Genomic DNA, 55,603 nt, shown 5'->3' with positions numbered 1-55,603 from the left:
CGTTCAGATAGACGGATTTCTGATCGCGGCTGATCAGCAGGGAATTCACCTCGATCCCTTGCCGTTCGATCCGGCCCATACGGCGGTTCAGCGCGATCAGCATCACCAGAAAAGCAATGGCTGCCACCAGCAAAGCGGTCGCAAAGATCAGCAACACGAAGATCACGAAACGATAAGATGCCAGCGTGTCGGAAAATGCGGTGCCCGATTGTGCCAAAATCTCCAACAGCTTAATTTCCGCACTGCCGGTCAGCATGTCGTTTTCGATGAACAAGCGTTCAACGCGCAGGTTGAACGCATTGGCATCCGGCAGGTTGATGAACAGCAATACGGCAGCAATGCCCAGAATCGCGACAATGGCGGCAATGCCCGCCACCACGATTCTATTGCCGATTTCACGCGATTCAGTAGCGGAGGTAGAACTCACCGGCGCTGTCCCTTCGTTCGTCCAGCCCGGCATCATCAAAGACACCCAGCACATTCAACAATTGCCAGCCATCACGGCCAAGACTGTCGCGCAGCTGCGCCTCGGCAGCGCCGACGCTACAATCACCACGGACTTCGGTCACGCCGTAATGGAGCCGCAGGGGATTATCCTGCTTGGCTTTGTAATCAGCATAACACGCAGCCTGCGCGATTGTTCCGGACAGACAAAAGATCAGAAAGGAAAACCAAAGGTGTTTCATGACTGTGATGTGACCCGATGCCCGTGCGATATTCAATAGCATCTTTTGTTACCGCGCTGGCAATCGCTTAGCCATCCATTTTATGGCCTCTTGCGCCTGTCGGGCAGAAAAACCGACCGTTCCCGCGCGGGCCTTGCCCCGGTTGCCGCGCGACCTCGGGGCAGGGTGTCTGTTGCGACGCTCTGCCCCTTTTTTCTTGCGCTGGCGGGGCGGGTCTGGTCACTGGCCGCATGACAGAGCCTGACTTTTTATTTGAACACGCCGCCCTTGCCCGCGGCCTGACCCGGATCGCCGGCGTGGATGAGGTGGGGCGTGGCCCGCTGGCAGGTCCGGTCGTGGCCGCCGCTGTGGTGCTGGATGCCGCGCGTATCCCTAAGGGCCTGAATGACAGCAAGAAATTGTCGCTGGCCCGTCGCGATGCCTTGTTTGACCAGATCGTGGCCAGTGCCGATGTCTGCATCGCGCAGGCGAGTGTGGAGGAGATCGACAGCCACAACATCCTGCGCGCCTCCCATATCGCGATGGTCCGCGCGATTGCCGGGCTGTCCATGCCGCCCGATCACGTGCTGATCGATGGCAACATGATCCCGCGCGGCTTGACCCTGTCGGCAGAGCCGATTGTGAAAGGCGATGCGCGCAGCCTGTCGATTGCCGCCGCCTCTATCGTGGCCAAGGTGTGGCGCGACCGCCACATGGTGGATTTAGCGCAACAGTTTCCGGGCTACGGCTGGGAAGCGAACGCCGGTTACCCGACCCCGGCGCATAAATCGGCGCTGATGGCCCTTGGTGTGACCCCACACCATAGGCGTTCCTTCAAACCTGTGCACAATATCTTGTATCAAGATGAATTCGTAAGTGATTGATTCAATAAAGGTTTTGACAGCGAATCGCCTGTGACTCACATTAGCAGCAACCAAGAGCGGATAATTCGCCGGGTGTATGAGGCACAAATGACAGTCAAAACAAAAACAAAAGTGGCGCAAGACCTGCCACTGAACAGCATTATCGACGGCGATTGCATCGATGTGATGAACAGCCTGCCTGCGGGTTCGGTCGATCTGATCTTTGCGGACCCTCCCTATAATCTCCAGCTCAAGGGCGATCTGCACCGGCCCGACAATTCCAAGGTCGATGCGGTGGATGATGCCTGGGACCAGTTTGACAGTTTCGCAGTCTACGACCGTTTCACCAAGGCCTGGCTGGCCGCCGCGCGCCGCCTGCTGAAACCCAATGGCGCGATCTGGGTGATTGGCAGCTATCATAATGTCTTTCGCATGGGTGCCGAATTGCAGAACCAAGGGTTCTGGATTCTCAACGATGTGGTCTGGCGCAAGTCCAACCCGATGCCGAATTTCCGTGGCAAACGCCTGACCAATGCCCATGAAACGCTGATTTGGGCGTCCAAGGAAGAGGCCAGCAAATATACCTTCAACTATGAAGCGCTGAAGTCGCTGAACGAAGGGGTGCAGATGCGCTCTGACTGGGTGCTGCCGATCTGCACTGGCCATGAGCGGCTGAAGGATGAACATGGCGACAAGGCGCATCCGACGCAGAAACCGCAATCCCTGCTGCACCGCGTGATCGTGGGCACCACCAATCCGGGCGATGTGATCCTTGATCCGTTCTTTGGCACCGGCACCACTGGTGCTGTCGCCAAGATGCTGGGCCGCGATTATATCGGCATCGAACGCGAGGCTGCCTATCGCAAGGTCGCTGAAAAGCGTATCGCCAATACCCGCAAATTCGATAGCGACGCGCTGGAAGTGTCGTCGTCGAAACGGTCTGAACCGCGCGTTGCCTTTGGCGTGTTGGTCGAACGCGGCATGCTGCGTCCGGGCGAAGAATTGTGGTCGATGAACGGCCGCCACAAAGCCAAGGTCCGCGCCGATGGCACGCTGATCGGTGATGACATCAAAGGGTCAATCCATCAGGTCGGCGCTTTCCTTGAAGGCGCGCCAAGCTGCAATGGCTGGACCTATTGGCAATTCAAACGCGACGGGCAAAAAGTGCCGATCGATCTGCTGCGCCAGCAGATCCGGTCCGAGATGGAAAAGCACTAGCCCCTCACCAAACCTGTGACCGCCGGTGCCAGCGGCGGACCCTGCCAGAGTGGCGGGGGCCGCTGGCGCGAACTTACCCCGTCATCGCAGGATGGCGGGGCTTTTTGTTCCCGATCGGCATCATGCCAGTCCGGTCACTTCAAACTCTCGTTTAATATGCGCCGTCGCCTGCCACCAGTCTGACGCGCCTGTGCGCAGTTGATGAAACTCAAACGCCGCCTGATCGGCAAAGCGTTCCGCGACGCACCAGACCAGCGGGTCATCCGTGGCCGACACGTCAAAGGACCTGCACCCTGCCTCTTGTCTGGTCAGGCGGATATGCTCCGGCAGGTGCCGTCTGACGATCTTTGCATCCTGATCCGAGGTGCAGATCAACTTGCCGGTCAGGTGTATCTCTGTCTGTTGCATCGTCATTTCTGCCCCTCGCTCGGTTCGCTAAAGCGGCATCGGATTAGCTGCTTTTTTATAAAGTTGCCAATTGGCAACTTCGGGATAAAACGTTTTGCGCCAATGCTTTATCCTCGGATGCATGACTCTGCGCCAGACAGGCGGAACCAGCGCCATCATCGTCATCACAGGATAGCCGTGGGGCAGTTGCGGTGCCTCATCCTCGGCATAGGTTTGCAGCAGGGGGAACCGCCGGTCGGGTTTGTAATGATGGTCGGAATGGCGCTGCAAATTGATCAGCAGCCAATTGGATGCCCGCTGTGAAGCGTTCCACGAATGGCGCGGTTTGACATGTTCGTATTTGCCGTCGCCCAGATGTTTGCGGGTCAGCCCATAATGTTCGACGTAGTTCACCAGCTCCAGTTGGAAAATCGCCCAGAACGCCTGAGTGGCGAATAGAAACACGCCCCAGGTGCCGCCGATCAATGCCGCAAGCGTAAGAAATCCTATTTGCAAGGCCAGATAGCGCCAGAATGGGTTGGTGATGTGCCAGGCGGGCAATGCCTTGCGCGCCAGCATGGCCGCCTCTGCCCGCAGCGCAGATCTGAAACACTGGTGCAACACCCGCAGAAAGAACCGATAAAACCCTTCGCCATATCGCGCGGTGACCGGATCGCGTGGGGTGGCGACATAGCGGTGATGCACCAGCATATGTTCCGACCGGAAATGCGAATACAGCACCGAGGCCAGCAGAATATCTGCCAGCCAACGCTCCGCCTTCGGTTTCTGATGCATCAGTTCGTGCGCATAGGTAATCCCGATGGTGCCTGACAGGATGCCCAGCCCGGCAAACAGCGCCCATTGTTCCACCCGGTCCAGATGGCCGGTCGTGGTGACATAATACAGAATGCCAAAGATCGTCCCCAGTTGCAGCGGAGCCCAAATCAGCGTGACCAGCCGGTGCCAGAACAACGCCTTTTCCGGGGTGTCCGGGTCCGGGTTGGATTTGTCCAATCCGACGATGTAATCCAGCCCGGAAAACAACCACCATGCCGACAGTGGCAGCAGGATGATGGTCCAGCCGCCCTGCGTCGCGACAAACACTGCCAGCGGGATCAACCCCAGCGAGAGCCAGAACGGCAAAGCTGCGGATAATTTACCGTGCCGTTGCGGGCCGGGGGCCGTCGTCATCACTTGCGTCCTTTTCATGCACAGGTTGTAAAATGATAGCGCCGATTCCGGCACCGCTCAATCATTCTGCAACATCACCGCTACCAAATCGTAAACCTTACGCATCGCCGTGGGCAGTGCCGCTGGGCTGAAATCCTGCTTGGCCACAAAATCCCCCCGTTGCGGCTGTGCGTCGAGCGGAACTTGGGCGACCATGATCTGCAGATGCAGGTGGAAATGGGTAAAAGTATGGCGCGCCTCGGCCTCAAGCGTGACCCAATCGGCGGGCAGTGGCGGCGCGGGGGCTGGCGCATCTGACCAATCCGATCCCGGCCAGCCGAGCATCCCACCGAGCAAGCCCGTTTCAGGCCGCGTTTCCAGCAGGATCGCGCCATCGGCGCGTTGGACGACATAGGCAATGCCGCGTCTGGTCGGCACCTTCTTTTTCGGCATCTTGCGTGGCAGATCGGGCGCAGTCCCGGCCAAACGCGCGGCACAGGGGCCACGCCACGGACAGATCCCGCAGGCCGGGTTGCGCGGGGTGCAGATCGTGGCGCCCAGGTCCATCACCGCTTGGGCATAATCACCGGCGCGCAGGGCGGGCGTCAGCGCACGGGCGCGGAGGGTCAGCTCCGGTTTCGCCGCAGGCAGCGGTGTGTGAATATCAAACATCCGCGCCATGACCCGTTCAACATTGCCATCGACCACGACCTGCGGCTGGTCAAAGGCAATCGCGGCAATCGCCGCCGCCGTATAGGGGCCGATGCCGGGCAGTTTCAGCAATGTCGCATGGTCAGACGGGAACCGCCCGCCGTGATCCGTCACCACGACGCGCGCGCATTTCAGCAGGTTGCGCGCACGGGCGTAATAGCCAAGGCCCGCCCAGGCGGCCATCACATCGGCATCATCGGCAGCGGCCAAGGCGCGGACATCGGGCCAGAGCGTGGTGAATTTACGATGGTAATCGCGCACGGCGGCGACAGTGGTTTGTTGCAACATCACCTCTGACAGCCAGATTGCATAGGGATCGGGCAGCACGCCAGCCTTGCGGTCGGCGGGCGGCACCCGCCACGGCATGGTGCGGGCGTGGATGTCATACCATGCGAGTAAGTCTGAACTCAGGTCCTGCAATGTTTCGCCTCTTCCAACAGCACCGGCTTGGCGCTGCCTTGCTGATAAGGTAAAGCGAGGACATGAAACAGCCACGTCCCAAAGGCACGACTTATGGATTTTCGCGCGCCGCCACGCTGGTGCAGACCCGTATCCGCACGGCCAGCGAACAGCGCGGCTTTGCGGTGACCCGGCTGTTGACCCATTGGCCCGAGGTGGTGGGCGAAGCCACTGCGCAGATCGCCACGCCTGTGAATGTCAGCTATGGCCGTGGCGGGATGGGAGCGACGCTGACGCTGCTGACCACCGGCGCGCAGGCCCCGATGCTGGAAATGCAAAAAGACCAGATCCGCGACAAAGTGAATGCGTGCTATGGCTACCGTGCCATTGCCCGCGTGCGGATCACCCAGACCGCGCCCACCGGTTTTGCGGATGGGCGAGTGGCCTTTACCCCCGCGCCCAAGGCTGTAACGCAACCCAGCGCAGACGTGATTTGCAAAGCCAGCGCCCTGTCTGAAAATATAGCAAGCGAAGATCTGCGGGCGGCTTTGGCCAGATTGGGTGCCAATGTCCTTGCGAAACAAAAGAACTGAACAGAGGTAGTTATGAAACGTAGAACACTTTTGGCCGCTGGTGGCGGTGCCGCTTTGATCGCAGGTGCTGGTTGGATGGTTGGCCGCCCTGATCCGGTGACAGGCCTGCTGCCCGGTGCGGCCAGCGCGCAAGCCAGCGATGGTGCCGCGCCTGAAGTCGTGGATATGGTGCTTGGCAACCCCGATGCGGCGGTCGAGGTGATCGAATATGCCTCCTATACCTGCCCGCATTGCGCGTCTTTCCACGCGGATCAGTTCCAAGAGTTGAAGGCCAATTACATCGACACGGACAAAATCCGCTTTGTCTATCGCGAGGTTTATTTTGACCGTCCCGGTCTTTGGGCGTCGATGATCGCGCGCAGTCAGGACAACCCGGAATTCTTCTTTTCCTTCAGCGATATACTTTATGAAAAGCAACGTGACTGGCTGGCCAGCGGCGATCCGGCGACCATCGTGGAAGAATTGCGCACGCTGGCCAAGGTTGCCGGTCTGGATGATGCCGCCCTTGATGCGGCCCTGTCCGACAGTGCCAAGGCAGAGGCGCTTTACACATGGTTCCAGGCGAATGCCGAACGCGATGCGATCAATTCGACACCAAGCTTCCTGATCGACGGTCGGCTTTACAGCAATATGGCCTATCCTGAATTCGCCGAAATCCTCGACGCGCGGATCGGCTAAAGCCCCAGCCGGTCAAAGGCTGCATCCATCGGCGTCCAGTCGATCAGATGCAGCCGGACCGGCAGGGTTAGCACCTGGGTGCGGAACGCATCCGGCAGGCGCACGGCGTCTTTTTCGGTTGTGACCAATTGTGCCCGCTGCACCTGCGCCTCGATCTGCAAGCGTTTGATCAAGGCGGGGGTCAGCGGTTGATGATCGGCCAAAGCCTCTGCCCGGACCACATCCGCCCCCATATCGCGCAGGGTGCGGAAAAATTTATCCGGGTGGCCGATCCCTGCAAAGGCCAGCAGCCGCAGGTCGCGCCAGGGCATGCCGGTGGGCAAAGGCGCCAGATGGCCGGTCAGATGTGGCAGGGCCATGGGCCAGTCTGCGGCGAAGCTATCCTGCGCTTCTGGCGGGCCGATGGACAGGACCATATCAGCCCGCGCCAAGCCTTTCGCCACAGTTTCACGCAAAGGACCTGCCGGGATGACCTGGCCATTGCCGAAACCCCGCAAAGCATCGACCACGACGATGGACAGATCCTTGGCCACATCAGGGTTCTGGAACCCGTCATCCATCAGGATCACATCTGCGCCTGCCGCCAGCGCCGCCGCCACACCGGCCGCGCGGTCACGCGCGACCCAAGTGGGCGCGAAGGCGGCCAGCAGCAGCGGTTCATCGCCGGTTTGGTCGGCCTTGTGCCTGCGTTCGTCGACCTGCACAGGCCCGGTCAGCGACCCGCCGTAGCCGCGCGAGACGACATGCGGATTGCGCCCGCGGGCGCGTAATCGTTCGATCAGCGCGATGGTTGTGGGCGTTTTGCCGGTGCCGCCTGCGTTCAGATTGCCGATGCAGATCACCGGCACCTTGGCTGTGATCGTTGCCGGGCGGCGCAATCGCCTCGCGGTGCCGGCCGCATATAGCCAGCCCAAGGGTGCCAGCAGCCTAGCCACCAGCGCAGGCCTTTGAGGCGAAGTGAACCAGAAATCGGGGGCGCGCATGTCAGCCAACCCTTTCTTCAAGACGTTGCCGGATCAGGGTGACGATCCGGTTGGTCACATCTGCGCCGCGCGATGTGACATCCCAGGCGGCATGGGCCATTTCGGCGGTTTTATCGGGGGCGAGCAAAGCCTCGACCGTGGCACCAAGCTGATCATCGGTGCGGATCAGACGGGATGCTTTGGCCTCTGTCAGCCGCGCGGCATGGCGCTGGAACGGCGCGACATAGGGGCCATAGAGCACCGCAGAACCCAAAGACGCCGGCTCAAACGGGTCGCGGCAGCCGCCGCCGTGCAGCGTGCCACCCAGATAGGTGACAGGCGCGATGCGATACCACAGGCCCAGATCATCATCAGTGTCGATCACGAACACCTGTATCGGTTCGTCCGGTTCGGGGCTTTGCGACCGCAGGGCGACGTGAAAGCCGAAGCGGCGTATGTCGTCGGCGATAGGACCTGCGTTTTCCGGCCTGTCGGGCACGACGACCAGCAGCAGGCGATGCGCGCGGCGGCTGGCAACCTGATGCGCTAGGCTGAGCGCCATAGTGTCGTTGAGCGTTGCCGCAGCGGCCAGCCAGACCGGCCGTGTGCCAATCGCTGCCGACAGGACACGCCGGTCCTCTTCGTCACAGGACAGGACCTGCCCGCAATCTTCCATCGGGCCGGTCACCACAACCCGGCTTTGCGGCGCACCCGCGCCGACCAGCCGCCTGACGGCTGGCTGATCAATGGCCAGAATGCTTTGGAACTGGGACAACAGCGACCGGATCGCGCCCGGCACCCAACCGCCCGGCACCTGATCCAGCCCTTTGCCGTTTGCATCCACCAGAATGCAGGGCAGGGCTGCAGCGCGCATCCCGTCAAGCAGCACCAGATCCAGATCGCCCTGCACCCAGATTGCCATCATTGGCTGCCAATGCGCGATAAAGGCGCGGATATTGTCCTTGCCGCGCGGTTCGGGAAAGGCACGGCCTGTCAGGCTGTCGTCCCAAACGGGCACAGTCGCGATGATCTGGATCGCATCGGCATCTTCGGCCAGCTTGCGTTGCAGCGTTTCCACCGCGGTCAGTTGTTCGGGCAGGCTGCACCGTGCCCAGATGATCGCGCCTTGCGGGCGATCTGGCTGGGCCGCGAGCTTGCCATCCGGCCCGGCACGCCGCAGCCCTGCCACATAGGCCGCGATTTTCAGAGATCGCGCCATTGCCGCGGCCCTTTATCTGGCGTCAGACGCCCAGTTCTTCAGTCGGCGAAGCGGCGGTTTCTTCATCCCGCAGACGGTGAATATGCGCGATGAAATAGCGCATATGGGCATTGTCCACGGTGCGCTGGGCGGCCCCTTTCCAGGCGCTGAAAGCGGCCTGATAATTCGGATACATGCCGACAATGTCAATCGCATCGACATCTTTGAACACGTTCTTGGTCGGATCAATCAATTCGCCGCCGAAAACTAGGTGCAGGCGTTGTGTCATCAGGAAATCCTTAGGTTGAGAGGCTCGCGCGGACCCTAAAGCTTTGTCGCCGGTGGCTCAAGCCGTGCGGCCAGGCTTGCGTGCAATTCCTGCCCTGCCGCGATCACACCGGGGACCTGCGGATGTGGGTTGTTGAAGATCAGTCGTTGGCCGGATTGGTCGGTGATTGTGCCGCGCGCTTCGGCCACGATCAGCGCGCCGGCGGCGATATCCCATTCCCAAGAGGGCCGCAGCGTCAGCATCGCGTCGAACCGGCCCTGTGCCACCAGACACAGCCGATAGGCCAGCGATGACCTGAATGCCTGTTTGAACGGCGGCAAGGTTGCGTCTTTCCACAGATGCGGCGCGAAATTCGGCTTGGAGGCCAGCACGCGGGCCGTGTCGAGTGGTGCAGTGCTGACCCGGATCGCGCTGTCATTGACCTGCGCGCCGCCGCCTGCCGTGGCGGTGAACATCAGATCATGCAGGGGCAGATAGACGACGGCGGCGATCACTGCCCCGTTTTCGACAATCGCCAGCGAATGCGACCAGTCTTTCGCGCCGTCGATAAAGGCGCGGGTGCCGTCGATCGGGTCGATGACGAATTGGCGCTCGGTCGTCAGACGTGCGGCGGTATCGGGCGATTCCTCGGACAGCCAGCCGTAATCGGGGCGCTTGTCACGCAGGATATCGGCCAGCATGTGATCCACGGCCAGATCAGCCTCGGTCACCGGGCCAGCGCCGCCCGGTTTGTCGGTGACTTTGGGGCTTTGCCCGAAATAGCTGGTGGCGATGCGGCCTGCCTTGCGCGCGGCGTTGATCAGCAGGGCAAGATCACTCTCCGGCAAGGGTCAGCCCTTCGACCAACAAGGACGGGATCACGCGCGACAGATGCGGCTGCGCGTCATTGGCAGGGATCAGCGTCATCAGCACATCGCGCAGATTGCCCGCGACGGTGCATTCGTTCACCGGATAGGCAATCGCACCGTTTTCGACCCAGAAGCCCGCCGCGCCGCGCGAATAATCGCCCGTATTTGGGTTGATGGTGGAGCCGATCATCGAGGTGACGAGCAACCCCGTGCCCATCTGTGCGATCAGATCATCGCGGCTGGCTGTGCCTTGGGTCGTAGTGATATTGGTCAGGCCGGGCGAGGGCGGCGCGCCGGTGGATCGCGCGGCATTGCCGGTGCTGTCCATGCCCAGCTTGCGCCCATTGGCAAGGTCGAGCGTCCAGCCGGTCAGCACACCATCATCAATGATCGCGCGGCGCGCGGTGGGCAGACCTTCGGCATCATATAGCCGCGATCCGGTGACGCGGGGGCGATGCGGTTCCTCAATCACTGACAAGCCCTTGGGCAGAACTTGCGCGCCCAAAGCCTCGCGCAGCCAGCTTGACCCGCGCGCGATAGCGGCACCGTTAGTGGCTTGCAGCAGATGCCCGATCAAGGCGCTGGAAATGCGTTCATCGAACAGGACAGGATAGGCCCCCGTCTTGGGCCTGCGCGCCCCGGCACGTTCAACGGCGCGTTGGGCGGCACGGGTGCCAATATCATCGGCATCGCGCAGATCGGCTTGAAACACCCGGCTGTCGTAATCGTAATCCCGCTCCATTGCCGTGCCGGTGCCAGAGATCGCGACACAGGACAGCCCGCGGTCGGTCCGGGCATAGCCTGCGGAAAATCCATTGGTCGCGGCCAGATGCACCCGGCGGCGGGAATATCCGGCAGAGGCGGATTGCACCTGGCTGATACCTGTGTTGCGCAAGGCCGCAGCCTCGGCCCGGGCGGCCTGATCCTGCAACATCGCCGGATCGGGTTCATCGCTGGCGTCATAAAGATCAAGCGCGGATGTATCCGTTTCCTGCGCCAATTGCGCCGGGTCGGCTAGGCCTGCATGCGGGTCTTCGGGCGCTTCACGTGCCATGGCGACAGCGCGTTCGGCCATCTGGCGCAATGTGTCGGGCTTGATGTCCGACGATGACACACAGGCCTGCCGCTTGCCGACCAGCACCCGCAGACCAATGTCGATCCCTTCAGAGCGTTCGGCATGTTCCAATACCCCGCCCCGCACGTCGATGGAAACAGATGTGCCATCCACGGCCATCGCATCGGCAGAATCGGCCCCGGCCTTGCGCGCGATATTGATCAACTGGTGGGTCAGGTCAGACAGAGTCATGGCGGCTTCCTTTGCTGTTCCGTGACCTAGTGCGCAGGAGGGGGCGCTGCAAGGCCGCTGCCCGCAATGCAAACGGCGCGCCAGTCACCCGGCGCGCCGCAGATCATGTCAGATCAGATCAGCGGATACGCTGACCATTGGCCAGAACCTGACCATCGGGCGTCACTTCCAGATTGGTCTCCAACTGGTCATCGCCGGTGGAGCGGGCAAACATGCCCATCATCATCCGCGGTCCCATCAGGTCCTGTTCCGGGATCAGACCCATGGTCACAAGATTATCCAACAAAGCGTTCAATCCGTTGATCGTTACCGACACCGCGCCTTCGGGGCGGGGGTAGGGGGCAAAGGTCGTCAGATCGTCATTGTCAAAGGTAAAGGCACCTTCGCCCGTCGCGGTCGCCCCGGCAATCGCAAGGTTGAACTGCGTCAAATCGACAGAGTCCAGTTCAAACGGCAGATCGCTGGCCATCATCGCCTCTTCCTGTGCGGGATCGAGCATATCGAACAATGGCCGCGCCAGACCGGACAGACCGATCTGCACGGTGGCTGGATCGCGCGGCAGGACGCTGTCAGGGTCAAACAAAGACCAGATCATGTCGCTGAGCGTCAGATCCACCAGATCAACCCCAAGCGCGAACGGCTGTGGCGTCTCTGCCTGACCGAGAGGCATTTCAAAGGTGATGCCGTATTCCGCAAGGCTGACGTCAATCGGGAATGGCAGGTCGGCGGCGGTGACCGACACAGCAATATCGTTGGAATTGGTAATGTAAGACACGCTTTGATCGCTGATCTGTGCAGTCAGGCTGGCCGCGCCAGCGCTGAACGATCCGGCGCCCTGACCATCATCGATATTGAAATCGAACACGAATTCGCTGCTGTCGACGGTGTAGCCGCCAGCGACCGCCATGCCGGATGCGATCAAGTCATCAGGATCGGCCATATCGGCATCAAGCGGCATGGTTATATCGGCCTGAACGCTGATGCCGTTCACTTTACCACCGCCAGTGACATATTCGCCCGGCTTGTCGGGCGGCTGCACGTCGACCAGCAGATCGAACGAGTCAAACTGGACGTCATAGGACGTATTGCGCATCTCGTCCAAACGGGTGCTGTAGGTGCCGGACATATTATTGCCGACCAGCTGCATATCTGCTGTAAAGGTATCTTCGCCATTAACGATATCTTGCAGCGCGACTGTAAAGCGATCGGATTGCAGCGCGTAATCCAGCGCCTCTGGCGTGCCGCTGACCGTCATCTCAAGGCCCGGGTGGCTGATCAGAACGGTGATCACTGCACCATCTTCTTCGGTGATCACAAGCGGATAGCTGTCCGATGTCGTGATCCTGACGCTGCCGTCATCCTGCCCGTCAAAGATCAGCTGATCAATCGTCAGGGTGGATGAAATCCCGTCTTCGTCGGTGGTCAGCGTCAGGTCACGCACAGTCAATGTGTCGCCGATCAGGTCCTCTGACGTGGTTGTGACGTCACCGCCGAACATTTCCATTTCGATCTTCCAATCGTCCCAGACCTGCTGGGCCGTCACATCGGCGAATGCGGCATTACCTGAAACAAGCGCAGCAAAACACACAGCGCTGCGCAAAGTTGACTTATGGGTCATCTGTTTCCCTTCCATAATGGGTGTCCTACCCTGTCCACACCTTCCAAGTGGATGGAAGGACGGATAGCATCGCCAAAAGTGTTACCCATCTGCGGGCCAGACCGAAAGGGATTGATATGAAAAAGATGGATATGGGCGGCAAAACGGTGCTGATCACCGGCGCAAGCCGTGGCATCGGCGAAGCGGCTGCGCGGGAATTCGCCAAGGCGGGGGCGAATGTCGCCCTGATCGCGCGCAGCACCGATGACATCGCCCGGATCGCGGGTGAGATCGGGGAAAAGGCCTTGGCGATTCCCTGCGACGTGGCGCGCTATGCCCAGTTCGAACAGGCCGTCGCCGCCACCGCGCAGACCTTTGGCGGCTTGGATGTGCTGGTCAACAATGCCGGTGTGGTGGACCCGATGGGCCATTTTGCCGATCTCGACCCTGATGATTGGGCGCGCACCATCGATATCAACCTCAAAGGGGTGATGCATGGCATGCGCGCGGTGATCCCCGGCATGATCGCGCAGGGCCATGGCACGATCCTGAATATCTCATCCGGTGCTGCGCATAACCCGGTGGAAGGCTGGACCGCCTATTGCGCGTCCAAGGCCGGGGCCTACATGCTGACCCGCACCGCCGATCTGGAATGCCGCGCCAAAGGGTTGCGCATCCTCGGCCTGTCACCTGGCACGGTGGCCACCAAAATGCAGCGCGATATCAAGGATTCGGGCATCAGCCCGGTCAGCCAATTGGATTGGTCCGTGCATATCCCGCCCGAATGGCCTGCCAAGGCCCTGGTCTGGATGTGCGGGGCCGAGGCGGATCCTTATCTGGGCGAGGACATCAGCCTGCGGGATGAGGAGATCCGCCAGATGGTCGGGCTTGTATGATCCGCTCTGACCGGGACGGCGACACCTTGGTCCTGACCATCGACCGACCCGACAAGGCCGGGGCGCTGACGCCTGCGATGCTGACCGATCTGGCTGATCTGGTGGAGGCTGCGCGCGATGTGCAGGTGCTTATCCTGACCGGCACGGGCCGCGTGTTCAGTGCCGGTGCCGATCTGGACGCCGCCCGCGCCGGGTTGGCGATTGATCCGGTCTGGGAACGGCTGTCCGGCGCGATTGCCGATTGTCGCGGCCTGACGATTGCCGCACTCAACGGCACGGCGGCGGGCGGTGCCTTGGGCATGGTTTTGGCCTGTGATCTGCGGATCGCGGTGGCGCAGGCTAAACTGTTTTATCCGGTGATGCGGCTGGGGTTTTTGCCGCAACCGTCCGATGTGCTGCGCTTGGTGCGGCTGATCGGGCCAGCGCGGGCGAAAATGATCCTGATGGCCGGGCAAAAGATCGATGCGCAGACGGCGCAGGCGTGGGGCGTGATCGACCGGATCGTCGCCGATGATGCGCTGCTGCAAGCCGCCCGCGATCTGGGGCAGGATGTTTGCGCCGCCACACCGGCGCATGCTGCCGCGATCAAGCAGATGATTGCCCGGGCATGAATGATATCATCGTGATCGGCGCAGGCCCTGCCGGTCTGATGGCGGCAGAGGTCGCGGCAGCGCGCGGCCTGTCCGTCATGGTCGCGGATGCGATGCCCTCAGTCGGGCGCAAATTTCTGATGGCGGGCAAATCCGGTCTGAACCTGACCAAGAACGAACCGCTGGCCGATTACCTCGCCGCTTTCGGCCCCTTGCCGGACAGCCTGCGCGCCACACTCGCGGCTTTCGGCCCGGCAGAGGTGATGGCCTGGGCCGAAGCGCTTGGTCAGCCTGTCTTCACCGGCAGCACGGGGCGGGTGTTTCCCAAGGCGATGAAAGCCTCGCCTTTGCTGCGCGCATGGCTGGCGCAGTTGCGTGCGGCGGGTGTGACCCTGCAAACCCGCTGGCGCTGGGCGGGCTGGCAAGGCGATGCGCCGCTGTTTCAGACGCCTGATGGGCCGCAGATAATCGCGGCCAAGGCTGTGGTTCTGGCATGTGGTGGCGGCAGTTGGGCGCGGCTCGGGTCTGACGGGGCATGGGTCCAATATCTGCCCGATATCGTGGCCCCTTTCGCGCCCGCGAATATGGGCTTTGTCGTCGATTGGTCGGCGCATATGGCGCCGCATTTCGGCGCGCCTGTGAAGGCGGTGGCGATGACGGCGGGGCAGATGGTGACGCGGGGCGAATGCATTATCTCCGCCCGTGGCATCGAAGGCGGCGGCATCTACGCGCTGTCCCGCGCGATGCGCGACGGCGCGCCTTTGATTATGGATCTTTTGCCGGACCGCAGCCTTGCGCAGATCCGCACCGCCTTGGCCAAACCACGCGGCAAGGCCAGCCTGACCAATCACCTGCGCAAGGTTCTACGGCTGGACCCGGTCCGCCTTGCCCTGCTGGCGGAATACGGGATGCCTTACCCTGATGATCTGGCCGCTTTGATCAAGGCATTGCCGATCCGGCATGCTGGCCCGCGGCCTTTGGACGAGGCGATTTCGACCGCAGGCGGTGTCCGGCTGGCTGCGCTGACGGATGATCTGATGCTGCGCCACCGCCCCGGCACCTTTTGTGCCGGTGAGATGCTGGATTGGGAGGCACCGACCGGCGGCTATCTGATCTCGGCCAGTTTTGCGACCGGCCGACGGGCCGGGATGGCGGCGGCGGATTACGTTATCAGACGCTGAAAGGCCGGACGTGCGCTCATTCGCTGCTGATAGGCGCGCAATGTTTCGGGCGCGACGTCGAATTTGATCGACGACCCCCAGTTCAGGCAATGCGCGCAGATGATATCGGCAATCGTGACGTCATCGCCCATCAGGCAATCACCCGCAATGCGGGTTGCGAGTCGGTCAAGGCTGCGCGCCCATTCCCAGCGCAGGCTGTCCTTGATCGCGGGTAGGCGCTGATCCTCGGGCAGGATAAAGCTGTGCTTGGCCGCCATCCACAGGATCGCATCCATTTCATCGAGCACGGTATGGACCAACGCGTCATGCTGCGCGCGGGCGATGGTGCCGGGGGCGGGGATCAGGGCACCATGCCGATCCGCCAGATAGGTGACGATCGCGGTGGAATCTGTCAGCACAGCGCCATCCACGACAAGCACCGGCACTTTGCCCGAAGGGTTCAGCGCGATGACGGCATCTGATCTGGGTTGATCAGGCTGGTGGTCATAGGGCGCGCCGAGTTCTTCTAGCGCCCAAAGCACCCGCATGGCGCGTGACTTCTTTGGTCCGATCACCTGATACATCTTGCCCCCCCACTTTGCCATTGCAACCATTTGCGGGCGTCATCGGGCGATTTGCAAGAGGGTTCGCAAGGCCAGTCAGGCGCCGATTGGCACTGCAAAGACAGTGCGCCGGGATTGTTTCCACAGAGAAGACGATCAAATTTCGATCAAAGTGTTGCAATGGAGCACCGCTTCCCCCGCGCTGCCTGTGTAGGAAAAGGGTCAATCAGCCCTCAACAGCGCACAACCGGAACAAGAGAAGATGCGCAGACACTTATAATTTATCAATTTTTACTGGTAATTGATGATCGGAAATTTGCCGCACGGCGGGCCGGTGATGAAAGTCGGTATTCGTTCCCTCGAAAAAGACATTTTCCCTTTGCACCAAGGAGACTTGGTTTTTCCGCAATGGACTGATTTAAGGGAATAATGTGGACAGTCACACGTGACAAACCACCCGTGCATTTATTGGAGTACCGACATGCGCCTTACAACTACACTCGCTGCATCCGCAGTCCTCGCCGTTTCCGCTGTTGCCGCAAACGCTGGCGGCCTGGCCCCAACCACCATGGAAGCCCCTGTTGTTGTCATGGAAGAGCCAGCACCTGCCGGTTCGTCCATCAACCCAGCTTTCATCGTTGTTGGCGTTCTGGCTGCTCTGCTGATCGCAGCTGCTGCTGACTGATATCTGATCTGACCGCAAGGTTATGATCAAGGAAAGGCAGACCTTCGGGTCTGCCTTTTGCGTTAGCGCCGGGCCATCATCGCCAGCCGGATCAGCGTGCGTTCCATCAGGGCCGCCTGTGGTGCCGTGCTGGCGGATCGCAATTGCAGGTCGGTATCGGTCAGCGCGGTCAGCGCCTTTTCCAGCCGGTCACGGCGCCATTGGCTGACTTGCCGCGCGATCTTGTCCCGGCGCGGGCCAAAGACCGGCGGGCGCAGCCGCGCCACGCCAGAGCCCGGACCGCCGGGGTCAGAGGCCACGACATGCAACCGCCGGAAATGCCGCATCGCCCCGATGCAGAGCATGACAGGCGTTACCCCCTGCGCGTAAAGCCCGCGTAGCACCGGGCCAAGCTGATCAACCTGCCCGGCAGTCACCACATCCAGCACATCATCGACATCGACTTCTGCCGATTGCGGCGCATTGGCGGTGATATCGGCGATGGTCAGCGGCGTGTTGTCGCCTTGCTTATACAGCCCGACCTTTTCCACCGTCTGCCGGAAATCACCCGGTTCCAGCGTATTGGCCAGCGTGAACAAAGCATCCATCACATCGCGGCCCGGCTGCGGCAGCCCGGCGGCGGTCACGGCCCGGGCAATGTCGTTCATATTGGGCGGGTCGTCATAGATGCCGATGGCCATGGCGTTGCGGTGGCCTTCGAACACCTTGCGCAGCGGCGATTTGGCGGTCAGGGATCCTGCGGTGACGACAAGCTGCGCATCGCCCGCGCGCCAATCGGCTAGCGTGGCATCGACCAGTTTGGACAGACCATCCGTCGCATCCTCGACAAAGGCAACGCGGTGGCCGGGAAAGAATCCCTGCGCCTTGATCGCATCATCCAGCAGCGCCGGGTCCTTGCGCAGATCCCCGGCATTGATCCGGGTCAGGCGCATTTCCTCTTCGCCCTGCGGGCCGACAAGGGCGGCGATGGCCTCTTGCCGTTTGGTCGCGACGCGCATTGGATCGGCGCCAAAGATCAGCAGGCCGGCATGGCCAGGATCAGGCTTGCGCAGATAGGCTGAGGCGGCATCGCCTGCAAGCTTCATGCCGTCAGGTCCGGGGCCAGCAGCAACAGCCGGCTGACGATCATATCGGCAAGCGCAACGGACAGGCGGGCGGTGGCATCGGTTTCCGCCGCTTGCGTGGCGGTGGTGGAGCCGGTGGCGGCATAGCTGGTAAATGTCTCATGGCTGCCTTCGGCGACGACAGCGCCGGTCGTGGCATGGGTCAGGACCCATGCGACACTGCCCACCACATTGAACCTTGTATTGTCGCCCGAGGTTGTGATTGCCAGACTGCGCCGCCGGTCGGTGATCTGCGCGCGCAGGATATAGGTCGGTGCATCCGCCACGCCCAGCCGTTGTTCCAGCCGTTCGCGCAGCCGGAACCCTGACACGGTTGCGCCTGTGTCAAAACCAATTCTGCCGCGCAGGGCGCTGCCTTCGCCGTAAACCGGCGCAAAGCCGCAGCCCCCCAGCGCCAACAGGCCCACGGTAAACAGCCGCCGAGTGGGAAAGTCAGATGACAATGTTCACAATCCGTCCGGGCACCACGATCAGTTTCTTCACACTCGCACCATCCAGCGCCTTTTGCACGACATCCAACGCCAGCACGGCAGTTTCCACCGCTTCCTTGCTGGCATCAGCCGCGACGACGATTTCAGTGCGGCGCTTGCCGTTGATCTGCACGGGCAGGGTGACGTGATCATCGACCAGCATATCGGGGTCGGCCACAGGCCAAGGGGCAGTGGCGATCAGGCCATCACCACCAAGGCTCGCCCAGATTTCCTCGGCCAGATGCGGGGTCATCGGTGACATCAGCTGCGCCAGCGCCAGTGCGGCCTGCCGTCTCGTCGCGGCAGAGGCGTTGGATTTCGCCAGCGTATTGGTGAAGGCATAAAGTTTCGCAATCGCCGCGTTGAAGCCGAAGGTTTCCAGCCCCATCGTCACATCATGGATGCAGCGATGCATCGCGCGCAGCAGATCGTCATCGCCACTGCCGGGGGTGCCATCCGCGGCGGCGATATCGGCGGCAATGCGATAGACACGGGCGAGGTGTTTATAGGTCGCATCAGCACCCGAGGCGGTCCATTCCACATCGCGTTCCGGCGGGCTGTCGGACAGCACGAACCAGCGCGCAGTGTCAGCGCCATATTGCGCAAGGATATCGTCAGGATCGACGACGTTCTTCTTGGATTTCGACATTTTGGCGGAGGGGATTATTTCCACCTCGGTTCCGTCAGCCAGCTTCCCGTTCTTCACATCCTGCGGGAAATGATAGACGGGGCGACCGGCGTCATCCCGCGTCATGTAAATCTCATGCGTCACCATGCCTTGGGTGAACAAAGCATTGAACGGCTCAATCGCACTTTCCGGCAGATGCCCGGTGATCTGCATCGCGCGGGCGAAGAACCGGCTGTAAAGCAGGTGCAAAATCGCATGTTCGATCCCGCCGATATATTGATCGACGTTCATCCAATAGGCCGCGTCCTCCATATTCGTGGGCGTCGGCGCATGGGGGGCGGTGAAGCGGGCGAAATACCATGATGAATCCACGAAAGTATCCATCGTGTCGGTTTCGCGCAGGGCAGGCTTGCCGCAGGCGGGGCAGGCGCAGTTGCGCCATGTCGGGTGCCGGTCGAGCGGGTTGCCGGGGACGTCGAATGTGACGTCGTAGGGCAGCTCAATCGGCAGGTTTTCTTTCTTTTCCGGCACCGCACCGCAATCATCACAATGCACAATCGGGATCGGACAACCCCAATAGCGTTGCCGCGACAGGCCCCAGTCGCGCAGGCGGAATTTGGTGACGCCTTGGCCGATGCCATTGGCCTCGCAATAGGCGATGGCAGCATCGACGGCCTGCTCGCCGGTCTGGATTTGGCCGCCGGCGAAGCCCTTGGTGTAAAACACCTTTTCGGTCTTGGCGGGGACATAGGCTGTCGTCAGATCGGCGCTGGCATCCGCATCCGGCAGGAAGGTCGCGATGATCGGCAGGCCGTATTTGGTGGCGAAATCGAAATCCCGCTGGTCATGCGCCGGGCAGCCAAAGATCGCGCCGGTGCCGTAATCCATCAGGATGAAATTCGCGATATAGACGGGCAGATCGGGCTGGCCCGCCATCGGGTGTTTCACCGTCAGGCCGGTGTCATAGCCCAGCTTTTCAGCCTTCTCAATCGCTTCCGCCGTCGTGCCACCCTTGCGGCATTCGGCGCAGAAGGCGGCGACCTTTGCATCTTTGGCTTCCAATTCCTTGGCCAGCGGGTGATCGGGCGAGATACCGACAAAGGACGCGCCCAGCAATGTGTCGGGGCGGGTCGTATACACCTCGATCTCACCACCGTCATTGCGCTCAAACGCGAACTGAAGCCCGCGCGATTTGCCGATCCAATTGGCCTGCATCAGTTTGACCTTGGCGGGCCAATTGTCGAGTGTGTCGATGGCGCTCAGCAATTCCTCGGAATAATCGCTGATCTTGAAGAACCATTGCACCAATTCGCGGCGTTCGACCTCGGCCCCGGACCGCCAGCCCTTGCCGTCGATCACCTGTTCATTGGCCAGCACGGTCATATCGACCGGGTCCCAGTTCACCACGGCTTTCTTGCGGTAAATCAATCCCTTGGACAGGAAATCGATGAACAGGGCCTGCTGTTGGCCGTAATATTCCGGGTCGCAGGTGGCGAATTCACGCGACCAGTCGATGCTTAACCCCAGCGGTTTCATCTGTGCGCGCATGTCGGCGATGTTCTGATAGGTCCAATCCTTCGGATGCCCGCCCGAGGCCATCGCGGCATTTTCCGCAGGCATGCCGAAAGCGTCCCAGCCCATCGGGTGCAGCACGTTATGCCCGGTCGCCAGTTTGTAGCGCGCGATCACGTCGCCCATCGTGTAATTGCGCACATGGCCGATATGGATGCGCCCGGACGGATAGGGGAACATTTCCAGCACGTAATATTTCGGCTTATCCGCGCTGCGGGCGGCTTTGAAAATCTGGCCTTCGGACCAGATGTCCTGCCATTTCGGTTCAATCGCGGCGGGGGAATAGGGGATCATCAGAAGGTCTTTCAAACTGGCGGTGGTTCTACCTTACGTCATAATCCGGCAGGGCAGCGATGGCTATAGGTGCCGGTGCCACAAACGCAAAGAGCGGCCCCAAGGGGCCGCTCTCGCTTAGGAATGGTCCGAGGGTTCTGATTAGAACTTGAAGGACACTTCAACAGTTGTACCGACTTGGTAGTCAGGACGGCCAACTTCGTCGTCGTCGATGGAACCAGCGATTTCTGCGTCAGCATAGGCCACCAGCAGTTCTGCGCCGCTACCCAAGTCGTACACACCAGCGACATAGAAGTCGGTGCCGTTACGGGACACACCGTTGATTGGTGCGCCAGCATCGTCAGAACGGTCATGAACGCCAGCCAGCAGTGTCAGGCCGTTGCCAAGATCGTAAGAACCGTCGAGTTCAATGATGTTTGCGCCTTGGTCATAGTCATAGTCCAGACGAACGCTCAGAGGACCTTCGGCATAAGCAAGTGTCACGCCGTAGTTGTCTTCGTCAGAGCCGTCATCTTCAGCAACGTAGTAGACTGTCGCTGTGACTGGACCGAAAGGATATGCAACTTGCACACCGAGCGAGTTCTCGTCAGCAGTTTCGTTTGACGCATAGGCCAAAGTCACAGTTGCGCCAGAGAAAGTTGTGTTGACCGACACACCGAAGATTTCGTCGTTGCTGAAATCGCCGTTATCCGCACCACCAACACCGGCCAAGCCGCCTGATGCTTTGTAGAAATTGTCGTCTTCGTTAGATTCTGCTTGGTAAGCAGCGGTGAAACCGAAGTTGCCGAAGGAACCAGCAACACCCAGCGACAGCTGGTTCAGGTCTTCAGATACGTTCACATTGCCTTCGTTGTTGGCGATGACGTAGGAGATCGATGCTTCGATATCACCATAGGAGATGTCGCCGCGCAGTGCAGTTTCGCCGTCAGCTTCGGAGAAACCGTCAGCTTCCATGTCGCCAGCGCCGCTCCAACGTGTTTCAGCTGCGAACGGTGTGTCGCCGAAGTACAGGCCAGCATTCTCGGTTGTCAGCGACAGAACGAAGTCACCGGAAACCAAGTCTTGACCGTTACCAGTTGCAGTGTCGACGAAATCAGCCTCGAACACGGCACCGGCGGTCACGCCGTTGTCCAGTTCTTGGGACAGGTTCACACCCAGTGTGCCTTCCCAGTAGAAGCCTTGGTTGTCACCAATCTGCGTACCGGTGAAACCTGTTGGCAGATCACCATCATCGTTGTAACCGAGTGTCGCGTCGCCGTAGAAGGTCACTTCAGCAACTGCGGCGCCAGCAAAGGCAACCAGAGCAGTTGTTGTAAGAAGGATGCTTTTCATTGGATAATTCCCTCGTGTTTTTTGCATTCCCAAGAATGCCAGATGTTCTAGCATTGGTGACTAATTGCGCCCAACTTTCTTCACACTCAAGTCAAATGGGTTTGGCAAGGGCGTCTTGCTGGAACCTGATGCATCAAGGTCACACCCTGTTTTCGGCCATGACAGCGCAGGAAAACCCAGTTAATTCAGCGACACCGGCCCAGCCCCCTAGTTTTGAAGGACCTTCCATGCCTCTGGACGATATCCAAACCCGCATCTCTGCCGCCTGTGCCAAGGCGGGGCGCAATGTGTCGGATGTCACCTTGATCGCGGTCTCCAAGGTGCAACCGGACGCCCGCGTCGCCGCTGTGCTGGATCAGGGGCACCGAATCTTTGGCGAAAACAAGGTGCAGGAGGCGGCGGGCAAATGGCCACGGTTCCGCGAATCCTATGATGGGATCGCCCTGCATCTGATCGGGCCGCTGCAGACCAACAAGGCGCGGCAGGCGATGGAACTGGCGCAGGTCATCCATACGCTGGACCGGCCCAAGCTGGCCAATACGATTGCGCGGTTGGCGCAGGAGATGGGCCAATGCCCCGATCTGTTCATTCAGGTGAACACCGGCGAGGAGGAACAAAAGGCAGGTGTCCTGCCCGCCGAGGTCGATGCTTTCGTGACCGAAGCGCGCGCGCTGGACCTGCCAGTGGTCGGTCTGATGTGCATCCCGCCCGTGGATGAAGAACCGTCTTTGCATTTCGCGCTGCTGGCCAAGATGGCCGCGCGCAATGGTTTGACGGGTCTGTCGATGGGGATGAGCGCGGATTTCGAAAGCGCGATTGCGCTCGGGGCCACGCATATCCGTGTCGGCTCGGCGATTTTCGGGGAACGGGTGGCGCCGTGACGGCGTATAACCCACCGCCCGGCCCGCTGGATATCCTGCATGCTGATCATCAGGTCCTGTTGGTGGATAAACCTTCGGGGCTATTGTCCGTGCCGGGCAAAGGGCCTGACCTGACAGATTGCCTGATCGCGCGGGTGCAGGCGGTGTTTCCCGATGCTTTGCTGGTGCACCGCTTGGACCGGGACACATCGGGTGTGATGATCTTCGCCATGACCCCCCATGCGCAGAGGCATCTAGGCCTGCAGTTTGAGAACCGGCAGACCAAGAAAACTTATGTTGCCCGCGTCTGGGGCGAAATGGCCGAAAAAACCGGCACTGTCGATCTGCCGCTGATCGTGGATTGGCCGAACCGGCCCTTGCAGATGGTTGATCATGAAAATGGCCGCGCCGCTGTCACCGATTGGCGCGTGGTGCGCAAAGGTAGCGGTGAAACTCGCGTGCGGTTGATGCCCAAGACCGGGCGGTCGCATCAATTGCGGGTGCATATGCTGGCGCTGGGGCATCCGATTCTGGGGGACCCGTTCTATGCAACGGATCAGGCGCGGGATTATCCGCGCCTGATGCTGCATTCCGAAACGCTGCAATTCCGCCACCCTGACGGGGGTCAGGGGGTGCGGATCACGGCGAAATGTCCGTTCTAAGCCAGAAACTTTTGCACGGCGGTGACTTCGCTTTGTGCGATGCCGTGACCGCCCGGTTGCCAATGCACCTGCACCTCGGCCCCTTGCGCGGCCAGATAATCCACCAGCCCGCGGGTCATGTCGGGCGGGCAGATCGGATCATTCTCGCCCGCGGTGATCAGCACGCGCTTGCCCTTGAGCCCGGGCTGCGGGGCGGGGGTGAAGGGAATCAGCGGATGCATCAGAATAAGGTCATCGACCAGATCCGCCTGCGTCATCGCGACCGAGGCGAGGATATTCGCCCCGTTGGAATAGCCCAGCCCGACAACGCGCTTGGCCCCGGTCTGCGTGATTTCATCGGCGATGAAGCGGGCCATGGCATCAGTCCTCTGAGCCAGGTCGTCCATATCATAGACACCTTCCGCCGCGCGTTTGAAATAGCGCGCAGCGCCATGTTCAGACACGTCGCCACGCGGTGAGGTGACATGCGCGCCGGGGATCAGCTGTTCGGCGAAGCCGTGAAACTGATCCTCTGACCCGCCGGTGCCGTGGAATGTCAGGAACAGCGGTGCATCCGCTGCCCCTGTCGTGCGTTTTGCGATATAAGTCATCTTAGCCTTCCAGTGGTTCCAGCAGATGTTCCAGCTGCGTGCGCAGATGTTCGTGCTGGCTGGGCAGTTTCAGCGCCTGACCCAGATTTTCGGTGTCTTCGTCACGGGCAAAGCCGGGTTCATTTGTCGCGACCTCGAACAGCACGCCGCCGGGGGTGCGAAAATAGATCGCATAGAAATAGTCACGGTCGATGACAGGGGTGACCTGATAGCCGGTATCCAGCAGCGCCTCGCGCACTTCCAATTGCCGGGCGCGGTTGTCGACGGCAAAGGCGATGTGATGCACAGACCCGGCCCCTTGCGCGGCCCGGGGGGCGGAAGGGGTGACTTCGATATCAATCGTATTGGCATCATTGCCGCCCGGAACGATGAAGCGGGTCACGTTGTTTTCCGTGTCGAGCTTTTCATAGCCCATAAAGCCCAGTAGTTCGGCGCTCGCATCGCCATCCTTCAGCCGCATATCGGCGGAATGGAAGCCACGGATCGCGATGCTTTCGGTGACGCCATTGCCGGTCCAGGGGGTGCGATTGTCGTCGCGTTCGACCAAAGCGAATTGATCGCCATCGGGGCCGTTGAACAAAACGCGGTTTTCGCCAAAGCGGGTATCCTGTGCCACAGCATCAGTGTCGAAGGTCGTCAGCCGGTCCAGCCATGCTTGCGATGTGCCGGTGGGAATGCTGAAAGAGGTGCGCCCGACCTCACCTGCGCCGGGGCGTCCGCGACCGGCATTGGGGAAGGGGAAATAGGTCATCACTGTCCCGGCAGAGCCGGTCTCATCCCCGTAATAGAGGTGGTAGACATCAGGCGCGTCAAAGTTGACGGTCTGTTTGACCCGGCGCAGGCCGAGCACATTGGTGAAAAACGCGTTATTTTCGCGCGCGGAACTGGCCAGCGATGTGACGTGGTGCAGCCCTTTGATTTGTTTAATCATGACATCTCTCCTAATCCATTGGGGTATAGATATAGGAAAAGGTCGCGCACTAAATAGCAGTGGGCGCACCTGTTTGGTGCGCCCTTGCACATGGCTTATTCTGCAGCCCAGTCAGAGATGGATTTGACTTCCAGAAACTCCTCGATCCCCCAGATGCCGCCTTCACGCGCGCGACCGGACATTTTGACCCCGCCAAAAGGTGCGCCAGCACCGCGGGATTTGCCGTTCATTTCGATCATGCCCGCACGCAGGGCCAAAGCCATGCGATTGCGTTTCGCCCCGTCCTGCGACTGGACGTAATTGGTCAGACCGTAGGGCGTGTCATTGGCGATCTGCACGGCGTCTTCTTCAGTGTCGAACGGAATGATCGACAGCACCGGGCCAAAGATTTCCTCGCGTGCGATCCGCATCTGGTTGTTCACATCGGCAAAGACGGTGGGGCGCACATAGAAGCCACGGTTCATGCCGTCGGGCAGGCCCGGGCCACCGGCGACAAGGCGCGCGCCTTCATCGATGCCGACCTGGATCATCTTCTGGATCTGATCCCATTGCTTGCGGTTCACGACCGGGCCGATATGGCGACCCTCGTCCGACGCTGGACCCACTTTAATGCTGCCCGCCACCTCGGTTGCGGTTTCGACGGCCTGATCATAGATCGACCGTTCCACCAGCATCCGTGTCGGCGCATTGCAGGATTGGCCGGAATTGTTCATGCAGCTCAGCACGCCACGTTTGACTGCCTTTTCATCGGCATCGGCGAAGATCACATTCGCGCCCTTGCCGCCCAGTTCCAGCGTCACGCGTTTCAGCGTTTCCGCTGCTGCGAGAGAGATCGCCTTGCCCGCACGGGTGGAGCCGGTGAAGCTGATCATCTGCACATCTTCATGGCGGGATAATTGGCTCCCGACACCCATGCCGTCACCATTCACGAGGTTGAACACACCCGCAGGGACACCTGCATCATGAACAAATCCCGCGAACAACAAGGATGACAGCGGCGCTTCCTCTGACGGTTTCAGCACCACGGTGCAACCGGCCAGCAGGGCAGGGATCACCTTGAGCGTGACCTGATTCATCGGCCAGTTCCACGGGGTGATCAGCCCGACCACGCCAATCGGCTCCATCGCGATCATCGCACCGGGCGCGTGATCGCCCAAAGGTCTGATCCATTCGACCTGTTCGAACGCGGTCAGAAAGTTTTTCAGATGGTCAGGCAGGCTGGGGGCCTGCGAATTGCGTGCCAGATCAATCGGTGCGCCCATTTCAAGGCTGATAGCTTGCGCCATTTCCTCGGCGCGGGCTTCATATTGGGCAAGGATCGCTTTGACATATTCCGCCCGTTGCGCGGGATCTGTCGCGGCCCAAGTTGGGAAAGCGGCTTTCGCTGCTGCAACAGCCGCATCGGTATCGGCATGATCGCCCAGTGAAATGACGGCGCAAACGTCCTCGGTCGAGGGATTGATCACATCGTGATCGCGGGCTTTGGCGGGGGCAACCCATGCGCCGTTGATGTAAAAATTACGCTGTTCGATCATGTTATTTCTCCTGCACTTTGGCAAAGGTGTGGCATCTGCCCTGCCACAGCGCAAGCCGCAGTGGCATAAGCGCCTGACCATTCCTATGTAGGGCGTGTAACCCCGAAATGAAGGAGCAACCTCATGGGCCTGCGTATCAATGACACTATCCCCGATCTGACGGTCGAGACGGATCAAGGCACGCTTTCACTGCATGACTGGATCGGCGACAGCTGGGCGATCCTGTTTTCCCATCCCAAGGATTTCACCCCGGTCTGCACCACTGAATTCGGCGCTGTCGCACAATTGGCCGATGAATGGGAAAAGCGTGGCACCAAGGTGATCGGCATCAGCATCGACGGTGTCGAAGATCACAAGAAATGGAAAACCGATATTGAAAGTTTTGCCAAGACGAAGGCCGGTTTTCCGATCATCGCCGACGCTGATCTGGTGGTCGCAAAAGCCTTTGATATGCTGCCCGCCGATGCCTATCTGCCCGATGGGCGCACGCCGAATGACAGCGCGACCGTGCGCGCGGTGTTCATCATCGGGCCGGACAAAAAGCTGAAACTGTCGATGACCTATCCGATGAACGTGGGCCGCAACTTTGCCGAAGTTTTGCGCGCGCTGGACGGGTTGCAGACTGCTGCAGGCAATGGCGTGGCGACACCGGCCAACTGGAATGTCGGCGATGATGTGATCATCCCTGCGACTGTCAGCAATGACGATGCAAAAGCCAAGTTTGGTGATTTCACCACAGTGCTGCCCTATTTGCGCACAACGAAGCTTTGAACGCAAAAGGCCCCGGCGTCGTGCCGGGGCCTTTTGACAATGGGTCGCAGCTCAATAGGAGTAGCTGACGGCAAAGCCGATATAGGGAAAGACCGGGATATCGGACAAGTCATCATTCGCCTCGTCGATGCTGTCCTGAACACTGGGGTCTGTTTCCGCCGATGACACTTCCAGCGATGAAACGACCACGCCGACATCGCCAGAAAACGCCCAACCATTGCCAAAGGGATAGTTGAAACCAGTGGTAATCATCGGCGCGACTTCATTCTTGAACTTCACGTCGCCCTCGTAAACCGTGCCTTCATCGTCGAAAGTGCCGGTCAGCTCGGTGTTTGAGAAAAACAGACCGCCCGAGATCCGCCAAGGGTTCGACAGCGGGTAATAATCCGCCAGAACCGCAAAGCCACCCAGATCCAGTTTGCCGTCAACGGTGAAATCGTCATCGTCAAATTCATCGCTAAAGCTCAACCCGCCCATGATCATGGCGCGCAGGCTTAATTTTGGCTGGATTTCATATTCGCCCTGCAGCGAATAGCCAAAACTGGTCAGGCCGAGCCCGACCGACAGATCGCCAAAGTCCTGTGCCGATGCGGTGGCCGCCACGGTGCTGGAAAACAGCGCCGCAAAAAGAAGTTTTGAATTCATCGTACAACCCTCTCAAGAATGATGACGTAGCGTCATGCATGACTTTGAACCTAAAGAGGGCGTTCTTCGGTTTGATAGCAATTTGGCAACAATACACTTGTTTTCACTAAAAGCTGTGGGTTTTTGGACACAGCCAAAACGCAAACACCCGACCACAAGGGCCGGGTGCTTGGTAAATCTGCCGGAAGACGGGGCTTATTCTTCGGCAGCTTCTTCTTTGGCCAATTCCTGACCAGTGGCCTGATCGACCATTTTCATCGCCAGACGGACCTTGCCACGGTCATCGAAGCCAAGCAATTTGACCCAGACTTCCTGACCTTCTTTCAACACATCGGATGGATGGTTCAGCCGCTTGTTCTCGATCTGGGACACATGGACCAGACCGTCACGCTTGCCAAAGAAGTTCACGAAAGCGCCGAAATCGACCAGTTTGACCACGGTGCCTTTGTAGATCTTGTTCTCTTCAGGCTCTGCCACGATCGAATAGATCATGTCATAGGCGCGTTTGATCGCATCGGCATCATTCGAGGCCAGCTTGATAACGCCATCATCGTTGATATCGACCTTGGCACCGGATGTTTCCACGATCTCGCGGATGACCTTGCCGCCAGACCCGATGACTTCACGGATCTTGTCGACAGGGATCTGCATGGTTTCGATCTTGGGCGCATGCACGCTGAATTCCTGCGCGCCGGTCAGCGCCTTGGACATTTCATTCAGAATGTGCAGACGGCCAGCCTTGGCTTGATCCAATGCTTTTGCCATGATCTCTGGCGTGATGCCTGCGATCTTGATATCCATCTGGAGCGAGGTGATGCCGTTTTCGGTACCCGCAACCTTGAAGTCCATATCGCCAAGGTGGTCTTCGTCACCCAGAATATCGGACAGCACGGCATAGGATCCGTCATCTTCCATCACCAGACCCATGGCCACACCGGCAACGGGTGCTTTCAACGGCACGCCAGCGTCCATCATGGACAAGGAGCCACCACAAACCGACGCCATCGAGGAAGAGCCGTTGGATTCAGTGATCTCTGACACGATACGGATCGTGTAAGGAAAATCTGTCGGCGCAGGCAGGACCGCCTGCAATGCGCGCCATGCCAATTTGCCATGGCCGATTTCGCGACGGCCGGGCGATCCGACACGGCCCACCTCGCCCACCGAATAGGGGGGGAAGTTGTAGTGCAGCATGAAGTTGGTTTTATACATGCCAGTCAGCGAGTCGATCATCTGTTCGTCATCGCCGGTACCCAAAGTGGTCACGACCAGACCTTGGGTTTCGCCGCGGGTGAACAAGGCCGACCCGTGTGTGCGTGGCAGGATGCCGGTTTCCGACACGATCGGGCGGATTTCATCCAAAGCACGGCCATCGATGCGGCGGCCATGTTTGACGACATCACCGCGTAACACGGCAGATTCCAGTTTCTTCAGCGCGGGGCCGAGGTTGCCGTCCGCCTGCTGATCTTCGGTCAGGGCCGCGATGATATCAGCCTTGGCAGCGGAAACCGCAGAGGTGCGTTCCTGCTTGTCGGTGATCGCATAGGCGGCGCGCATCTTGTCTTCGCCTGCGGATTTGACGGCGGCGTAAAGCTCCGAATAATCCTCTGGCTGGAAATCGAACGGTTCCTTGGCAGATGCTTCGGCCAGCTGGATGATCAGGTCGATGACTGGCTGGATCTGTTCATGCGCAAAGGTGACGGCACCCAGCATTTCTTCTTCCGACAGCTCATAGGCTTCGGATTCAACCATCATCACGGCGTCTTTGGTGCCGGCGACAACCAGATCAAGGCGCTGCTCGGGCTTCATGCGCAGGTTATGCATGTCGTCCAGTTCAGGGTTCAGGATGTATTCGCCATCCACGAAACCCACGCGGCAGGCACCGATCGGCCCCATGAAGGGCGCGCCGGAAATCGTCAGCGCGGCGGATGCGGCGATCATGGCGATCATGTCGGGGTCGTTGACACCGTCAAAGCTCAGCACGGTACACATCACCAGGACTTCGTTTTTGAAGCCGGGGACGAACAGTGGGCGGATCGGGCGGTCGATCAGGCGGGATGTCAGCGTCTCTTTTTCAGTGGGACGCGCTTCGCGCTTGAAAAAGCCACCTGGCACTTTGCCGGCGGCGTAATATTTTTCCTGGTAATGTACGGTCAGCGGGAAGAAGTCCTGCCCTGGCTTTTGTGCCTTTGCAAAGGTCACGTTCGCCATCACGCTGGTTTCGCCCAGCGTCGCAATGACCGTGCCGTCAGCCTGACGGGCAACCTTGCCGGTTTCTAGTGTGAGCGTCTCTTCGCCCCACTGCATTGATTTTTTCACTTCGTTAAACATCATCATGTCCTAGTCGGGCCGCAGCCCATTTTGCGTAGGGGGCGTATTCCCCCTCATCCCTGTATCTTCTTTGTATCGGCGCTGGGATGCGGGCGCCGGGCTTGTCAAAGATGGTTGGGACTTAACGGATATTGGCCTGTTTGGGAAGAGGGGCTAGGTTTCACCCCAATTGCAGCGCGGATTGGGCCGGGTATGTGGAAAAAACTCGCCAAAGGCGTCGTCGGCCTGATCTTCGTTCTGGTGGCCATCGTAGGCTGTCAGCAGGTGCGCAATTCCGGCAGTGATCCGGTGCCGGAGGCTGCGCCGCAGGTTCTGCGGCTGGCGACTTATAATGTGCATTACATCATTCTGGGGCGGCAGACGGGGCCATGGTCGGTCGGGGATTGGGAAAGGCGCAAGGGGCCGCTGGATCTGGCGTTCAAGGCGGTGAATGCCGACATCATGGCATTTCAGGAAATGGAAAGCTTTGGTGGCGGCTCGGACGGGTCGGTCAATCTGACGCTGGATTGGTTGTTGGCCAATAATCCCCTCTATGCCGCCGCAGCGCTCGGGCCGGTGGAGGAATTTCCGTCCACCCAGCCGATCCTGTACCGCAGGGACAGGCTGACACTGCTGCACCAAGGCTGGTTCTTCTTTTCCGACACGCCGGATGTCATCTATTCCCGTACCTTCAACGGGTCCTATCCGGCCTTTGCATCCTGGGCACAGTTCCGCGATCTGACGAGTGGCGCGGTGTTCCGGGTGGTCAATCTGCATACCGATTACGCCAGCCTGTCGAACCGCGAACAATCCATCGCCTTGGTCGCGGATCGGATCACGCCTTGGGTACAGGCGGACGAGGCGCTTTTCGTCACGGGTGATTTCAACGCGCGTCTGGGATCACCAATCTTGGAGATGCTGGGTGATCTGGGGGTTGATTACGTGCCGGTGCAAGGATCGACCTTCCATTTCAATCGTGGCTTCAACCTGTTCGGCGCGATTGACCATATCGGATCTGTCGGCGGGCCGGTTCTGGCCGCCGGGCCATTCGTGCTGCGCGAGAAATTCGACGGCGAATGGCCCACAGATCATTACCCGCTTGCCGCTGACTTCACCCTGCCAGCCCCCTGAAACCAAAAACGCCCACCCCAAGGGGCAGGCGTTTTCGCGTTCGAACGATAAGTCGCGCGTTACCGGCGCAGGCCAAGCCGTGCGATCAGGCTCTGGTAGCGGGCTTCGTCTTTGGATTTGGTGTAATCCAAAAGCTTGCGGCGCAGGGCGACCATTTTCAGCAGACCACGGCGACCGTGGTTGTCTTTTTTGTGGGTCTTGAAATGCTCTGTCAGGGTCGCGATGCGGCTGGACAGGATCGCAACTTGCACTTCGGGCGAACCAGTGTCGCCTTCTTTGGTTGCGAATTCTTTCATGATCCGTGTTTTGTCTTCAGCAGTAATCGACATCGGGGTCTCCTTGTCTAAAGGGTGAATGGCGCAAGCCGGGATGTCGTCCAGCAAGGCCCGTGGAGGTGCCGCCCGGACAGAATCCGCGCAGATGGCTGCGCATAAGGGGATTTGGCGCAAAAGAAAAGCGTTTTATACGCGCAGATAGGTTACCGCTGCCAGATCGGGTTCGGCGAAATTGACCAGTTTGGCGATGACTTGGCCATTGGCCAACAGCAACGTCCCGTCCTCCGCCAGTCCGGTGGTCAGGGTCGGACGCTCGCCCTCATGTTCGATTTCGATCACATCCTCATCAGGGTTAAAGTCATGCAGCGTGACCGACATGCCGGTCCTGATGTTGAAGATATCCACGCCCGGCCCGCCATTCAGATGATCGCCCGGCCCACCGGACAGGTAGTCATCGCCAGCGCCGCCATTCAGGTAATCGAGATCGAGATCATCGCGATCAATGACGACATCATTGCCTGGTCCGCCCAGTATCGTATCCGCCCCTGATCCGCCAAACAGCATATTGTTGCCATAGCTTCCCATCAGACTGTCATTGCCTGCCCCGCCGAACAGGATGTCATCGCCGTCGCCCCCGACAAGATCGTCATTGCCGTCGCCGCCAAACAATATGTCATTGCCGACATGCCCGTAAACTTCATCATCGCCGTCGCCGCCGACCAGAAGGTCATCGCCGCGTCCACCGTGCAGGACATCATTGCCCGCGCCGCCGAACAGGATATCGTCGCCGTCACGGCCATCCAGATAATCATTGCCCGCACCGGTGGCGATGACATTATCCGCATCATCGGCGAAATTGATCGTATTGGCATCGCTGGTCGCGAGTTGATCGCCCAAACTGCGGATCTGCGCCTCAATCACGGCGAGATCATCTAGAACGGTGCTGTCATCGTCATCCGGGGGGATCTCATCCTCCACCTCATCGCTCGCCTCAAGCATGTCGGACAGCGATGTCATCGCCGCCGCTGGACTGTCACTCTGATCCTCGGGCAGGCTGTCGTCGTCATCTTGTGCAGCGGGGCTGTCCCCCAGCAGCAGGGCACCCAGTGCGAAACCCATCAACCCTAAAACTGCCAACATCAGCGCCCCAACCAGACCAGAATCGCAACGAAACGTACATGCTGTGACGATAGCACAGCCCGTTCTCGGTCCGTTCCGAAAACTGATCTGATGGTTAACTGTCGCGAAAGAACGGCAGAAAGCTGTCGGTCACTGCTTTTGGGTTTTCTTCCATCGCGAAATGCCCGGAGATACAGGAGGCATCGGTCATCTGCTCGACCCATGGCTGCCACAGCGCGGCGGGATCACCGGTCTGCGCCGGAAACCCGCTTTGCGCCCAAAGGAAATGCAAGGGGGCCGTGATCCTGCGCCCGGCAGCCTTGTCCGCATCATCCAGCTCCCGGTCAAACGTTGCACCTGCCCGGTAATCGGCACACATCGCGTGCAGATGCGCGGGGTTCGCCGCCTGCGCGCGATAGCTGGCAAGGGCGGCGTCACTGAACACCGCCAGTGATTTATCCAGTGTCCAGGATTGCAGCGTCCAGTCGATATAGCCAGCAGGATCAGCCCCGATCATCCGTTCGGGCAGGGGCGCGGGCTGCGCCAGAAAGGTCCAGTGATAGGCCTTCAACGCCAGATCGGCAGACCAACTGGCCCAGAAATCGCCTGTCGGCACAATCTCGATAATCCCAAGCCGGAGGATGCGGTCAGGATGGTCCAGCGCAAAGCGGTAAGCGACCCGCCCACCCCGGTCATGCCCAAGAATATGCGCGCGGTCCAATCCCATCTCATCCATCAGGGCGGCGACATCAGCCGCCATCAGGCGTTTGGAATAGGTTTTGTGGTCCGCGTCATCGGCTGGTGCGTTGCTGTCGCCATAGCCGCGCAGGTCGGGGATGACTACGTCGAAATGCTTGGCAAAGGCAGGTGCCACCTTTTCCCAGCAATGATGGTTCTGCGGATAGCCATGCAGCAGGATCAGCGGCGTGCCTTGGCCCGCGCGATGCACCGACAGGGTCACGTCGCCACAGGTGACATAGGATTGGGTGAAACCTTGGATCATGTGACGCTCCATCGCTCGGGTTGCTGCGCATAGCTGAGATAGAGAGGGTGGCGCGGATGCCCGTCCTTGGTCAAGCCGAGTGTCAGCAGTGGCGTCTCGGTCCGGCGCAGAAATTCTGCCACTTGTGGCCCGCGTCCCAGATGCGCGCCATGCGTGCCCCAGGCGGCGATGATCTGGTCGGCCCAATCTGCGGCCGCGATCAGCATGGCATCATTTTCAGGGCCGATTGGATCAGCGGCACGCCGCATCGCGCGCGGATCAGTGTCGCGCCATGCAAAGATATTGGTGACCCGAAACGCCCCGAAGCCCAAGGCGCGGGCACGGCGCTCGCAGCGTTCTACGGTGGGATCGTTGTGGATTTCGTCGGCTTTCGACGGGTTCAGCATGACGAATGTCAGACGCTGGCCTTGCGCATCCCAGATCCGGGTCAGATCGTAGCGATAGTTTTCGCAATCCGAATAGGTCGCGGTAGAGGCGGCGTGATCGCTGATATGATGGCGGATGATCATGCGCGTGGCAGGTAAGGTGGATAGTAATCCACCTTACGCGACAAAAACCCGCGCCGGGTGCAATTCGCCACCGCGATAGCTGCCGATGGCAATCGCCTGGCCGTCATGGCTGGCCCAGACTTCCTCGCCATATTCGACGCCATTGGCGATCACCGTTGCCGGATTGCCGTTGCGCAGTTTTGCCACGCTTTCGGCAGGGCAGCGGACCTCGACCAGATCGGCCAGACCAACCTCGAGCGGCAGCAACCGCGCATCCAGTTCAGGCGTGCGCGCAATCGCATCCATCTGGTCCAGCGTGATCCCGTCACTTGCCTGAAACGGCCCCGACCAGATCCGGCGCAACGACCGGACATGCGCCTTGCAGCCCAACACCTCACCCAGATCGCGCGCGATAGAGCGGACATAGCCGCCCTTGCCGCAGGTCATTTCCAGCACGACATGATCCGCATCGGGCCGATCGGCCAGCAGCAATTCCTCGACCCACAAGGGCCGCGCGGCCAGTTCCATTTCCTCGCCCGCCCGCGCCTTGGCATAGGCGCGCTGGCCGTCGACTTTGACGGCGGAAAACTGTGGTGGGACCTGCATGATATCGCCGATGAACCCGGCCAACGCGGCCTTGATCGCGTCATCATCGGGGCGCAGGTCGCTGGTGGCGATCACTTCGCCTTCGGCATCATCGGTATTGGTGGCCTGCCCCAGCCGCACGGTGAAAACGTAAGCTTTGAGCGCATCGGTGATATAGGGCACGGTCTTTGTCGCCTCGCCCAAAGCGACAGCCAACACGCCTGTCGCTTCTGGGTCGAGCGTCCCCGCATGACCGGCCTTATTCGCCTCGAACGCCCAACGCACGCGGTTGACCACCGTGGTCGAGGTGATTCCCGCCGGTTTATCCACCACCAGCCAGCCTGAAATATCGCGTCCCTTGCGTCTGCGCGCCATGATCTTACCCTTAATCCGTTGCGGGCTAGCTATGCGGCTGTGCAGCACTGGTCAAGCCGATGCGGATCGCGCAATGTGGCTGAACCGAAACGCTGCAGGATCGCCCGATGAAATCGTCCAAGACCGAGACCCCATTGCTGATCATCGGCTGGCTGGAATGTATCAGCCTGCCCGACCTGCGTTTGCAGGATTTCGCGGTCAAGGTTGATACCGGCGCCAAGACCACGGCGCTGCATGCGGACGACATCGAAACCTTCCAGCGCGACGGGATCAAATGGGTCCGCTTCCGCAGCCCCGATATCCCCGGCACGCCCCCGCGCATCTGTGAATTCCCCGTCTTCACAAAGCGTGATATCACCAATACCAGCGGCACGCCGGAAACCCGGATCGTGATCCGCACCCCGATGATTCTTGCCGGACGCAAGTGGAAGATCGACATATCCCTGACTGACCGGGGCACGATGCGGTTTCCACTGATCCTGGGGCGTCGGGCGCTCCGTCATAAAAACATCGCTGTTCATGCCAGACAATCGTATCTGGTCAGCGACAAACCGCAATTTGAAAGCCCCGCATTATGAAAATCGCCATGCTCGCCCGCAACGCCGAACTCTACACCCACCGGCGTCTGAAAGAAGCCGCCGAAGCGCGTGGCCACACCCTTGATATCATTAACACTTTGCGGTGTTACATGAACATCGCCTCGCGTCGGCCAGAGGTCTATTATAACGGCGAAAAACTGGTCGGGTACGACGCCGTCATTCCGCGCATCGGGGCATCGGTCACATTTTACGGCATGGCCGTGCTGCGCCAGTTTGAAATGCAGGGCGTGTTCCCGCTGAATGAAAGCGTCGGCATTGGCCGGTCACGGGATAAGCTGCGCTCCATGCAACTGCTCGCGCGCGATGGTATCGGCCTGCCGGTCACGACCTTCGCCCATGACCCACGCCAGACCGAGGAAGTGCTGAAACTCGCCGGTGGCGCGCCTGTGGTGATCAAACTGCTGGAAGGCACGCAAGGCATCGGCGTCGTGCTGGCCGACACTGACCGTTCCGCCAAATCCGTGGTCGAGGCGTTTCGCGGTGCGGGCGTCAACATCCTGCTGCAGGAATTCATCAAAGAGGCGGGCGGCACCGATATCCGGGCCATCGTCATCGGCGGCAAGGTCGTCGCTGCGATGAAACGCACCGGGGCAGAGGGGGAATTCCGCTCCAACCTGCATCGTGGCGGATCGGCGCAATTGATCAAACTCTCGCCCGAAGAACGCTCCACCGCGATCCGCTCGGCCAAGGCGATGGGGTTGAATGTCTGCGGCGTCGATATGCTGCGCGCCAATCATGGGCCGGTGGTGATGGAGGTGAATTCATCCCCGGGTCTGGAAGGCGTGGAAAAGGCGACAGGGCTGGATATTGCCGGCATGATCATCGAATATATCGAAAAGAACGCCAAACCCAACGCCACAAGGACCAAAGGCAAAGGATGAAGTCACGCGCCCCGTTTACGATTGCCGGCGAAGAGGTTGCAGCCGGAACCCGCAGAACCGTCAATATCCCCGTCAGCACTTTGTCGGACTACACGCCCGTCACCCTCTCCGCACATGTGATCCATGGGCGCAATGACGGGCCATGCGTCTTTGTCAGCGCAGGTATCCACGGCGATGAGGTGATCGGCGTCGAAATCGTCCGCCGCCTGCTGCGCACCGGGACGCTGAAGAACGTGGCGGGAACGCTGATTGTGGTGCCGATCGTGAATACATTCGGGTTCCTGAATCATTCGCGCTATCTGCCTGACCGGCGCGATCTGAACCGTTGTTTTCCCGGCTCGCCCAATGGCTCGCTCGCCTCGCGGCTCGCCTATATTTTCATGACTGAGATTGTCGAACGTTGCAGCCTTGGCATCGATCTGCATTCCGCCGCGATCCACCGCACCAACCTGCCGCAGGTCCGTGTGTCGAGCAGCAATGCCGAAACCATGCGCCTTGCCCGGATCTTTGGCGCGCCGGTAATTCTGACCAGCGCGTTGCGCGACGGGTCTCTGCGGCTGGAGGCCAAGAAGAAAGGTGTCGATGTCCTGCTTTATGAGGCGGGCGAGGGGATGCGCTTTGATGAGATGTCGGTGCGTGCGGGCCTCGCAGGCATCCTGCGGGTACTGAAAGATGTGGGGCTTTTGCCCAAGGCAGGTATCGCCGCCGCCAAGGCGCAGCCTCTGGTCTGTTCCAACAGCCATTGGGTGCGCGCCCCCGCCGGGGGGCTGCTGCGGATGTTCAAAGCCGAAGGCGACGTCGTGGCGCTGGATGATCTGGTCGCCGCAATCTCTGACCCGTTTGGCGGCGGCGAGGTCGAGGTGCGCACCGGCTATGCAGGCATCATCGTCGGCCGCGCCGTCATGCCCATCGTCCATGAAGGCGACGCCTTGTTCCACGTCGCCGCCGTCAAATCCGCCGATGCGGCAGAAGCTGCCGTGGGCGACCTCGCGGCGCAACTGGAAGAAGCGCCGCTCTTTGACGAGGATGAGATTATTTGAACCTGCCCGGCCCGCCAAATACCTGCCGAATTGTCGCGGTCTGCCCCTTACATCTTCTTTTTTCTAGAAATACTCCGGGGTGAGCGGTGGCCAGCGGCCACCGCGAGGGGCAGAGCCCCTTTGCTAGCTCTCGTGTGACGCAAGAACCTCCAGAAACGCCTCGCCAAACCGCTCGGCATGCCGCTCACCGATCAGCCTTGTCAGGCTGGTGATATCGGCGTTGCGCAATTGCGCCACCTTGGCCAGCATCGAGGCGGAACAGGTCATCGGTTTATCCGCGCCATGTGGGCCGCGCAGCAGGGCGCTTTGCGCAGCCAGCAGGCGGTCGTAGATCAACCCTTCATCCTTGCCTGCCAGCTTGCGGCGGCTGGGATGCAGGTTTTCCGCCTCGCCTGCGATCACCTCAAGGAAAGCACGCCCATAGCTTTCCAGCTTCTTGGCCCCGACCCCGCCGATATGGGCCATATCATCCAGCGTCGCGGGGCGCTTTTCGGCCATCTCGATCAGGGTCTTGTCGTTGAAGATGATATAGGCGGGCACGCCGGCCTGTTCCGCCAAAAACCGGCGTTTCGCCTTCAGCGCGGACAAGAGCGGCGCGTCATCTTCGCTGACCAAAGTATGCACCTTTGGCCCCGACCCCTTGGCAGCGGTGATCGTATCGCGGCGCAGCATGATCGTCGCCTCTCCGCGCAGGATCGGGCGGGCGTGGTCGGTCATGCGCAAGGCGCCATGCCGGTCGCGGTCGGGGCGGAGCAGGTCATGCCCCATCATCTGCCGGAAAATCGCCTGCCATTGGCGGCGGTCGTATTCCTTGCCCACACCATAAGTCGGCAGGCTGTCGTGCCCGCGCGCCTTGATCTTGTCGGTGGCTTGTCCCAGCAGAATGTCGATCAGATGGCCCGCGCCGAAATATTCCTCTGTGCGCAAAGCAGCGGACAGCGCCATGCGCACCGGTGTGGTGGCATCAAACACCTCGGCGGGTTTATCGCAGAGATCGCAATTGCCGCAGGGCTCACTGGTTTCGCCAAAGTAAGACAAAAGCGTCTGACGGCGACACTGCAAAGCCTCTGCCAGCCCCAGCAATGCGTTCAACCTGCCATGATCAGCGGCGCGTCTGTCGGCAGGAGCCAAGCCTTCGTCGATCTGCTGGCGACGATAGCGGATGTCATCAGGGCCAAACAGCGTCAGCGTTTCGGCAGGCGCGCCGTCGCGGCCCGCACGGCCGATTTCCTGATAATAGCTTTCAATCGACTTGGGCAGATCGGCATGCGCGACCCAGCGGATATCGGGTTTGTCGATCCCCATGCCAAAAGCGACCGTGGCGCAGACGATCAAGCCATCCTCCTGCTGGAACCGCCGTTCGACGATACGCCTGTCCTCCGCCTCCATCCCGCCGTGGTAATGGCAGGCCAGATGCCCGGCTTCGGCCAAAGCACGCGCCAGCGTTTCCGTCTTGGCGCGGGTGCCGGTATAGACGATGCCGGATTGCCCTTTGCGCGCGGCGGCAAAGCTCAGGATCTGCTGGCGCGGGCCGTCTTTGGACGCAAAGGCCAGATGGATATTGGGCCGGTCAAAGCCATGCAGAAAGGTTGCAGGCTGCTGGCCTGCGAACAGTTTCTGCACAATTTCCGCCTGCGTTTCCGCATCCGCTGTGGCGGTAAAGGCAGCCAAGGGCACATCCAGCGCCTCGCGCAATTCACCGATGCGCAGGTAATCGGGGCGGAAATCATGGCCCCATTGGCTGACGCAATGCGCCTCGTCCACGGCGATCAGGCTGACACCGGCGCGGTGCAGCATCTGCGTTGTGCCTGCGGCAGACAGGCGTTCAGGCGCCATATAGAGCAGTTTCAGCGTCCCGGCCTCAAGCTCGGCCCAGACCGCCTCTGTCTCTTCCTCCGTGTTGCCCGATGTCAGGGCACCGGCACTGACACCCGCCTCGCGCAGGCCGCGGACCTGATCGCGCATCAGGGCGATCAGCGGGGAAATCACCACGGTCACGCCATGGCGCATCAGGGCAGGCAATTGGAAACACAGGGATTTACCGCCACCCGTGGGCATGATGGCCAAGGTGTTCTGACCAGAGGCCACAGCCTCCACAATCTCTTGCTGGCCGGGCCGGAAGGCGTCAAAGCCAAAGACATCGCGCAAAAGATCGGCAGCGGGCATGAAGGGGGACCTGTCTCTTTGTTTTCTTGATTACCGGCATCCATCCCATAACCGGAATCGGTGAACAACCCGTTCCCGGACGCAAAGACGCAAAAGGCCGCCTCTGATTCCAGAGACGGCCAAGCGTGACAGGGAGGTGTCAGAAATTACCGGTTGATGCGGTATGTTTCGGAGGCGACGACTTCGCCATCGACCTTCAGCACGGCGATCACGTTATCACGGACAACGTTGCCAGTGTTGACGCGGACGTCAGAGTTGGCGCCTTCACGCACGTTCTGTGTGCCCAGCAGATCACCTTGGGTGCCGGTGCGATAGTCGTAGATTTCGACCACACCGTCGCCTGCGGCGCGGACAATCCCCAGCTCGACAGTGCTGGTGGTGTTCTGGGCGCGTGGCAGCTCGAAATAGCTGTTGGCCGAAGCGACAGAGGCAGTGGCAGCAAGTGTGACTGCGGCGAGAGCGAATGCTCTAATGGACATGATACTGTTTCCTATTCAATTGGTTAACGGCGTGGAGACGTCGTTTGGGGTGACGTGACAGCGTGTTGTTTTGCTGCCGGTGAAGAACAGATCATCCTTTTCTCAGGCTTCGGAAAGAGGCAGCTTGATCACGAAAAGAAGACTGAATGTGATCAAGTTCTGCGCTTGAATTCAAAAATTACTTTCCACTGTCATATTTCTGTGCACTGGCGCACTTAACTATGCGGTTTTCCGTGCGAGGCGGGAAAGAGCGATAGCCGCGATCTGGCGAGTTTCAGAAATGTCGTTCACAAACTTTCTGCTCACGCAAATCTGTTTTCGGTGATTGTTTCAGTCGCTTCGCGCCGCCGTGATCAGATCACAATGAATCACCGGGTTTCGGGCCGTTGTCATCACCCACAACAGCCCTTAACCCTGTCGCCAAACAGGAGAATCCGATGGGTGAAATCATTCTGGTCCGGCATGGACAGGCCAATTCCGCCGCCACTGACGAAGAAGGCTATGACAGATTGTCCGATCTGGGTCATCAGCAGGCCCGCTGGCTCGGCGATTATCTGCGCGACCGCGAAGGGCCGTTCGACAAGGTGATCAGCGGCAGCCTGCGCCGGCACCGTGAAACCGCCGCCGGGATCGGTTATGCCGATCCGCAGATCGACCCGCGTCTGAACGAGATGGATTACTTCAACCTTGGCCGCGCGATGCAGGATGTGCATGGCGTGCCGATTCCCGGCCCCGATGAATTTGCCGCCCATGTGCCGCAGGTCATGCAGGCTTGGCACCGGGCCGAGATTATGGGCGTGGAAACCTTCGCCTCGTTCGAGCAGCGCGTGACCGGCGTGCTGGCCGAGGCGGCACAACCCGGTGTGCGGGTGCTTTGCGTCACCTCGGGTGGGGTGATCGGGATGATCATCCGGCATCTGCTGGAGCTTGATCCGACCCGGATGGCGCATATCCTGCTGCCGATCATGAATTCATCCCTGCACCGGGTGCAGGTGATCCCGCAGGGGCCGATTCTGGCCAGTTTCAACGCGGTGCCGCATCTGGACCGGCCTGACCGCGCCTATGCCGTGACGCATTATTGAAAGGGCTGATATGACAATCCACCTTTGGGTCCGCGCCGAAAGCCGCCCGCATGAAGAACGGGTCGGGCTAACGCCGCAAGGTGCTGCCAAGCTGATCGCGGCGGGGTTTCAGATAACGGTCGAGGAAAGTCAGCAGCGGATCATCCCGATTGCGGATTATGCGGCTGTCGGATGTGCTGTCGCGCCGGAATTCTCATGGCCCGATGCGCCGGTGGAGGCGATGATCTTCGGCCTCAAGGAACTGCCCGACGATGGCACCCCGCTGCGCCACCGCCACATCATGTTCGGTCATGCCTATAAAGGCCAACCTGCCGGTCAGGTCCTGCTGGACCGGTTCCGTGCCGGTGGCGGCACTTTGCTCGATCTGGAATATCTGACCGATGACAATGGCCGCCGCGTCGCCGCCTTTGGTTATTGGGCGGGCTATGCCGGGGCCGCGGTCGCGCTGCTGTGCTGGATGGCGCAGCAAAGCGGGCAGGTGGCGGGGCCGGTGCGCGCCTATCCGTCAGCCGCACATCTGCTGGGCGATCTGCAAAGCGGGCTGGTGGCGCTGGGCACCGCAAGGCCGACCGCGCTGATCATCGGCGCTTTGGGGCGCGTGGGGGCAGGGGCGGCGGATCTGTGTCAGGCGATGGGCGTGCCGGTCACCAAATGGGACATGGCCGAAACCACGCATGGCGGGCCTTTTCCGCAAGTGCTGGCGCATGATATCTTTCTCAACTGCATCCTCGCCCGCCCCGGCACGCCGGTTTTTGTCCCGGCCAGTGCCAAGGTCGCACAGCGCCGCCTATCAGTGATCGGCGATATCGCCTGCGACCCCGACAGCGATTTTTCCCCGATCAAGGTTTATGACCGGACCACGACATGGGAAGCACCGGCCTTGCGGGTGCAGGATCATCCTGTGCTGGATGTCACCGCGATCGACAATCTGCCATCCATGCTGCCAACGGAAAGCAGCGAGGATTTCGCCGATCAATTGCTGCCGTCTTTGCTGACGCTGGATGATCTGCAATCGGGGGTCTGGTCGCGCGCGCAGGGCTGGTTCGACCGGGCGATGGCCTAAACCGGGCGATAAAGCTCATCCTCGACTTCGCTGCTGTCGATACCCAAAGCCTCCAGCCCGCTTTCCAGATGGTCGGCCAGATGCGGGGATCGTTTGAGGTAAGTCGCCGTCGGCGTATCCGCCTGTTGCATTGCGGTCCGCACAGCCTCGGCCAGATCGTCCGCCTCAAACGTGCCACGCCCGATCCAGAACACGGCGACCAGCCCGGCCTGTTCATCTTCGTTCAGGCGGTCAACGAAACCGTCAAATTCATTCTCGGCGCGGTCAAGTTCGCGGGCGAGGATGATGACCTCGGCCACCTTGTCGGATGAAATCGGCAGCATGTTGGTTCTCCTTTGCGCCAGCCTTGCGTCATCATAACACAAGCAGCCTTGATCCAGCGCAAGGGTCAGGCGTTATTTCGCGCCGAACAGGCGGAAATACATCCAGTCGGGCATGAATTGCGACAGGCGGAACACCCATGAAAACACCATCGGGAAGCTTTTCTTGAACCCTTCGGTGGTCATATGTTCGAACACCTCTTTCGCGGCATCCTGCGGTTCCATGATGAAAGGCATCTTGAAATCGTTCTTGTCGGTCAGCCGCGTCTTGATGAAACCGGGGTTGATCAATTGCACCTGCACGCCGGTGTTGTGCAGATCGGCCTGCATGGATTCCGCCAGCGCCATCATGCCAGCCTTGGACGAACAATAGCCGATGGCACCGGGAAGGCCGCGAAAACCCGACAGGGACCCGACCAGCACGATATGGCCCAGATCGCGCGCGACCATATCCTTGATCACCGATCCCACGACACGCGACGCGCCAAGGAAATTGACCTCGCCCATCATATCGGCTTTTTCATTGTCCCAGTCCTGCGACTTCATCGGCCAGTAGACACCAGCCAGATAGACAACGCCGTCAATCGGCCCGACCTCAAGGGCGGCTTTCTCCACCGCTGCGCGGTCAGTCACGTCGACGGTGACGTAAGTCGCCTTGCCCGGCAAATCCTCGACAAGGTCTTGCAGACGATCCTCGGACCGCGCGGAAACGATCAGCTCTGCCCCCGCACGGCTCAGGCAAAAGGCGACCTCGCGCCCCAACCCTTCGCTTGCGCCGACAATCCAATAGCGTTTTCCTTGCCAATCTTTCACGTCATTCTCCCGCATAGGCCTGATCGCGCGGCCGCATTGTGGCGACCAATTCGGCAACTTTGATCCCGAATTTGCGGAATTGGCTGCGGTTCATGATCGACCCGTTTGATGTCAGATACATCCAGTCTGTAACATCAAGCGCGTGACCACCAGCCTCTTTGGCCAGTTTTATGCGGTAGTTCAACACAATGGCAGATCCTTGCTGCTGGCCCACCCCTGCGCCGATAACATCCGGCGCTTCGGCCTTGATCGTGCCATCATTGGATAATGTCAGGGTCCAGCACCGGTCCTGCTGAAGCCCGCTGTCGTAACGAAACTTTTCCACCATCGTGCCGATATTGCCGTTCCACGACGCCTCGAAATCCGCGACGAAGCGGGAGACGACACGGCCCGTGGGGCCATACATCACCCCTTCGCAGACAAGCGGGCCGTTGAATTTTTCGCGGATGTCAAACCTTGGGCCATCGGTATAATCGCCGGGTTTCTGCGCCATGAAGGAGGCTAGACGTGTCCGCGCGATCAGGGCCACCACCACCAGCGCCGCCCCGATCACAATGCCACCAAGAACCGACATTCCTTATTCCTTCAGCTTGGTTCCGATCAGCAAGCCAATCGCCACCAGTTTCAACAGCGACGGCACCAGCGCATAAAGCACCGTAAGCATCGTCAGCGCCTGATCAGGCAGATCCGCCGCCCCTGCGGCAAAGCCTGACCGTTCCAAGAGCGGCAGCAACACCACGGCGGCAAAAGCCAAAGTGAATTTGTTCACCAGTGACCACAGCCCAAACCCCTGCCCGCCGGTCGGTGAAATCACCGCCATCCGTGTGGCGAACATGGCGGGCATCAAGGTCAGATCTGCCCCAATCGTTGCTCCACTTAATACGCAGATGATCGCAAAGGGGATCACATCGCCGGTTGATAATGTCAGCGTATAACCAAAGGATGCGACGGCCAGCACCATGGCCGACAGCAGCACAGGTTTTTCCCCGAACCGGCGGGCTAGGGCCGACCAGAGCGGCGATGACAGCGCAGCGGCAAGGAAAAACAGCACCAGCAGCGCCCCTTCCCAGCCCGGCGCGCCAAGCCTGCTTTCGACATAAAACAGGAACAATGTCGATGACACCGCCAGCGGCGTGGCATTGACCAGCGCGAGGATCAGAAGCCGCCGCGCAATGGGGTCAGCGATGATATCGCGGATATGGGAGGGTTCCTGCGTGACCCGGCCTTTCCATTCCGGCCACATGAAAAACGCCGCAATCAGCGTGACCACGGCAAAGCCATAGGCGAAGATCGCAAAAGGATTGGCGGTGATATCCATCAGCAGCGTCGGGATCACGGCAGCGATACAGACCCCCAGCAAAGCCCCGCTTTCGCGCCAGGCCGCCAGCCGGACATGCCCGCCCTCGGCGTTGCCGGCTTTGCTGATGCCTTGGGCGTAGAAATTGATCGTCAGGAAACTGAACGCCGTGAACAGCCCGGTGATTGCCAGCCCGAACCACCAGAACGGCGCGATGGGCGGGGCGACCGCGAACAGCCCGATCATCGACAGCGCCAAGGCTAGCGCAGTCAGCGTGATCGCCAGCTTTTTGGCCTTTGTCAGCCGTTCACTGATCCAGCCCAGCACAGGGTCCTGCACCACATCGAACAGCCGCAAGGCGAAGAGCAGGGCACCCAGCGCCGTCAGGCTGACCCCATAAGTATCGGCGTAATATTTCGGGGCGTAGATATAGATCGGCAGCCCGGCCCCCGACAGCACCGCAGCGAAGAGGCTATAGGCGGGCAGGCGGTCGGTCAGGGCTTTCATCGGCTGACTTCATCCTGCGGTGGGGCTGGTTGCGACCGGAACGTCGCCCCTTTCCACCACAGTTTGACCGCCTGCCAGTGGATCAGCGCCAGCACCCGGCGCGACCCGAACGGACGGCGCAGCGCTGCGCGGATGATGCTGCCATTGGTGATGGGCCGCCGTGCGCCGGTCAGCGTGGCGATAAGCCCGCCATTGCCACGGGTATAATCGATCCAGACGCCGATACTGTCAGGCTGAATATCAAAGCGGAACACATATCCGCCCTCAATCGGCTGAAAAGGTGAAACATGCATGACCTTGGTAGCCGCCAACGTCTCTGCCTTGGTGATCGCGCGCCCGTCATCGTGACGGCACAAATAGGAATGGCGGTCGCCGAATGTGTTGCTGACCTCGGCAATGATCGTCGTCAGGCTGCCCGCATCATAGCAAAGCCAGAACGACACCGGATTGAACACATGGCCCAGCACGCGCGGCTGCGCCAGTAGCATGATCCGGTCAGGTGGCGGCACGTCATGCGCCGCCAGCATATCACGCACCCAGGCCGCCCCGCGCCCCTGTTTTGGCGCACCGCCATGGTCGCTGTCATGCAGCGACATCAGGTTGCCTGCATTGCGGGCAAACAGCCTTGGTGTTGTCAGACCCGCCTCTGCATCCAGCAGCACATAATCGATGGAATAGCGAAACGCGTTTTTCACAGCACCCCGACGCCCATGATAGGTCTCGCCCGCGATATGATGGATGGGCGCGGTCACTCTGCAGCCATCGTCATGCGGTCTGACGCGTTCAGTTTTCCCACAACATCCAGCGCGCTGGACAAACCATCTTCGTGAAATCCGTTCTTCATCCACGCGCCGCAGAACCACGTCCGGTTCGTGCCATTCATCGCCGCCGCCGTTTTCTGCGCGGCCAAGGCGGTAAGGTCATAGACCGGATGATGCAAGGTCACCTCGTCCCAGATCAATTCCTCCCTGATCTGGCGGCGGGTGTTCAGCGTGACCATCAGATCCTCGCCCTTCAGCCACGGCTGGAGAGAGTTCATCCAATAGGTCAGATCAATCTCACCACCCTGATGTCCCGCATCCTCGCAATAAACCCAGGACGACCAGACCTGCCGCCGTTTCGGCATGATCGACGTGTCGGAATGCAGCACCACGCGGTTCGGCTGATAGCGCACCGCACCCAGCATCCCGCGCTCTGCCTCTGACGGATCAATCAGCATCGCAAGCGTCTGGTCAGAATGGCTGGCAAAGATCACCTCGTCGAAATGTTCCCAATCGCTGCCCTTTGCCTTCACCTCGACCCCGCCGGGATTGCGGCGCACGGCATCGACTGCGGCACCAAGGCGCAATTCCACGCCGCGCTTTTCCATATCCGCGCCAAGTCGGGACACATAGGATTGCGATCCGCCCTCCACCGTATACCATTGATGCTGGCCGGTCGCACCCAACAACGCGTGATTGTCGAAAAACGTCATCATCGCATGGGCCGGAAAGTTGAGGATCTTTTCCTTCGGCGTCGACCAGATCGCGCCGGAGAATGGCAGCAGATAATGGTCGCGGAAATAATCCGACAGACGCAGTTTCTGCAACAGCCCGCCAATGGTCAGACCCTGATCCTGACTGGCCGCCAGCCCATGTTTGTTGAAATGCAAAATATCACGCACCATGCGCAAAAACCGCGGGTTGCCCGCATTGCGCCGCTGCGCAAAAAGCGCATCAAGACTGGCCAGTCCATATTCCAACCGGCCCCCGCCGAAAGACGCGCCAAAGCTCATATTGCTTTTGACGACAGGCACAGCAAGCTGATCGAACAGCGCCGTCAGATGCGGGTAATTGGCATAGTTGAACACAATAAACCCGGTATCAACCTGCTGATCGCCATTTTTGCCCGCCATCCGGGTGCGCGCATGACCGCCAAGGCGGGTCTCTGCCTCAAACAACACCACCTGATGATCGGTCGCCAATGCATGCGCTGCCCCCATGCCGGAAATCCCTGCGCCGATCACGGCAATCTTCTGCGGCACACAGGGCCCCGGTCGTAAAAATGTCACTGGCTACTCCTGCTGCCTCATGCGGTTCTTCTTAGACACGTTACGTAGCCCAAAATTTGTCGGATCACGTAAAAAGTTTTTATGCCCCTGATCCAGCGTCAGACGCGCGGCGTAATAAACACATGTTGATCGAAACACTTACCCTTGCGAAAGCAGATGCAGTTCCGATGATGCCTGTCTATGCTAAGACAAGCAAAGCGCGGTTGCGCAGCATGGGGGCAAGGCAAGTGACGGCAGAGGCAACGACCAAGCGGATGGCCTGGGTGACACAGGTCGCCGCTGTGCGCGATCGTCAGGACAAGGCGGCGTTTGCCGAATTGTTCGCCTATTTTGCACCACGGGTGAAATCGTTCCTCATGAAATCGGGGGCCAGCCCGGATGTGGCCGAAGAATGCGCGCAAGAGGTGATGGTGACCCTGTGGAACAAGGCCCATCTGTTCGATCCGTCCAAGGCGAGTGTATCCACCTGGATTTTCACCATCGCCCGGAACCGCCGGATCGACATTTTGCGCAAACAAAAGCGGCCCGAGCCAGAGGATCTTCCCTGGGGCCCTGAGGCAGAGCCTGATCAGGCCGATGCGATGGGGTTGCAGCAGGAAACAGAACAATTAGGTGAGGCGCTTGCCGCTTTGCCCGCAGAGCAAAGAAAACTGATCGAACGCGCCTATTTCGGTGAGTTGAGCCATAGCGAAATCGCCGCTGAAACCGGCCTGCCGCTGGGGACGATCAAATCAAGGATACGGCTGGCGCTGGAACGCCTGCGCCATACAATGAAGTGACATGACGATGAACAAGATCAAACACCACCTGACCGATGCCCTGCTGATGGGCTATGCCGCTGGCACCCTGCCAGAGGCGTTCAACCTTGTCGTCGCCACGCATATTTCCATGTGCGACACCTGCCGCGCTGCCTTGGCCGGATATGATGCGGTGGGTGGCGAAGTGATGCTGGACAGCGATCCTGTCTCCATGGCCGAGGATGCGTTGGCCACGGCGATGTCGCGGATTAGTGCGACCCGCCATGTCAAACCCGCCAAGCCGAAACAGGTGGCCAGTATTTTCCCCGAACCATTGCGCGATTACGCGGGCGGCGATCTGGACAAAGTCAAATGGCGCCGTGTCGGTGGCGGCGTCAGCCAGATGGTGCTGAACACCGATGGCGGCGCCAGCGTGCGCCTGCTGCGGATTCCTGCGGGTACAGCTGTGCCGGATCACGGGCACCGCGGGCTGGAACTGACACTTGTGCTGCAAGGCGCATTTGTTGATGAAACCGACCGGTTCGGCACGGGTGATATCGAAATCGCGAATGAAGATCTGAACCATACGCCGGTGGCAGAGGCGGGGATGGATTGCATCTGCCTCGCCGCGACAGATGCGCCCTTGCGGTTCAATGGGTTCATGCCGCGTCTGGCGCAGAGGTTCATCGGGATTTGACGGGGGCAGCGGGGTAAACCCCGCCCTACGCTAGTGATTTGTAGGGTGGGCTTTACCCCGCCTCACGCGGCGCAATCGGCAACGGTGCCTCATCTGGCGCAATTTCGGCGAAATCGAAATTATCCAACCGATGCGCCCGTTTGCCCGCCTTTTCGGCGGATATCTTGATATCTTCCAGATCCTTCGCCGCCTGCCCGAAATGCCGGTCAAGATTTCCGACCCGCGTCACCAACCTGTCCACATCCCCGCCCAGCAGCGACAATTCCTTGCGGATCGCCCCCGCCTGTTCACGCATCCGCGCATCTTTCAAAATCGCGCGCATCGTGTTCAGCGTCGCCATGCAGGTCGTGGGCGACACGATCCAGACACGGGCATCGAAACCTGCCCGCACCACCTCGGGCAGGCGGGCGTGAAGCTCGGCATAAACCGCCTCTGACGGCAGGAACATGATCGCGCCATCGGCGGTTTCGCCTTCGATGATATAGCGGTCGGAAATATCCTTGATGTGCTTGCGCACCGCATTGCCCAGATCGCGCAAGGCGATCTTTTGCAGATCCTGCGTTTCGGCACGGGCCAGTGCTTCATAGGATTCAAACGGGAATTTCGCGTCAATCACAATCGGCCCGGGTGGGTTGGGCAGATGCACCAGACAATCCGCGCGCTTGCCGTTCGACAATGTCGCTTGCAGCGTAAAACTATCCGTTGGCAGCGCTTTGGACACAATATCGGTCAGCTGGATTTCCCCGAAGAGCCCGCGCCGTTGCTTGTTCGACAGGATATCCTGCAAGGACAGCACATCGCCGGACAGTTTTTCGATATTGGTCTGCGCGCGGTCGATGGTGGCAAGCCGTTCCTGCAATTCGGTCAGGCTCTTTGTCGTCTTCTCGGAACTCCCCGTCAGGGTTTCCTTCAACCGTTCATTCATCTCCGCCAGTGAATGCGCCGATTTCAGCGCATTATCGGCCAGCCGTTCGGCGACCTGCGCCTGGACCTGCGCCAGCCGTGTTTCCATCGTCTGGATCACCCGCACCTGCGCATTGGCCTGCGCATCGCTGACCGTCTGGATATTGCCCGCAAGCTGATTCTGCCCCTGCGCCAGACCCATCATATCCTGCGACAGCCGCCCGACCTGATGGGCGACGTAATCCACCGCCTCACCCGATTTGCTCGACCGCCGCAGAGTCGTGATCAGCAGGATCAGGATCAGCAGCAAAGCGCCGAGCGCGCCAAGAACGATCAGCACAACAGGGTCGCTGAACGCGTAAATATTATCACCAATCTGGATCATGTGCGGCCAAACAGCCTTTCAATATCGGAGAGTTTCAGTTCGACGTAAGTCGGCCGCCCATGGTTGCATTGCCCCGAATGCGGCGTCGCTTCCATTTCGCGCAAAAGCGCGTTCATCTCCGCCGCCTGCATCCGCCGACCCGTGCGGATCGATCCGTGACAGGCGACCCGGCTCAGGATCGCCTCGATCCGGGCCTGCACAGAGGCGCTGTCGCCTTGGTCGGCCAATTCGTCCAGAATATCATGCAGCATGGCGCTGGCGTTGACCTCGCCCAGGATCGCAGGCGTTTCACGCACGGCGATGGCATTGCCGCCGAAAGGTTCAATCGTCAGGCCCAACCGCGCCAGATCATCCGCGATATCCAGCAAGGCGGCGGTTTCATGGTCTGACAATTCCACGATTTCCGGGATCAGCAAGGCCTGCGCCGCCACGCCATTGGCGGCCATCTGGGCCTTCAGTTTCTCATAAACCAGCCGTTCATGCGCGGCATGTCCATCGACAATTACGATGCCGGTGGCGGTCTGGGCGATGATGTAATTCTCATGCACCTGCGCCCGCGCCGCGCCCAAAGGCAGGTCATCGCCACTGTCATCGCCGGGCGGTTCAACCCGCCCCGACGGCATTTCCGCAAACCCCGGTGCCTGCGCCTGAAACGTCATCGACCGGGCGCTGAAACTGGGGCGGTCCATCTGATAGACGCGCGGTGCGGCTCCCTGCGGCTGCATCGCGCCCAAAGTAGCAGTGCCGACAGTCGAGGACGCCCGATGCCCCGCCCCCGCCAAAGCATGCCGCAGGCCAGAGATGATCAGCCCGCGCACCACACCCGGATCGCGAAACCGCACCTCTGATTTTGCCGGATGCACGTTCACATCGACCAGCGTGGGGTCGCAATCCACGAACAAAGCCGCCACCGGATGCCGGTCGCGCGACAGCACATCCATATAGGCGGCGCGCAAGGCACCCAGCAGCATCTTGTCGCGCACGGGCCTGCCATTCACGAACAGAAACTGCGCAACCGCAGCACCCCGCGAATAGGTGGGCAAAGCGGCATAGCCGGTCAGGTGGAACCCGTCGCGTTCCGCATCAATGCGCAAGGCATTCTCCGCAAAGTCGCGCCCCAGCACGGTTTGCAGCCGCCCATGCAATGCATCGAACAGATCACCACTCTGGGCATCGGCGCGAAACACCACGCGGTTATCGCCGCCCGAGGCATCGCGCAGAATAAAGGTCACGAAAGGTTCCGCCATCGCCAGCCGTTTGATGACATCGCTCACCGCCTGCGCCTCGGCCCTATCCGTGCGCAGGAATTTCAGCCGGGCAGGGGTTGCGTAGAACATATCACGCAACTCAACCACCGTGCCCGCGCTCAGCGCCGCAGGGCGCACATCGCTGACGCGGCCCCCAGAAACGGCGATACTATGTGCATCATCGCCCGCGACGCGGCTCGTGATCAGCAAGCGACCTACGGCACCCAGCGATGCCAAAGCCTCCCCCCGGAACCCGAAAGAGGTGATGTTGAGCAGATCAGATCCATCAATCTTCGACGTGGCATGGCGCGACAGGGCCAGCGGCAGATCATCCGCCGCCATCCCGAACCCATCATCGCTGACCCGGATCAGCGTCTTGCCACCATCGGCGATCACCACCTCCACCCGTGTCGCGCCCGCATCAACGCTGTTTTCCACCAATTCCTTGACGGCAGAGGCGGGGCGTTCCAACACCTCGCCTGCCGCGATCCGGTTGATCGCGGCCTCGTCCAATTGCCGGATCACCGGGCGGGTCTGCATCTGGGGGGCGGGTGTGTTCATCCCACAAGTTATAGCAGACAGCAGCGATTCTGCGAGAGGGGTTTACTCGGTCGACACCAGCCCCTCAGGCCGGCCCACAACGATGAAATGCAGATCATCCGGTTGCAGCAATTCAGATGCAACGCGGTTGACCTCGTCCAGTGTCACAGCCTCGATATAATCATTGCGGTTGATCACATAATCAGGCGGTAGGTCGATCATCTGCATCCCCACCATCATCGCCGCAATCTCTGCATTGCCGTCAAAGCGCAAAGGATACTCCCCGGTCAGATAGGTTTTCGCGGCGGCCAGTTCATCCTCGGTCAGCCCTTCCTCGGCCATGCGCGCCCATTCCGCGCGTGTGACCTCAATTGCTTCTGCGATGGTGGCATTGGAAGATGCCACATTGCCCAGTATCATTTCTGCATGAAACATCGGCGCCAGATAGCTGCCGATCCCATAGGTCAGCCCGCGCTTTTCACGGACCTCGGTCATCAGGCGGGACTGGAACCCACCCGCGCCCAGCACGTGGTTCATGATATAGGCGGCAAAGAAATCGGGATCGTCGCGCTTCATTCCTTCATGACCGAACAGGGCGACGGATTGCGGATTGTCGAAATCAATCACCGTCACGCCACCGGGCAGGCCAAACTCCACATCTGCGGGCGAAGCTGGCCCTTCCGCAGGCAGATCGCCCAGCAAGGCGTCCAGCATTGGCCCCACCGCATCCGCCTCAACGTCACCCACGACCGAGACATAAAGCCGGTCGCGTGTCAGCGTGTTCTGATGCGCGGCGATGATATCGTCGCGGGTCAGGGCGGTGACGCTTTCCGCGGTGCCATCCAGCGGCGTGCCATAAGGATGATCACCAAAAGCTGCCGCATTCAGCGCCGCATTGGCAATGCTGCGCGGGTTCAGCGCGTCGCTGGCAATGCCTGCCAATACCTGCGCGCGCACCCGGTCCAACGCTTGTTGGTCAAAGCGGGGGTTGATCAGCGCCTGTTCCAGCAGGGCCAGCGCGTCATCCTGATTTTCGGTCAGAAACTGGGCAGAAATGCTGATCGTGTCGTCACTGGCGCGAAAGCTGAACCTTGCGGCAAGGCTTTCCAGCTCGGTCTGAAACGCCTGCGCATCCAGATCACCGGCGCCTTCTTCCAGCAGCGCCGCCATCAGATTGACCGCACCACGCTTGCCGGGGGCGTCCAATGAGGCACCACCACGAAACCGGATTTCCAGCGCGACAAAGGGGATGCTGGGTTCTTCCACCACCCAGGCGTTGATCCCGCCGGGCGATGTGATTTCCTGAATATCAATCTCGGCCTGTGCGGCACTGGCAATCAGGGCGACCCACAGGGCTGTCAGAATACGCAGCATCAGCGTGCCTCCTCTTGATTGGCGACGACCCAGCCGGTGACAGCCTGATTGCGGTTAAATACTTTTTCCGCCGCGTCCTTGATCTGCTCCGGCGTCACCGCTTGCAGGATGTCGGGCCATTGCTGCACATCCTCCACCGTGAGGCCTGATGACAGCGCCGCGCCATAGCGTTGCGCCAACCCTTGCGTGCTGTCCAACGCATAGATTTCAGAGGCGCGCAGCTGGGTGCGGATCGCCTCCATCCTTGCGGGGTCGATGTCATTTTCCATGAAATCGGCGATCACGGCGTCCATCGCGGCCTCGGCCTCTGACAGGCTCACACCTTCGGCGGGGACCACGGCCAGCGAAAAGGTGGTCTGGTCCAGCGACATGCCCGAATAAGACGCAGAGGCCTGAAGCGCGATCTGGCTGTCGAATTGCAGCGCCCGACCAAGGGCAGAGGTGAAAGGCGACCCGCCCAGCAATTCCGCCAGATAAACCAGCGCTGCCGCTTCTTGCTGCGCGCCGCTGTTGCGTTCGGGGGCAAGATAGCTGCGGGTCACATAGGGGACGCTGACGCGCGGATCGGCATAGGTGATCCGGCGTTCGGCGCGCTGGGGCGGCTCGATCGGGCGGGCACGGTCGGGCAGATCGGCGCTGGGCTGCAGGGGGCCGTAATATTGCTGCGCCAAGGCCAGCACGTCTTCGGCATCCACATCGCCGGCGACGACCAGCACGGCATTGTTGGGCGCATAATGCCGCTGATAGAAATCCAGCAATTCCGGCATATCAAGCTCTTCAATCTCATGCTGCCAGCCGATGATCGGCAACCCGTAACCATGATTTTGGTATTGCGCCGCCATCAGCTGTTCAAGCGCGACAGCACCGGGGTTGTTTTCGGTGCGCTGGTTGCGTTCCTCCAGCACGACGCGGCGTTCAAAGGTGATGTCATCCTCGGTCAGCGCCAGATTGTTCATCCGGTTCGATTCCATCTGCATCATCAGATCCAGCCGGTCTGACGCGATCCGCTGGAAATAGGCGGTGTAATCATAGCTGGTAAAGGCATTGTCGCTGCCGCCGTTTTCGGCGACCACCTGCGAAAACTCGCCGGGTTCGAGCATATCAGTGCCTTTGAACATCAGATGTTCAAAGAAGTGCGCGATGCCGGATTGCCCGGTCGGTTCATCGGCGGACCCGACCTTGTACCAAACCATATGGACCACGACAGGGGCGCGGCGGTCCTCGATCACGACAACCTCCATCCCGTTGTCGAGCGTGTAGGTCGTGACCTCATCGGCCTTGGCGCTGACCGCCAGAACGATCAGAAAGAATGCAGCAAAAAAGCGGGTCACGGGACCTCCGACAGATTGGTTGAATGCCGCACAAGCTACGCTGCAAGCGCAGATGTTCAACCCGTCATACGCGGTTGTGAGATTGCCCTGTCAGCGGGGGTCCGCCCGGTTGCCTTGCCCCGGCGTCGGCGGGGGCAGGGCGGTTGTCGCGGGCATTTGCAACGGATTGAAGGGCGTCACGGCCTGTTCTGCCGGGACTGCAACCGGCACACCGAATTGCGGCCCGCCGCCATCGTTCCGGCCACAAGCCGTCAGCGCCACAAGGGCAAGAATGGAAACAATAAAGGCACGCATCGCATATCCTATCCGCATACTGCACAATGGTTAACGCATGCGACCGCCAAGGTCACGCGCGTTTCTTGCCATCATCGGCGAGGAAGGCCAAGCCGATGGCCCCCGCGAAAATTGCTATATCGGCGACATTGAACGCATAGGGGTTATTGATCCCACAGCAGGACATGTTCAGGAAATCCGCAACGGCCCCGTAAATGATCCGGTCGATGACATTGCCCAAAGCACCGCCAATCAGGATACCGCCCGCGATATAGGTCCATTTCGTCCCGCCGGTGCGGTTCAGCCACCAGATCACCCCCGCGCTAATCACCAGCGCAATC

59 protein-coding genes (2 of these 59 cut by a window edge) are annotated in these 55,603 nt (G+C 60.2%); 19 read left to right on the top strand and 40 right to left on the bottom strand.

The window, feature by feature from the left end; all coding sequences use genetic code 11:
* Together VOY09_RS12050 and VOY09_RS12045 are read right to left on the bottom strand one after the other, a co-directional pair.
* Window positions 1-379: the 5' portion of a helix-turn-helix domain-containing protein gene (locus VOY09_RS12050; protein ID WP_322895071.1), read on the bottom strand. Its footprint begins 272 nt before the window's first position; 379 of the gene's 651 nt are visible here — the first part of the coding sequence; it begins with the start codon at window positions 377-379; its stop codon lies off the left edge, out of view.
* Window positions 380-404: 25 nt separating this feature from the next.
* On the bottom strand, window positions 405-686 hold the full coding sequence (locus VOY09_RS12045; protein WP_322895058.1) for a hypothetical protein: 282 nt from the start codon (window positions 684-686) through the stop codon (window positions 405-407).
* A 230-nt stretch (window positions 687-916) separates the two neighbouring features.
* On the opposite strand from VOY09_RS12045, the gene VOY09_RS12040 reads away from it, so the two are divergent.
* Together VOY09_RS12040 and VOY09_RS12035 are read left to right on the top strand one after the other, a co-directional pair.
* Window positions 917-1,549 (top strand): ribonuclease HII, encoded by a 633-nt coding sequence (locus VOY09_RS12040; protein WP_322895057.1) that lies wholly within the window; start codon window positions 917-919, stop codon window positions 1,547-1,549.
* 87 nt (window positions 1,550-1,636) lie between these two features.
* A complete protein-coding gene (locus VOY09_RS12035; RefSeq protein WP_322895056.1) occupies window positions 1,637-2,746 on the top strand; it encodes a site-specific DNA-methyltransferase in 1,110 nt (369 codons plus the stop codon).
* Window positions 2,747-2,866: 120 nt separating this feature from the next.
* Here VOY09_RS12035 and VOY09_RS12030 read toward each other — a convergent pair whose 3' ends face one another.
* The 3 genes from VOY09_RS12030 to VOY09_RS12020 are packed head-to-tail and all read right to left on the bottom strand — an operon-like array spanning window position 2,867 to window position 5,380.
* Window positions 2,867-3,160, bottom strand: coding sequence for a putative quinol monooxygenase (locus VOY09_RS12030; RefSeq protein ID WP_322895055.1), 294 nt, complete (start codon window positions 3,158-3,160; stop codon window positions 2,867-2,869).
* A gap of 21 nt (window positions 3,161-3,181) precedes the next feature.
* Window positions 3,182-4,324: an alkane 1-monooxygenase gene (locus VOY09_RS12025; protein ID WP_322895054.1), complete on the bottom strand. Its 1,143-nt coding sequence runs from the start codon at window positions 4,322-4,324 to the stop codon at window positions 3,182-3,184.
* 57 nt (window positions 4,325-4,381) lie between these two features.
* Window positions 4,382-5,380 (bottom strand): A/G-specific adenine glycosylase, encoded by a 999-nt coding sequence (locus VOY09_RS12020; RefSeq protein WP_322895070.1) that lies wholly within the window; start codon window positions 5,378-5,380, stop codon window positions 4,382-4,384.
* A gap of 116 nt (window positions 5,381-5,496) precedes the next feature.
* On the opposite strand from VOY09_RS12020, the gene VOY09_RS12015 reads away from it, so the two are divergent.
* Window positions 5,497-6,006 carry a DUF721 domain-containing protein gene (locus tag VOY09_RS12015; protein ID WP_322895053.1) on the top strand — a complete coding sequence of 170 codons (510 nt, stop codon included), beginning with the start codon at window positions 5,497-5,499 and terminating at the stop codon, window positions 6,004-6,006.
* 12 nt (window positions 6,007-6,018) lie between these two features.
* Entirely contained in the window at window positions 6,019-6,684 is a 666-nt protein-coding gene (locus VOY09_RS12010; protein WP_322895052.1) for a DsbA family protein, read from the top strand.
* Here VOY09_RS12010 and lpxK read toward each other — a convergent pair.
* The 6 genes from lpxK to VOY09_RS11980 form a co-directional block, all read right to left on the bottom strand.
* Window positions 6,681-7,667, bottom strand: a complete 987-nt coding sequence (lpxK, locus tag VOY09_RS12005; RefSeq protein ID WP_322895051.1) for a tetraacyldisaccharide 4'-kinase — start codon at window positions 7,665-7,667, stop codon at window positions 6,681-6,683. The two genes, VOY09_RS12010 and lpxK, sit on opposite strands and share 4 nt — an antisense overlap.
* Before the next feature lies 1 nt (window position 7,668).
* A complete protein-coding gene (locus VOY09_RS12000; RefSeq protein ID WP_322895050.1) occupies window positions 7,669-8,865 on the bottom strand; it encodes a 3-deoxy-D-manno-octulosonic acid transferase in 1,197 nt (398 codons plus the stop codon).
* 22 nt (window positions 8,866-8,887) lie between these two features.
* Entirely contained in the window at window positions 8,888-9,133 is a 246-nt protein-coding gene (locus VOY09_RS11995) for a DUF4170 domain-containing protein (RefSeq protein ID WP_322895049.1), read from the bottom strand.
* A gap of 35 nt (window positions 9,134-9,168) precedes the next feature.
* On the bottom strand, window positions 9,169-9,960 hold the full coding sequence (locus tag VOY09_RS11990; protein ID WP_322895048.1) for a 3'(2'),5'-bisphosphate nucleotidase CysQ: 792 nt from the start codon (window positions 9,958-9,960) through the stop codon (window positions 9,169-9,171).
* Window positions 9,947-11,287 carry a TldD/PmbA family protein gene (locus VOY09_RS11985; protein ID WP_322895047.1) on the bottom strand — a complete coding sequence of 447 codons (1,341 nt, stop codon included), beginning with the start codon at window positions 11,285-11,287 and terminating at the stop codon, window positions 9,947-9,949. The genes VOY09_RS11990 and VOY09_RS11985 overlap by 14 nt, the downstream gene beginning before the upstream one ends.
* A gap of 118 nt (window positions 11,288-11,405) precedes the next feature.
* The gene (locus VOY09_RS11980) at window positions 11,406-12,905 is read right to left on the bottom strand and encodes a DUF2125 domain-containing protein (RefSeq protein ID WP_322895046.1); all 1,500 of its coding nucleotides are present in this window, start codon (window positions 12,903-12,905) and stop codon (window positions 11,406-11,408) included.
* A gap of 116 nt (window positions 12,906-13,021) precedes the next feature.
* Here VOY09_RS11980 and VOY09_RS11975 point away from each other — a divergent pair, with 116 nt between their 5' ends.
* From VOY09_RS11975 to VOY09_RS11965, 3 genes are read left to right on the top strand one after another with little or no spacing between them, the layout of a single operon-like run.
* Entirely contained in the window at window positions 13,022-13,780 is a 759-nt protein-coding gene (locus tag VOY09_RS11975) for an SDR family oxidoreductase (protein WP_322895045.1), read from the top strand.
* A complete protein-coding gene (locus tag VOY09_RS11970) occupies window positions 13,777-14,391 on the top strand; it encodes an enoyl-CoA hydratase/isomerase family protein (protein WP_322895044.1) in 615 nt (204 codons plus the stop codon). The genes VOY09_RS11975 and VOY09_RS11970 overlap by 4 nt, the downstream gene beginning before the upstream one ends.
* Window positions 14,388-15,551, top strand: a complete 1,164-nt coding sequence (locus VOY09_RS11965) for a TIGR03862 family flavoprotein (RefSeq protein WP_322895043.1) — start codon at window positions 14,388-14,390, stop codon at window positions 15,549-15,551. The genes VOY09_RS11970 and VOY09_RS11965 overlap by 4 nt, the downstream gene beginning before the upstream one ends.
* On the opposite strand, the gene VOY09_RS11960 is transcribed toward VOY09_RS11965, so the two are convergent.
* Window positions 15,533-16,114, bottom strand: a complete 582-nt coding sequence (locus VOY09_RS11960; protein ID WP_322895069.1) for a glutathione S-transferase family protein — start codon at window positions 16,112-16,114, stop codon at window positions 15,533-15,535. The two genes, VOY09_RS11965 and VOY09_RS11960, sit on opposite strands and share 19 nt — an antisense overlap.
* A 460-nt stretch (window positions 16,115-16,574) precedes the next feature.
* On the opposite strand from VOY09_RS11960, the gene VOY09_RS11955 reads away from it, so the two are divergent.
* Window positions 16,575-16,778 (top strand): hypothetical protein, encoded by a 204-nt coding sequence (locus VOY09_RS11955; protein ID WP_322895042.1) that lies wholly within the window; start codon window positions 16,575-16,577, stop codon window positions 16,776-16,778.
* Between the two features lie 62 nt (window positions 16,779-16,840).
* On the opposite strand, the gene holA is transcribed toward VOY09_RS11955, so the two are convergent.
* The 4 genes from holA to VOY09_RS11935 all read right to left on the bottom strand — a co-directional run bounded on the left by holA (window position 16,841) and on the right by VOY09_RS11935 (window position 22,198).
* Entirely contained in the window at window positions 16,841-17,863 is a 1,023-nt protein-coding gene (gene holA / locus VOY09_RS11950) for a DNA polymerase III subunit delta (RefSeq protein ID WP_322895041.1), read from the bottom strand.
* Entirely contained in the window at window positions 17,860-18,345 is a 486-nt protein-coding gene (lptE, locus tag VOY09_RS11945) for an LPS assembly lipoprotein LptE (RefSeq protein ID WP_322895040.1), read from the bottom strand. The genes holA and lptE overlap by 4 nt, the downstream gene beginning before the upstream one ends.
* The gene (gene leuS / locus VOY09_RS11940) at window positions 18,335-20,866 is read right to left on the bottom strand and encodes a leucine--tRNA ligase (RefSeq protein WP_322895039.1); all 2,532 of its coding nucleotides are present in this window, start codon (window positions 20,864-20,866) and stop codon (window positions 18,335-18,337) included. The genes lptE and leuS overlap by 11 nt, the downstream gene beginning before the upstream one ends.
* A 141-nt stretch (window positions 20,867-21,007) precedes the next feature.
* A complete protein-coding gene (locus tag VOY09_RS11935; RefSeq protein ID WP_322895038.1) occupies window positions 21,008-22,198 on the bottom strand; it encodes a porin in 1,191 nt (396 codons plus the stop codon).
* 227 nt (window positions 22,199-22,425) lie between these two features.
* Between VOY09_RS11935 and VOY09_RS11930 the strand changes: the two genes are divergently transcribed.
* Window positions 22,426-23,079 (top strand): YggS family pyridoxal phosphate-dependent enzyme, encoded by a 654-nt coding sequence (locus VOY09_RS11930; RefSeq protein ID WP_322895037.1) that lies wholly within the window; start codon window positions 22,426-22,428, stop codon window positions 23,077-23,079.
* The gene (locus VOY09_RS11925) at window positions 23,076-23,720 is read left to right on the top strand and encodes a pseudouridine synthase (protein WP_322895036.1); all 645 of its coding nucleotides are present in this window, start codon (window positions 23,076-23,078) and stop codon (window positions 23,718-23,720) included. The genes VOY09_RS11930 and VOY09_RS11925 overlap by 4 nt, the downstream gene beginning before the upstream one ends.
* Here VOY09_RS11925 and VOY09_RS11920 read toward each other — a convergent pair.
* From VOY09_RS11920 to VOY09_RS11910, 3 genes are all read right to left on the bottom strand, one after another.
* Entirely contained in the window at window positions 23,717-24,310 is a 594-nt protein-coding gene (locus VOY09_RS11920) for an alpha/beta hydrolase (RefSeq protein WP_322895035.1), read from the bottom strand. The genes VOY09_RS11925 and VOY09_RS11920 overlap by 4 nt on opposite strands.
* A gap of 1 nt (window position 24,311) precedes the next feature.
* Window positions 24,312-25,241 carry a VOC family protein gene (locus VOY09_RS11915; RefSeq protein WP_322895034.1) on the bottom strand — a complete coding sequence of 310 codons (930 nt, stop codon included), beginning with the start codon at window positions 25,239-25,241 and terminating at the stop codon, window positions 24,312-24,314.
* A gap of 95 nt (window positions 25,242-25,336) precedes the next feature.
* Window positions 25,337-26,776, bottom strand: coding sequence for an aldehyde dehydrogenase family protein (locus VOY09_RS11910; protein ID WP_322895033.1), 1,440 nt, complete (start codon window positions 26,774-26,776; stop codon window positions 25,337-25,339).
* Between the two features lie 123 nt (window positions 26,777-26,899).
* Here VOY09_RS11910 and VOY09_RS11905 point away from each other — a divergent pair, with 123 nt between their 5' ends.
* On the top strand, window positions 26,900-27,547 hold the full coding sequence (locus VOY09_RS11905) for a peroxiredoxin (RefSeq protein WP_322895032.1): 648 nt from the start codon (window positions 26,900-26,902) through the stop codon (window positions 27,545-27,547).
* Between the two features lie 51 nt (window positions 27,548-27,598).
* Here VOY09_RS11905 and VOY09_RS11900 read toward each other — a convergent pair whose 3' ends face one another.
* Both VOY09_RS11900 and pnp read right to left on the bottom strand, forming a co-directional pair.
* Window positions 27,599-28,192, bottom strand: a complete 594-nt coding sequence (locus tag VOY09_RS11900; protein WP_322895031.1) for a hypothetical protein — start codon at window positions 28,190-28,192, stop codon at window positions 27,599-27,601.
* A gap of 195 nt (window positions 28,193-28,387) precedes the next feature.
* Window positions 28,388-30,523, bottom strand: a complete 2,136-nt coding sequence (gene pnp / locus VOY09_RS11895) for a polyribonucleotide nucleotidyltransferase (protein WP_322895030.1) — start codon at window positions 30,521-30,523, stop codon at window positions 28,388-28,390.
* 192 nt (window positions 30,524-30,715) lie between these two features.
* Between pnp and VOY09_RS11890 the strand changes: the two genes are divergently transcribed.
* Window positions 30,716-31,633: an endonuclease gene (locus VOY09_RS11890; protein WP_322895029.1), complete on the top strand. Its 918-nt coding sequence runs from the start codon at window positions 30,716-30,718 to the stop codon at window positions 31,631-31,633.
* Between the two features lie 59 nt (window positions 31,634-31,692).
* Here the strand turns inward: VOY09_RS11890 and rpsO are convergent, their stop codons facing one another.
* The 5 genes from rpsO to truB all read right to left on the bottom strand — a co-directional run bounded on the left by rpsO (window position 31,693) and on the right by truB (window position 35,478).
* Window positions 31,693-31,962, bottom strand: coding sequence for a 30S ribosomal protein S15 (gene rpsO, locus VOY09_RS11885; RefSeq protein WP_322895028.1), 270 nt, complete (start codon window positions 31,960-31,962; stop codon window positions 31,693-31,695).
* A gap of 132 nt (window positions 31,963-32,094) precedes the next feature.
* Complete coding sequence (locus VOY09_RS11880; RefSeq protein WP_322895027.1) at window positions 32,095-33,048, bottom strand: calcium-binding protein; 954 nt, start codon at window positions 33,046-33,048, stop codon at window positions 32,095-32,097.
* A gap of 94 nt (window positions 33,049-33,142) precedes the next feature.
* On the bottom strand, window positions 33,143-34,030 hold the full coding sequence (locus tag VOY09_RS11875; protein WP_322895026.1) for an alpha/beta hydrolase: 888 nt from the start codon (window positions 34,028-34,030) through the stop codon (window positions 33,143-33,145).
* Entirely contained in the window at window positions 34,027-34,539 is a 513-nt protein-coding gene (locus VOY09_RS11870) for a DUF1643 domain-containing protein (protein ID WP_322895025.1), read from the bottom strand. Before VOY09_RS11870 ends, VOY09_RS11875 begins: the two co-directional genes overlap by 4 nt.
* A 33-nt stretch (window positions 34,540-34,572) precedes the next feature.
* Entirely contained in the window at window positions 34,573-35,478 is a 906-nt protein-coding gene (truB, locus tag VOY09_RS11865; protein ID WP_322895024.1) for a tRNA pseudouridine(55) synthase TruB, read from the bottom strand.
* Window positions 35,479-35,585: 107 nt separating this feature from the next.
* Here truB and VOY09_RS11860 point away from each other — a divergent pair, with 107 nt between their 5' ends.
* The 3 genes from VOY09_RS11860 to VOY09_RS11850 are packed head-to-tail and all read left to right on the top strand — an operon-like array spanning window position 35,586 to window position 37,998.
* Window positions 35,586-36,056 (top strand): ATP-dependent zinc protease, encoded by a 471-nt coding sequence (locus VOY09_RS11860; protein WP_322895023.1) that lies wholly within the window; start codon window positions 35,586-35,588, stop codon window positions 36,054-36,056.
* Complete coding sequence (rimK, locus tag VOY09_RS11855; protein WP_322895022.1) at window positions 36,053-36,958, top strand: 30S ribosomal protein S6--L-glutamate ligase; 906 nt, start codon at window positions 36,053-36,055, stop codon at window positions 36,956-36,958. Before VOY09_RS11860 ends, rimK begins: the two co-directional genes overlap by 4 nt.
* Window positions 36,955-37,998: a succinylglutamate desuccinylase/aspartoacylase family protein gene (locus VOY09_RS11850; protein ID WP_322895021.1), complete on the top strand. Its 1,044-nt coding sequence runs from the start codon at window positions 36,955-36,957 to the stop codon at window positions 37,996-37,998. Before rimK ends, VOY09_RS11850 begins: the two co-directional genes overlap by 4 nt.
* A 123-nt stretch (window positions 37,999-38,121) precedes the next feature.
* Here VOY09_RS11850 and recQ read toward each other — a convergent pair whose 3' ends face one another.
* Together recQ and VOY09_RS11840 are read right to left on the bottom strand one after the other, a co-directional pair.
* Complete coding sequence (recQ, locus tag VOY09_RS11845; RefSeq protein ID WP_322895020.1) at window positions 38,122-40,164, bottom strand: DNA helicase RecQ; 2,043 nt, start codon at window positions 40,162-40,164, stop codon at window positions 38,122-38,124.
* A gap of 146 nt (window positions 40,165-40,310) precedes the next feature.
* Window positions 40,311-40,643 carry a hypothetical protein gene (locus VOY09_RS11840; protein WP_322895019.1) on the bottom strand — a complete coding sequence of 111 codons (333 nt, stop codon included), beginning with the start codon at window positions 40,641-40,643 and terminating at the stop codon, window positions 40,311-40,313.
* 437 nt (window positions 40,644-41,080) lie between these two features.
* On the opposite strand from VOY09_RS11840, the gene VOY09_RS11835 reads away from it, so the two are divergent.
* Window positions 41,081-41,725: a histidine phosphatase family protein gene (locus VOY09_RS11835; protein WP_322895018.1), complete on the top strand. Its 645-nt coding sequence runs from the start codon at window positions 41,081-41,083 to the stop codon at window positions 41,723-41,725.
* A 10-nt stretch (window positions 41,726-41,735) separates the two neighbouring features.
* Window positions 41,736-42,788 (top strand): saccharopine dehydrogenase, encoded by a 1,053-nt coding sequence (locus VOY09_RS11830; protein ID WP_322895017.1) that lies wholly within the window; start codon window positions 41,736-41,738, stop codon window positions 42,786-42,788.
* Here VOY09_RS11830 and VOY09_RS11825 read toward each other — a convergent pair.
* From VOY09_RS11825 to VOY09_RS11800, 6 genes are all read right to left on the bottom strand, one after another.
* Entirely contained in the window at window positions 42,785-43,111 is a 327-nt protein-coding gene (locus VOY09_RS11825; protein WP_322895016.1) for a DUF3775 domain-containing protein, read from the bottom strand. The two genes, VOY09_RS11830 and VOY09_RS11825, sit on opposite strands and share 4 nt — an antisense overlap.
* 72 nt (window positions 43,112-43,183) lie before the next feature.
* The gene (locus VOY09_RS11820) at window positions 43,184-43,921 is read right to left on the bottom strand and encodes an SDR family NAD(P)-dependent oxidoreductase (protein ID WP_322895015.1); all 738 of its coding nucleotides are present in this window, start codon (window positions 43,919-43,921) and stop codon (window positions 43,184-43,186) included.
* A 1-nt stretch (window position 43,922) separates the two neighbouring features.
* The gene (locus VOY09_RS11815) at window positions 43,923-44,495 is read right to left on the bottom strand and encodes a DUF3833 family protein (protein ID WP_322895014.1); all 573 of its coding nucleotides are present in this window, start codon (window positions 44,493-44,495) and stop codon (window positions 43,923-43,925) included.
* Between the two features lie 3 nt (window positions 44,496-44,498).
* Window positions 44,499-45,725 (bottom strand): MFS transporter, encoded by a 1,227-nt coding sequence (locus VOY09_RS11810; protein WP_322895013.1) that lies wholly within the window; start codon window positions 45,723-45,725, stop codon window positions 44,499-44,501.
* Window positions 45,722-46,477 (bottom strand): DUF1365 domain-containing protein, encoded by a 756-nt coding sequence (locus VOY09_RS11805; protein WP_322895012.1) that lies wholly within the window; start codon window positions 46,475-46,477, stop codon window positions 45,722-45,724. The genes VOY09_RS11810 and VOY09_RS11805 overlap by 4 nt, the downstream gene beginning before the upstream one ends.
* Entirely contained in the window at window positions 46,474-47,775 is a 1,302-nt protein-coding gene (locus tag VOY09_RS11800; RefSeq protein WP_322895011.1) for an NAD(P)/FAD-dependent oxidoreductase, read from the bottom strand. The genes VOY09_RS11805 and VOY09_RS11800 overlap by 4 nt, the downstream gene beginning before the upstream one ends.
* Window positions 47,776-47,897: 122 nt before the next feature.
* Between VOY09_RS11800 and VOY09_RS11795 the strand changes: the two genes are divergently transcribed.
* Both VOY09_RS11795 and VOY09_RS11790 read left to right on the top strand, forming a co-directional pair.
* Window positions 47,898-48,554 carry a sigma-70 family RNA polymerase sigma factor gene (locus VOY09_RS11795; RefSeq protein WP_322895010.1) on the top strand — a complete coding sequence of 219 codons (657 nt, stop codon included), beginning with the start codon at window positions 47,898-47,900 and terminating at the stop codon, window positions 48,552-48,554.
* A 1-nt stretch (window position 48,555) separates the two neighbouring features.
* Entirely contained in the window at window positions 48,556-49,209 is a 654-nt protein-coding gene (locus VOY09_RS11790) for a ChrR family anti-sigma-E factor (RefSeq protein ID WP_322895009.1), read from the top strand.
* A gap of 52 nt (window positions 49,210-49,261) precedes the next feature.
* Here the strand turns inward: VOY09_RS11790 and rmuC are convergent, their stop codons facing one another.
* From rmuC to lspA, 6 genes are all read right to left on the bottom strand, one after another.
* Window positions 49,262-50,497: a DNA recombination protein RmuC gene (gene rmuC, locus VOY09_RS11785; protein ID WP_322895008.1), complete on the bottom strand. Its 1,236-nt coding sequence runs from the start codon at window positions 50,495-50,497 to the stop codon at window positions 49,262-49,264.
* Window positions 50,494-52,305, bottom strand: coding sequence for a DNA mismatch repair endonuclease MutL (gene mutL, locus VOY09_RS11780; protein WP_322895007.1), 1,812 nt, complete (start codon window positions 52,303-52,305; stop codon window positions 50,494-50,496). Before mutL ends, rmuC begins: the two co-directional genes overlap by 4 nt.
* Before the next feature lie 42 nt (window positions 52,306-52,347).
* Complete coding sequence (locus VOY09_RS11775) at window positions 52,348-53,658, bottom strand: pitrilysin family protein (RefSeq protein ID WP_322895006.1); 1,311 nt, start codon at window positions 53,656-53,658, stop codon at window positions 52,348-52,350.
* Window positions 53,658-54,989, bottom strand: coding sequence for a pitrilysin family protein (locus VOY09_RS11770; RefSeq protein WP_322895005.1), 1,332 nt, complete (start codon window positions 54,987-54,989; stop codon window positions 53,658-53,660). Before VOY09_RS11770 ends, VOY09_RS11775 begins: the two co-directional genes overlap by 1 nt.
* Before the next feature lie 90 nt (window positions 54,990-55,079).
* Complete coding sequence (locus VOY09_RS11765; protein ID WP_322895004.1) at window positions 55,080-55,283, bottom strand: DUF3035 domain-containing protein; 204 nt, start codon at window positions 55,281-55,283, stop codon at window positions 55,080-55,082.
* Window positions 55,284-55,335: 52 nt separating this feature from the next.
* Window positions 55,336-55,603, bottom strand: partial view of a signal peptidase II gene (gene lspA / locus VOY09_RS11760; RefSeq protein WP_322895003.1) — the 3' portion only. Its footprint extends 206 nt past the window's final position; the window shows 268 of its 474 coding nt (coding positions 207-474); its start codon lies beyond the right edge, outside the window; its stop codon occupies window positions 55,336-55,338.

Origin of the sequence: Yoonia sp. 67-2 (assembly GCF_035117555.1) — a bacterium.
Taxonomy (GTDB): domain Bacteria; phylum Pseudomonadota; class Alphaproteobacteria; order Rhodobacterales; family Rhodobacteraceae; genus Yoonia.
Note: the sequence above shows the minus strand (reverse complement) of the source record. Positions and strands in the feature narration are given on the sequence as shown.

Excerpts from the sequence above, each read along its gene's own strand:
- VOY09_RS11995 (WP_322895049.1), bottom strand. The coding sequence starts at position 9,133 with ATGACACAACGCCTGCACCTAGTTTTCGGCGGCGAATTGATTGATCCG.
- VOY09_RS12020 (WP_322895070.1), bottom strand. The coding sequence starts at position 5,380 with ATGCCGTGGCGGGTGCCGCCCGCCGACCGCAAGGCTGGCGTGCTGCCC.
- VOY09_RS11965 (WP_322895043.1), top strand. The coding sequence starts at position 14,388 with ATGAATGATATCATCGTGATCGGCGCAGGCCCTGCCGGTCTGATGGCG.
- VOY09_RS11890 (WP_322895029.1), top strand. The coding sequence starts at position 30,716 with ATGTGGAAAAAACTCGCCAAAGGCGTCGTCGGCCTGATCTTCGTTCTG.
- rmuC (WP_322895008.1), bottom strand. The coding sequence starts at position 50,497 with ATGATCCAGATTGGTGATAATATTTACGCGTTCAGCGACCCTGTTGTG.
- VOY09_RS12035 (WP_322895056.1), top strand. The coding sequence starts at position 1,637 with ATGACAGTCAAAACAAAAACAAAAGTGGCGCAAGACCTGCCACTGAAC.
- VOY09_RS11875 (WP_322895026.1), bottom strand. The coding sequence starts at position 34,030 with ATGATCCAAGGTTTCACCCAATCCTATGTCACCTGTGGCGACGTGACC.
- VOY09_RS12025 (WP_322895054.1), bottom strand. The coding sequence starts at position 4,324 with ATGACGACGGCCCCCGGCCCGCAACGGCACGGTAAATTATCCGCAGCT.
- VOY09_RS11815 (WP_322895014.1), bottom strand. The coding sequence starts at position 44,495 with ATGTCGGTTCTTGGTGGCATTGTGATCGGGGCGGCGCTGGTGGTGGTG.
- VOY09_RS11810 (WP_322895013.1), bottom strand. The coding sequence starts at position 45,725 with ATGAAAGCCCTGACCGACCGCCTGCCCGCCTATAGCCTCTTCGCTGCG.
- VOY09_RS11840 (WP_322895019.1), bottom strand. The coding sequence starts at position 40,643 with ATGTCCATTAGAGCATTCGCTCTCGCCGCAGTCACACTTGCTGCCACT.
- VOY09_RS12030 (WP_322895055.1), bottom strand. The coding sequence starts at position 3,160 with ATGACGATGCAACAGACAGAGATACACCTGACCGGCAAGTTGATCTGC.
- VOY09_RS11870 (WP_322895025.1), bottom strand. The coding sequence starts at position 34,539 with ATGATCATCCGCCATCATATCAGCGATCACGCCGCCTCTACCGCGACC.
- VOY09_RS11765 (WP_322895004.1), bottom strand. The coding sequence starts at position 55,283 with ATGCGTGCCTTTATTGTTTCCATTCTTGCCCTTGTGGCGCTGACGGCT.
- leuS (WP_322895039.1), bottom strand. The coding sequence starts at position 20,866 with ATGATCCCCTATTCCCCCGCCGCGATTGAACCGAAATGGCAGGACATC.
- VOY09_RS11900 (WP_322895031.1), bottom strand. The coding sequence starts at position 28,192 with ATGAATTCAAAACTTCTTTTTGCGGCGCTGTTTTCCAGCACCGTGGCG.
- VOY09_RS11850 (WP_322895021.1), top strand. The coding sequence starts at position 36,955 with ATGAAGTCACGCGCCCCGTTTACGATTGCCGGCGAAGAGGTTGCAGCC.
- lpxK (WP_322895051.1), bottom strand. The coding sequence starts at position 7,667 with ATGCGCGCCCCCGATTTCTGGTTCACTTCGCCTCAAAGGCCTGCGCTG.
- VOY09_RS11985 (WP_322895047.1), bottom strand. The coding sequence starts at position 11,287 with ATGACTCTGTCTGACCTGACCCACCAGTTGATCAATATCGCGCGCAAG.
- VOY09_RS11910 (WP_322895033.1), bottom strand. The coding sequence starts at position 26,776 with ATGATCGAACAGCGTAATTTTTACATCAACGGCGCATGGGTTGCCCCC.
- VOY09_RS11980 (WP_322895046.1), bottom strand. The coding sequence starts at position 12,905 with ATGACCCATAAGTCAACTTTGCGCAGCGCTGTGTGTTTTGCTGCGCTT.
- pnp (WP_322895030.1), bottom strand. The coding sequence starts at position 30,523 with ATGTTTAACGAAGTGAAAAAATCAATGCAGTGGGGCGAAGAGACGCTC.
- VOY09_RS11790 (WP_322895009.1), top strand. The coding sequence starts at position 48,556 with ATGACGATGAACAAGATCAAACACCACCTGACCGATGCCCTGCTGATG.
- VOY09_RS11860 (WP_322895023.1), top strand. The coding sequence starts at position 35,586 with ATGAAATCGTCCAAGACCGAGACCCCATTGCTGATCATCGGCTGGCTG.
- VOY09_RS11835 (WP_322895018.1), top strand. The coding sequence starts at position 41,081 with ATGGGTGAAATCATTCTGGTCCGGCATGGACAGGCCAATTCCGCCGCC.
- VOY09_RS11775 (WP_322895006.1), bottom strand. The coding sequence starts at position 53,658 with ATGCTGCGTATTCTGACAGCCCTGTGGGTCGCCCTGATTGCCAGTGCC.
- VOY09_RS11830 (WP_322895017.1), top strand. The coding sequence starts at position 41,736 with ATGACAATCCACCTTTGGGTCCGCGCCGAAAGCCGCCCGCATGAAGAA.
- rimK (WP_322895022.1), top strand. The coding sequence starts at position 36,053 with ATGAAAATCGCCATGCTCGCCCGCAACGCCGAACTCTACACCCACCGG.
- VOY09_RS11825 (WP_322895016.1), bottom strand. The coding sequence starts at position 43,111 with ATGCTGCCGATTTCATCCGACAAGGTGGCCGAGGTCATCATCCTCGCC.
- VOY09_RS11935 (WP_322895038.1), bottom strand. The coding sequence starts at position 22,198 with ATGAAAAGCATCCTTCTTACAACAACTGCTCTGGTTGCCTTTGCTGGC.
- VOY09_RS11915 (WP_322895034.1), bottom strand. The coding sequence starts at position 25,241 with ATGATTAAACAAATCAAAGGGCTGCACCACGTCACATCGCTGGCCAGT.
- VOY09_RS11795 (WP_322895010.1), top strand. The coding sequence starts at position 47,898 with ATGTTGATCGAAACACTTACCCTTGCGAAAGCAGATGCAGTTCCGATG.
- VOY09_RS11975 (WP_322895045.1), top strand. The coding sequence starts at position 13,022 with ATGAAAAAGATGGATATGGGCGGCAAAACGGTGCTGATCACCGGCGCA.
- VOY09_RS11880 (WP_322895027.1), bottom strand. The coding sequence starts at position 33,048 with ATGTTGGCAGTTTTAGGGTTGATGGGTTTCGCACTGGGTGCCCTGCTG.
- VOY09_RS12010 (WP_322895052.1), top strand. The coding sequence starts at position 6,019 with ATGAAACGTAGAACACTTTTGGCCGCTGGTGGCGGTGCCGCTTTGATC.
- VOY09_RS12045 (WP_322895058.1), bottom strand. The coding sequence starts at position 686 with ATGAAACACCTTTGGTTTTCCTTTCTGATCTTTTGTCTGTCCGGAACA.
- VOY09_RS11955 (WP_322895042.1), top strand. The coding sequence starts at position 16,575 with ATGCGCCTTACAACTACACTCGCTGCATCCGCAGTCCTCGCCGTTTCC.
- VOY09_RS12015 (WP_322895053.1), top strand. The coding sequence starts at position 5,497 with ATGAAACAGCCACGTCCCAAAGGCACGACTTATGGATTTTCGCGCGCC.
- VOY09_RS12040 (WP_322895057.1), top strand. The coding sequence starts at position 917 with ATGACAGAGCCTGACTTTTTATTTGAACACGCCGCCCTTGCCCGCGGC.
- VOY09_RS11970 (WP_322895044.1), top strand. The coding sequence starts at position 13,777 with ATGATCCGCTCTGACCGGGACGGCGACACCTTGGTCCTGACCATCGAC.
- VOY09_RS11920 (WP_322895035.1), bottom strand. The coding sequence starts at position 24,310 with ATGACTTATATCGCAAAACGCACGACAGGGGCAGCGGATGCACCGCTG.
- mutL (WP_322895007.1), bottom strand. The coding sequence starts at position 52,305 with ATGAACACACCCGCCCCCCAGATGCAGACCCGCCCGGTGATCCGGCAA.
- holA (WP_322895041.1), bottom strand. The coding sequence starts at position 17,863 with ATGAAGCTTGCAGGCGATGCCGCCTCAGCCTATCTGCGCAAGCCTGAT.
- VOY09_RS11960 (WP_322895069.1), bottom strand. The coding sequence starts at position 16,114 with ATGTATCAGGTGATCGGACCAAAGAAGTCACGCGCCATGCGGGTGCTT.
- truB (WP_322895024.1), bottom strand. The coding sequence starts at position 35,478 with ATGGCGCGCAGACGCAAGGGACGCGATATTTCAGGCTGGCTGGTGGTG.
- rpsO (WP_322895028.1), bottom strand. The coding sequence starts at position 31,962 with ATGTCGATTACTGCTGAAGACAAAACACGGATCATGAAAGAATTCGCA.
- VOY09_RS11930 (WP_322895037.1), top strand. The coding sequence starts at position 22,426 with ATGCCTCTGGACGATATCCAAACCCGCATCTCTGCCGCCTGTGCCAAG.
- VOY09_RS12000 (WP_322895050.1), bottom strand. The coding sequence starts at position 8,865 with ATGGCGCGATCTCTGAAAATCGCGGCCTATGTGGCAGGGCTGCGGCGT.
- VOY09_RS11905 (WP_322895032.1), top strand. The coding sequence starts at position 26,900 with ATGGGCCTGCGTATCAATGACACTATCCCCGATCTGACGGTCGAGACG.
- recQ (WP_322895020.1), bottom strand. The coding sequence starts at position 40,164 with ATGCCCGCTGCCGATCTTTTGCGCGATGTCTTTGGCTTTGACGCCTTC.